Raw genomic sequence first — 57,671 nt, 5'->3', positions numbered from 1 at the left:
AGCGCAAACGCATTTAGCTGCGGCGTGTAGCGCGCCAGGAGTCCAAGCAAAACTTCAGCAACAAGAAACATCGTGATTACGGGTGCCGATAGCCGTATTGCCTGAAGCATCATGATCGTAATATAACCTGTAATTTCTTCCAGTGAAGGAATAGTCAGTACATCTGGAGGCCAGAATACATAGCTTCTCGTTACCATATCAAGCCAGATAACCAGTCCGCCTGACTCCAGTATCAAAGCAGCAGCGAATATATTAAACAGGTTAGCCAACTCGGATGAATCCACCCCACTTAAAGGGCTCAGGGAGCTACTTAGTGTCGCACCTCGCTGATTATCTATATAGCTCCCCGCGGCGTGCATGACCCAGATTGGCAGGCATATGAACATCGCGATGATCAGCCCTGTGATAAGTTCTTTAACTAACAAGCCGATATACAAAATTGGCTCAATGCTACCGATAAACTCACCAGAATATGGCCACAGAACAGCTCCAACGATAAAAACGATGGGATACTTAGAAAAATCAGTTACCACCGAGTTACTGAAAAATGGAAATAATAAAAAAGCCGGAAATAGTCTTGCCGATGAAAGAACAACACCATAAATCCAGTAATGAAATTCAGAAAAGAGTTGAAATCCCTCAGCCATTTTTTCTCAACGCAAAATTCATTACTTCATAGCTAAATTCAAGCAGAACATCGCCAAACCATCCCGATAACAGGAAAAGGCATATGCACACCCCTAACAACTTAACACCAAAAGGAAGTGTTTGTTCCTGCAACTGAGTAACTGTCTGGAAAAGACCTACCAGTAATCCTATTGTGGTTGCGACAATCACGGGTACTGCTGATAAAATCAATACGAGCCAGATAGTTTTATTACCTGCATAAATGATCTCATTCATTTATTGACTTCCCAGCGAGAGGTATTGCTCGATAAGTCCGGTTGAAATGAGGCCCCAGCCGTCCATTACCACAAACAAAAGTAATTTTACGGGGACTGAAATTGTCACCGGGCTCATCATCATCATCCCCAAAGTGAGCAATACACTCGAGATTAACAAATCAATTACAACGAACGGCAGGTAGATATAAAATCCAATCCGGAACGCATCTTTAATCTCACTTAATGCGTATGCAGGTAAAAGTGAAAAAAGTGAAGGTTCAGCAGTCTGTACGGGCTCATCTGTCACATCTGCATCAATGACCCGACTTCGTCCCTGCTGTGCTTTCTCGAAGAAAGCACTTAAATCAGGGTCACTGTATTTTTTTAGATACGATTTATAGGCGCCAAAACCGTTATCAACAAAATCCTCAATGTGCTCTGCCTTGCTTAAATCAAGGTTATTATCTTTATAATAGGCAAATCCATCTTTAAATACGGGTGTCATGACAAACACAGCCAGCAGGAATGCTACACCGTTGAGTGTCATATTCGAAGGAATTTGTTGCAACCCGATTGCATTCCTGACCATTATAAAGACAATTGAGAACTTTATATAACAGGTTCCTCCCGCTATTAAAAAGGGTGCCAGAGAAGATATTGTCAGTAATGCAATGAGAGAAATATCATTCTCCATCTGAAACTCCGGAATAGAGCTCCTGGATTTCTACACCCATCTGTCCTTCAAGCCACACAAGTTCACCCTTACCCAAAAGGGCACCATTTGCATGGATAGAAACACTTTTCAAACCGCCAGTACCGATTCCTAATGCTTCACCTGGTGCAAGCTTGAGCAATTCTTTCAACGATACCTGCTTTTGATGAACGATAAATTCAAGATTAACTTTCAGATTGTCAATCCCTCTTTGATTGTACGGCTCAGAAACTTTTGTAATGTCCGTCAAGTCATCAAATTCATTCATGTCTTCGTACAATGAGCTTGTCATAAATTCGTCACCTTCAGAGAAATATTTACCGATAATTTTTTCGTCACACACAATATCTTCTCGCAGGGTGCTAATAAGCAGCACATCCTCCACGTTCAGAGTTTTAATGTGTTTTAATTTAAGTTTGCTTTCACCTAAGACCAGACGAAGATTGAACGTCAAATCAGGAAATAATGATTCAATGTTGTCATCAGCACTGATTCGTGTATCAGGTAAAGCTAAAATCCACCCCGTTCCTAACGAGGTCGCTATTTGTGGCAGGTTATCCCGTAAAAAAACACTTTCATCTGCCGGATGATGGTCTTGCAACTTCACCGTACTTTGTTCATCAATATTAACCACACAGACTGAATCACTGTAATGGAAACAATCTCTGATATCACCGGCGCTTAATTTCTCAGAAGAAAGTCCTGAGGCAGTTAACCATTCTTTCTGCATCCATGACCTGAGATCCACAATGACAGACAAACCATTTGCATCGGAGAACACTTCAGCTACCGCTCCGGGTGGGATCGCGGAGTGAGGAGAAACATATGCTTCGGCAATAAAATGACCGAGCCCAAATTTCAGCTTAGACTCAACACCATCATAACGGCGTAATGGGATAACATTCATACCTCTTCCTCGTCCCAGATATCATTATGCTCATTTCGATGTTGCTGCTCTTTTTGTTCCTCCCCTTTCAACGTTAATGAAGGGGCATCAGGCATGTTCATTGCAGCATCTAACCTTTCACGAACGATGGTCGATGAGGGTGTTATAGTCGCCACAGGGTTTGCCTGAGAACCTGAAAGGTTTATATCTACAGACGTTTTTCCGGTCTCATCCACCCGCCGAAAAGAATAAGTAATGCTCTTACTTCCGCTGTGCTCATTTTGAGATATCATTGGTGCCGGGCTTCTCGCCTCAGGCAATGTGTTCACAGGGACTGCAGACTGCATCCTGGTTTCAGGTTGCTGTGTCACTGGCTCAGGCACACGGTGGTGAATTAATAATGTATTTTCAGCGTTTTTTGCGAGCGACTCTCCTGATTTCACCTTAAAAGGGCTCAAAACTTCACTTTCAAAACTTAGTTCTTCCACCGTAATTTCAGAAACGCGTGGCAATACTGCGTTCGTCATCTTATTTTCAGCCACAACAGACATCATGGGTGAAGTGGTATCCTCTTTTAATGGGAGTTCTTTAACCGTCATATGCTGATATTGGCGAACATGAGGTGTTACAACCTCCTTTATTGATACTTTTGAAGGTAAAACATCCAGATGAGTACCAGCCGGCTTATGAGACTCAGCAATAACTTCGGATGGCTTTATTGAAGGCTTGAGATCATTACTGTCATCTAATAAATGACGAAGTTCTGCAACATAGGCAGACAGAGGAACCAGGGCGTCAGCGTCCGACTTCTTTTTTTTATTGTTTGAGCTGTCAGCTTTATTACCTTCCTCAAAATCAGGAATAAACTGGGTATGATGTTTGACTATGACTTTGTCCAATTTATGCGTTCCTCTGTATCGTTGTCTTGTTGGTTAAGCATAATGAGATTTGATTTTCGGTTTAATGCAGATAAACGTAATGACAGCTTATCTTTTCTTTTTTCTAATGCAGTTCTTTTTCTACGTGCATTTGCGATTGTGATTTCAAGTTCTTCTATTTTTTTGTAATGCTCTTCAACACGCATTACAACCTCTGCTATCTGTCTTTTTGCAGTTCCCTGTTTTTTTTTAACATCAAAAATATCGGCCAGCGAAGTCATGCCAGAAATCGTCAGTGAATCAAGATGATGTTTTGCCTGTTCCAGAACCGTATTGCATTCTGATGCCATAGCATGATGCCTCTGGATTTCCGCAGTGGTTTTAGCAATCAGAACATCCTGAAGCATCATTTTATTAGCAGTCCTGTCATGAACAAGAGCTATATTAGCTGACAACCTCATCCATTAAATTCCACATATCATTTTCATTGCATTGCTCATTGATGTTTTGACAAAGAAACTGACCTACAAGATCCTTCTTTTTATAAGCGATGTCATGCTCAGGATTTACCCCTGACTGATATTCTCCAAAATCAATCAATACCTGCAATTCTTCGATATCTGCCATCAATGCCCGGAACTTGCCCGCTGCCAGGAGTTCGTTTTGCGAACTTACTCTCTGGCTGACACGACTAATGCTTTTGAGTACGTCAATTGCAGGATAATGATTTTTAGCTGCAAGTTTTCTGCTTAGAATGATATGCCCGTCAATGATTGAGCGTATCTCTTCTGTAACCGGATCAGACTCTTCTTCATTTTCAACCAGCACCGTCAGAAAAGCGGTAATGCTGCCTTCACTGGCGGCACCGGGTCGTTCAAGTAACAGTGGCAGACGTTCAAATACGGAGGCTGGATAACCTCTCCTGGCTGGCGGTTCACCAGACATCAACGCAATGTCTCTTAACGCTCGTGCATATCGGGTAACCGAATCCATAAACAAAACGACATTTTTGCCTTTATCTCTGAAAAACTCAGCAACGGTCATGGCGACAGAAGCCGCATTAGCCCTGTCCAGTGCTGAGAAATCAGAAGTTGCGTAAATGACGATACACTTGTGGCCATAGCCGGAGGCCCTTAACTCGTTAACAAATTCTGTAACCTCTCTGCCACGTTCACCTATCAGCGCAACGACAAAAATATCCGCGTCCGCATTATTAATAATCATCTGCATCAGCGTCGTTTTACCGCAACCCGCTGCGGCGAAAATGCCCATACGCTGGCCGCGGCCACAACGTATGAGTCCATCAATAGCTCTCACCCCTGTCAGGAACGGAGTTGAGATTGGTGACCTTTCATTCCAGGGAAGCGGTGATGACTGTGCGCTTCGGACTTCATAGTCATCATGAGTATAGGTTGCACAAAACCGTTCGATGACTTTCCCTGAAGGGGTAAGTACGCTTCCGATGAGGGCAGACGATACCTTAACAGCAAACTCTTCACCTGTTGGACTGATGACCATTTTTCTTGACAAGCCTTGTACCGAACCTATAACGCCCAGAACAGTGATGTCTTCACGAAATCCAAGTACGACTGCACGACTGACAACAGATGCCTTATCCCAGCTACTGCAGACATCGCATATTTCCCCGATTCGAACATTATGCAACCTTGCTTCAATCATCGCGCCAGCAACCTTCAAAGGATGAGCCTGCTGTCGCAAAAGATCATGACGGTGCATTATTTCAGAGCCTCAATATACAATTCAATATTGTTATAGAATTCCTCAATGGCGCTACTGAAGTCATTTTTATTAAGCGCATTTTCGGTAACAATATAGTTAAGCACCGTGAAGTTTTCGTGTTCTGACAAGTGGTATTTACCCGTAATTGAATAAGCCACATCACTCATCAGAAGTTGAAGTAATTTTGCGGAGCTCTGCTCAAGTATATATTCATTGTGTTCCATGAGGCGGGCAAACATCACGACATGCTCATCTCTCAGCGCAATCAAAATGCTGGGTCTCGACTCAAAATCTAAGGCTATAGTACTGTGGCTATCAAAATCAGAAAGCATATCTTCATTACAGCCGCTTTCAAGTAGTGCTTCTCTTACAAGTTGTCCTATATCAATCATTGCTTTAATACCTTTTAATTAACAGATCGGATGACATCAATTTTAACATTATCGGTAATTTCGCCATATGAAAGAACTTCCAGATGCCGATATTTAGCTTCAATGAATCTCTTAACAAAGCGCCTGATATCTACAGATGTCAAAATCACATAATCTTTTTGAGACATCAAAACCCCACCTAAAGAGTATTCAATTTTATCCATTAACACTTCTGCTTCAGCAGGGGATAAATTAAGGAAAACGCCTCCTGAGGTACTGCGAATATTCTTCCTTATAACTTCTTCTACTTCAGCCGAAAACATGACTACACGTAATACACCATTTGTTGAAAATTTATATGAAATATAACGCGACAGAGCACTTCTGACCTGCTCTACAAGATTGATAATATCTTTTTCTTTCGACGCCCACACGGTCAGCGTCTCAATAATCAACTTTGTATTTCTGACAGATATTTTTTCGCTCAACAGGCGCTGGAAAATCTCAGAAATTTTCTGAACTGAAGCATGGCGTGTCGCTTCTTTTATCAACTCCGGGAAATCTTTTTCGAGTCTGTCAAGGTGCGATTTTGTTTCCTGCACACCAAAATACTCATTTACGTTGAGTAAAAGTACATTTATCAGACAGTAATAAAGTTCATCTAGTGCACTACGGGTAACAAAACCGAGCTCACTGAGTTGTTGCTCATGTTCGGCTGGAACCCATATTGTATTTTCATTTAACTGTGTACTTATTCCCAGTTGTTCTATCTCATCTGAGCCATTTATCACTGCCAGCCAGTCGGTATGTAATGTGAATTCACTGGCTTCAATTTCGTTGATCAAAAGTTTAGCGGTGTCATCAGACTGCTTTTGCGTTGTACGCAGTACCATCTCTGGCAAATGGATCCCGTAATCCACAAAAAATTGACTTCGAAAGCGCATGATGGCGTTCAGTTCTTCAAGATAAGCTCCTACTCTTGGGCTGGTTAACAACATCAGGGGAACCGTGACTGGTGTTATCTCATCAAGATTCTCAATCATACTTAATCGGGTACCGCTACGTTGAGTTACACGGTCAACTTCGTCAGATGGGGTAATGTCAGCTTTTTTCACTGATGTCGTCTTACGCATCTTATACCAGCGGTATGCGCACAACCCCCCCGGTAGCATAGCCAGCAGGATGAATATCATGAGCGGGAAGCCGGGGAGAATCCCTATCAACAACGCAATGATTGATGCAATTATCAGCACAAACTGATTGCTGAAGAGTTGTGACATCATGGTTTGTCCCATGTTGTCACCTTCACCGCTAACACGTGTAACAATAAAACCCGCACTGATTGCAATCAGAAGTGAAGGGATCTGCGCTACAAGGCCATCGCCTATCGTCAGCATGGTGTAAGTTGATAACGCAGTAGACATATCCATGTTATGCTGGCTGACGCCCACACTGATGCCGCCAATAAAGTTAATAAAGATGACAATTATGCCGGCAATCGCATCACCTTTAATGAACTTCATCGCACCATCGAAAGAACCATAGAGCTGACTTTCCTTTTCAAGAACGGTACGTCGGTGAGTAGCCTCTGACGAATCTATAGCCTGCGCACGTAAGTCCGCATCTATACTCATCTGCTTACCTGGCATACCATCCAGTGAAAAACGAGCGGCCACTTCAGCGACGCGTTCAGCACCTTTGGTGATGACCAAAAATTGGACGATGGTCACGATTGCAAATATAACAAAACCGACAACTATATTATCGCCAATAACGAACAAACCAAATGTGGCAATGATTTCGCCTGCATCAGCATCATTCAATATTAATCGACTCGTGCTTATTGAAAGCGCAAGGCGGAAAAGTGTCGTAATCAATAATATCGCAGGAAATGATGAGAAACTTAGTATCCTGTCAATATAAAAGGATGAAAGAAACACTAATGCTGACAGTACGATATTAAGGCCAATAAGGAAATCGACTAATAGTGTAGGCAGCGGTATCACCAGCATAGCAATAATAGTCATCACCAGAATAAGAATAAAAATTTCCGGATGATTTTTAATTCTTGAAAGGAACTGGTTAATCACTTCCCTCCTCCATTTTGAATGTCATCTTTAAGCACTCGCATTTCATGCATCTGGTTATTTGATATATCAGTCAAAAGCTCAATGATATTTTCAAGTAAAATATCCCTGTGTTCATTGCTCAGGTACATTTCCACTGGTAGCTTCTTCGCGTGATTATAAATCATCTGAACAAAAAACGACTTTTGCCATTGACTCAGACCAGAAAAAAACTTTTCCGTCAGTTGATTCAGTGAATCAGCGAAGCTGTCAGAATCAGACAAAAGACATAACAGAAACAATATTAAATCTTCGTGAGCAACCTGAGCACTCATCTCGGGTATTTTTTCAAACAGGCCATTAATAAATAGGTCATCGCTTGTACGAAGAACTTTAATCTGCGTCAGTCTTCTTAGCACCATCCCAAATTCAGGCATAGTGCAGCTGGGGTCATGTGATTCAATATCAGCGAGCAGCGCACTTTCTATAAAATCGATAATTATATGTCTTCTGGAAGCACCAAAAAGAACGACCCACTTTTCATAGCTGAGCACTTCAGAATCGTCTCCCTCCAGAAATTCTCTGTAAGCATTTCTGACTATTGAGGGGCTTAGTTTAAGTTTCCTTCCGAAAATCCTGGCTTTAAGCGCAATATTCAGTCCAGCCTTGGTCGCCTTACTGTTGCATTGTTCCTGCGCTTCATTTAATGCTTCCTGAATAATATCCGTCTCTTCAGGGAACAATCGACGCCTGTTTAACATGACACGCAATGCAGCTATAAGGCAGCTATCATCTCTGAAAAGCTCCCGTGCACGAGGAAACAGGACCCATTTACTCTCAGACTTATCTTTTGCTTTAACTGCTGCAACCCGTACCGCGTTGATCAGCGAATTAACATGTTCGTGTCCTTCATCATCAAGGATGTAATCAATGTCAGGGTCATTAAGAAATTCAGTACGTTTCTCTATTTCCCGCCGGTTCCTTATGAGGGCAACATACGCTGATATTTCATCAACTGATGACAAAAACTGCTGTAGCGTAGGGACATTACTGTCAGTATCATCGGCAATATTCGTGTTTTGACTACCAGTAAGATCTCTGGATAGTTCAGTCTGCCCTCTGGCCTCCTGCCTTTCTCTGACTTCAGCGAGTCTGGCAGGCGTAACGCTTACTTGGTGCTGGATTGGGCCGGCCATTGGATGCCATTCATGAAGTTTTCGGTCCAGTCTAAAAGTTTATCTGATGCGGAATTGCCCTTGATATCAGAAATCATAGTTCTGGCATCTTTAGAATCATTCCCATAGATTTCCTTAGGCTGAATCAGGAATATACGCACCAGGCTTGCATTTTTTTCTACGCGGGAACTAAAAAGCTTTCCAACCCAAGGGATGTTTTTTAGTCCTGGAATACCTGAATCAGTTTCGCTTTTCTCTTCACGCGAGTACCCCCCAACCAAAAGGCTTTTTCCCTTCGGTACACGAGCAATCGTGTTGATCTGTGTACGCCCTACTTCCGGCAACATATCGCCTGAATCGCTTTGACGAAGTTCATTTCCGTCTTCAATGTTGAGCAAAAGTTCTACATCATCCGTTTGAGTGAAACGAGGAAGTACATTCAGCGATGTACCATATGTCACATGCTCGAGATTGGTGACGCGTTCTCCCTGCAATTTTGTATAAAACGTCCTGTTGTTATCGAAAACCGCTGGCACATTTTCCTGTGTCAGTATCATTGGTCTGGAAACAATATTTGCTTTATTCTCTTCTGTCAGCGCCAGCACAGCCGCCATAAAAGAAGCGCCATCAACAGTGCTTGTTCCGCCGCCGTTCAAAGATACGCCGAGGCTATTGCCCATATTCAGGGAACCTTTAAAGTTAACGCCTAACTGATCAAGTTCCTGCTTCTGAAGGTCAATGATCCAGACAGACATTTCAATGTGCCTTCTGGGTAGATCCAGTCCGTTGATAAGTGTTCTGATGTTGCGGACCTGCTCACGCGATCCCTTAACAAGTAAGCTGTTGTTATCGGGATTCGGTATAACAATAGCCGGGATCTCTGCCCGGGATAACCGGATTGCCGGTGAGGACGTCAGTAACGTATCAGGGATGCCCGTTGCCTCAGGAAACATCAACCGTGTTTTACTGGTCGACGGTTCAGTTTCATCCCCTGCTTCAGTTTTTTTTTCCGGTATATTAACCTCATGCGAAGCATTCGGTGATGCACCGGTAAGCTGGCTGATAATCGTAGCCATTCCAGGGATTGTTATTTGCTCATCCCGATAACGATAGAAGCGATCGCTCACGAATGTATTGTACAAGGGGATCACATTCAGACTGGAATAGTCCGAGGGCGTATCCATTTTGCTTTCAAGATAGCTCACCGCATCTGTAACAATTTTTATATATGCTGGAGGACCTGAGATGTAAAAAGTCTGCGTCGCAGCGTCATCGCGTATAGGATATCGGGTGTCATATAATTTAGAAGATACGAGGAAATTCTTAACGGATGCGACAGATGTATTAACCAAAGTCACAATCGTGCTTTTCGTCTCAGACGCATCATAAATGAATACACTCTGGCCATCGGAGTACCAAATTAACCCCATCTGATTACATACACGGCTAATAAGTGCATCCGGAGACGACAGGTCAAAACTGCCGGTGACTCTTTTTTTGGACGCCAGTGGGCTGGCAATGATTGGCTTGTGAAGCTTTGTTGATACAGCTTCAAAAAAAGTCTTGAGCGAATCTTTTTCTGCAGTATATCCCACTGTATCAGCAATACTCGCATTTTCAGCATAGACAGGAAGCGTTAAGCATAACATCAGGCTACAACCTAATACGCTTAGGTTAAATTTATTTACTAGTTTCATTGTTACTAATACATTCAATTAAATTCTTTAACTTACGAGGAGGTATGCCCAGGGTACTTTTCACCTCATTTGAAAAATGAGATAGCGAGGCATAACCGTGTTTAATTGCAACGTCAGTTATCGAAATATCGCCTTCGAGTAACTCGAGCAAAGCATTAGATAATCGCCATTGGCATAATTCATACTTTGTCGAATTGCCTAGGGCTTGCTTTGTGATTCGTCGAAAGTGAGATGACGATAATCCATATCGTTCACCCATAGACTTTAAAGACAGCTCATTGTCATAAGAGTTAAGTAAGAACCGGATAACCCAGTAGGACTCTGTACTTCTCAGCAGATCGCAAATATTCGAATTTCGGCCTTCACGTTTGAGATTCAGTGTGATCAGCCATTTCTTAAAGCCTTCATCGGTTAGCTCTTTCCTAAAGGGGCTTAAATATAAATCACTCCAGACCGGCGTTCTGATAACTGGTTCCTGACCAAAAGCTGCATCGATAAATGCCTGCAGCTTTACAATATCTGCAAAGTTGCCTTTCACAATTTTGATATTGCCACTTACTAATGATACAGAAGAGGCTTTAAAACATAATACGCCTGTCTCTGCAGGTCTTAACCTGTAGAGCGAGGTGTCATCAGTCCGGGTGAGCGAAAGCACCGCACCTTCCTGCGCATCTCCCTGGATCCACCAGACTGAATTCACTTCAATATGGTCATCAGCATAATTTTTAATTGAGGGTTCATGTGTACGTTCGTCACTAGCAGAAAGAGAATTATTTACCATGGATAATACCCATTTGAATTGCGGTAAATTCTGGCAATCTTTGTTGCATACTTCTTTCTTAACTTAACTCGTTTTGATGATGTTCCCGCATTATATGCCCCTACAGCCTCCCAGCCGTAGCCATACTGGCGAATCATTCCATTTAAAATGGATGCGCCTGTTAAGAGTGAAATGCATGGATTGACGATAAGCATCTCTTCAGTTACTCCTATCCCTTTTAGTCGTGGTAGATGAGTACTGTTTATCTGCATAAGACCTATGTCATAGGTCCCATTCGTATTTCTGTTCATAGCAGCCGAATTCATGCCTGATTCGGCATGGGCAATTGCTTTAAGAAGGTTTGCATCGATTCCATATGTATACTCTGCAAGATTCCAACATGTAGACAAAGCCGGCGTTGAAAAAAGAAGCATACATATCGTAGCGATGCAGTTAAGATTAATTCTCATCAGTCATAACCACTAATTTTGTCAGTGTTGTAATTTACGCTGTTCGATACACCTAATCATGATGAAAAAATCACCGCAGAGATTTATTTTTTTCTCCCGCGAAAAAAATAAATTAACAAATCATTGCACTCAGTAACATCACACTGCGCCTTCTCGCAGCCGCATCAGACGGTGAGCTGACGTGATCAGAGCAAAAAAGGGAGGAATGATAAAATAACAACTTAACGCATCAACAAACATCATGATTCACTTAAGAATGACTTGATATTACAAATCTCAGATTTATAGTGTGGTTCTTAATGTTTTGTAGGGGTCCTACATGTACCTGATAGACAAAAAAGTATATTTTACTTATTCAACTGGCAAACTATCTAACTTAGATGACGAGATCATTTTAGGTGAACATGCGCGCGAGTGTCTGATGTTACTAATTGAGAAAAAAGGAGAAATTGTGTCCAAAGCGACTATCGTTAGTCGAGTATGGAATGCAAAAGGGATCGTAGTATCAGATAACGCCGTTCGTCAGACAATGCACATACTCCGTCGCTCACTGCTTCACTTCACTGAAGGCTCACAAGTAATTACTACTGTTCCAAGAAATGGTTATTTAATTAACAATGTCGCAGAAGTACCTGATGACGATACAACGCTCAGCAATTACCGGGTAAAAAATGATATTTTTACCCGGGCAAGTTCAGCATTAGTATTTGCACGTGTTAACAGCTTTCTTCCAGGGATTAAAGGAATAACCTATTCGTTTCTGACAGCATCACTTCTTTTTATAGCGCATGAATTTTTTCATCCTGTTAACACGGCTGAACCGCTAATTCAGGAGCATTCATCATCTATTGATAAAATGGAGTTTTCCTCCGGAAAGGAATCATCAATATTACAAGAAGAAACCTTTCAGGACAAGCCTGACCATGTGTATTAAATGTGTCGCATTAAAACATGCATATCTGTGCCGTAAGGAAACTCTATAATAGCTTTTATCACTTACCAAAATCTTATCGTAAAAACTAGTTAAGACTTTAGATTTATTTAACTCTTTGTTGATTCTTCTTTAATAAAACCAGGGAATATTTAACTCAGTTAATGAGTTTTACGCATTTTGAGCTTCAAGACTCAAAACAGGCCAGTGTAGCACATAGCTTTATTCTTAAAACATTTCTCAAGCATTTCATTCTATACAAAACAATGATAAAACAAACCTACAAAACCATTATCTAGTTTACAAAACTGATTATCTTATCTTTCAACGAGAATCAAGTTGCGTTTTTATTACGGAGATAAAAAATGGTAGAGCAGTATCCGCCCCTTTCTTCATATTTAAAAAATCATCAAAAAATTACGCACAGGCATCATAGCCGTGGATGGATTGAATCACCAACAGGCATATTTTTCAAACCGCCGCTAACAAAGAAAGATAAAATGTCGCCGTTAAAAAAATGGTCACTGCCAAAAAAAATACTTGAGAAAATATCAAAAAATTTAATAAATAAGTTATAAACTATTAGCTATAATTGATAATTAGCAAAAAATCTCTTACTTAAGCTCATGTGCCGATCTGGCGAAATTTCTCAAAGCTTACACTCTGGAGCCGCTTAAACCGATAAAATCAACAATATCGTTAATGCTCCGCATGTCATCAAGGTCACTTTCATTTATTTCAATGCTGAATTCTTCTTCCAGCAAGCACATCATTTCTGTTAGATTCATTGAATCCATTTGTAAGTCGTGTATCAGAAGCGTTTCACCTGTTATTAAAATGTCTTTAACACATGTGCACTTCGACACTATCTCTGTAACGCTGGAATGTATGTTGGACATGCTCTCCCCTGACTCAGGCCATGAATAGGTAAATCAGATACTGCAACAGGTGCCGAAAAAAGGCTTTAATTCAATAAGTTATGAATGTAGATTCATTTTAACAAACATTACCCAAACTATCCTGATAAAAAGATAATGAAGTACCAAATGAAAAAATCAGCGAGCTATTCCTTCTTAGCACCTAAGACTTAATCCTTCTTCATCCTTTCTGTAAATTAAAACCACCCAACGCCTCACGTCGTAAGATTCATCAATTGCTTTACTTATAGCTATCAAATCTTTTTTTCAGGTTTTTATAGCGTAACTTTCAAATCAATGATTCCCTATTCCACAAATGCGTTCTGAATGTTGAAAGAAATTACGGATATTACATTTGTTGCACCCCCTTAAACTACTCAGGAATGATCATGGTAGACTGTATAAAGTGGCATTAACAAATAACACTCGTCTAGCGTGTGTAGTTTTCTTACGTAGTTTATTTCATTTTATAAAAGCCATTAAATGTTTAATACATAATTGCATAAAAAACCGCTTTAGGGCATGCCCATTTTATGGCATGTGATATGCTTTTTTAAAATGACTTCTTAACGACCATACTCATTTAATAAATTATTACCAAAGTTAACGAAATGATATTCTGCTTCCCCTGCCCTTGGAACGACAAAAATCCAGATGTGTATATAAGATTTCGCATGCGAAATCCTGCTACCAGTTTGTACAACACATGAGCCCGGACGACTATTTAAGGAATTTCTAGCACTGCATGGCACTATCATCAATCCTGCCAGAATAGCTAATGAAATAGTACGTGATACTGGTTCTCCTTAGTGAAGATTGATCCAACAATATGTAAGATAGACAGCAACGCTCTAAGTCTTTACCACTATACATACACCGGATAATCGGGCCCGAAGTTTGCTTGAATATTAACATCTCCAAGATTACGTCTTATACCTGTTAATACACTAACAGCAAGATGAATACTACAGGACTGCGACATGCATCAGCCCTGTGAAGATGTCTTGACCAGAAGAAACAGACTTCTGATTTATGCTTTGATAAATGCCTGTCGCAGGATGTACTGACGAAAATAAACGGGGTCTGGAATGCCTGCTCGAATAGTTCAGAGAAATTAGCGAAACCCATTTGCACCATAGTTTTGAAAAAATAAGTCCTTATGACATGGGAGCGTTGTAGCAAAATTATAAACGCATTCACCGTCTTACTCCCGTGGAGCGGGCTGGCGCTACCATTCAAACGTCCACGTAGCTACGCGCTGAACGAAGCGCAAGACTTTGGAATGCAGACCTGACTTCGCAGGATTTTTATAGCTACGACGACTATGACAATCGACTGCTATGCCCGCTGATGATTAATGACCTTTACGCTCATTAACAGTCTGGGAACTGCATGGGTCAGAACAGCGGTATGCAGAAGTGCATCAGATGTAGATAGTGGTAATGAATTTGCAGGAACCTGCTGGACATTGGGGATATGAGCTTAAAAATACGAATCATCTTCTCACTGCTGGTATACACATTAATGATACCAGGCATCGCTCAACCAACGCCCACCTGCGAATGCCCCCTAAACGAGACTGGACAAGTCGTCGAAGCCTCTCCGTAACCAAATAAGAGTCTGCAGCTTATGCTGAAAATATATAATCCATTTTTGACTGGAGTTTATTTTCTGATGCCCCGACAACCCTGATATTTTTCGTAGGTAAAAATCATAGTAAAAATAAGCCAGCATCTTATTAAACATGGACCTGATCCCCAGACAAAGCAGTTTTCTCCAAAGCCTGATATTTACCGGCTTTTCACCTTCTGAACAGACTAAGGGTCAAGCAATTTTCTCAACGATTGCATCGGTATCTTTCCTTCTCGATTAGAAGAACAAGAATCAAAAGACTGTCACTTTTTAACGAATTTTTAAAAAAGCATTTTACGTATGATTTGACCGTTTTTGATCATTTTCCAGTTAAAACCTTATGGAAAGTAATAACGCTGACTACTCAAATGTAACAGGCATATAAAAGTATTGAAACTAAACAATCAATTCGAGACTAGTTTATGATTAACGTCTCAAGTGCACCTAAGCACATATCAGCAATAATAGACATTTGCTTTATATAAGCCAACAGATTATCAAAGCTCAGTCTTTTGTAAAATGAAATTATATATATTCAAACGCAGGTGATGTAACTAATACTTCTGGCTATCCTGTTACCGACGTATGCTTAAGCTGGTTGCTTTAAACATCCTCACGATATTTGTTTTCTGTCCATCATTTCTTTGCTCTCTTTGATGAGTCTACTGGTCCATGCACTGTTGTACTCTCTATTGGGATGAATAATTTTTTTTAAGCATTATCCAGCGCTGATAGAAGCTTGTGCTTATCTGACCTGCTCCCCGTTGATTAATACACCGCGATGTTAGTAATGTCTTCATAAGTCACATGAGGACGTCCCCATGAAGAAGCGATTTTCCGACGAACAGATCATCAGTATTCTCCGCGAGGCAGAAGCCGGGGTTTCGGCCCGGGAACTCTGCCGCAAGCATGCTATTTCAGACGCCACCTTCTACACCTGGCGCAAGAAGTTTGGCGGCATGGAAGTCCCCGAAGTGAAGCGGCTCAAGTCACTTGAAGAGGAGAATGCCCGCCTCAAGAAGCTGCTCGCTGAAGCCATGCTGGATAAGGAGGCGCTTCAGGTGGCTCTGGGCCGAAAGTTCTGACGACAGACCATAAGCGGGAAGCCGTGGAAGTCATGTGTGAGGCCGCAGGTCTGTCGCAACGTCGTGCCTGCAGGCTGGCAGGCTTGCCCCTGTCGACCTGCCGTTATTCGGCTCAGCGTCCGGCTGCTGACGCGCTGCTGTCCCTACGCATTACAGAGCTGGCACTTAAACGCCGCCGCTTTGGCTACCGGCGCATCTGGCAGTTACTGCGCCGGGAGGGCCTTCACGTCAACCACAAGCGGGTATACCGCATCTATCATCTCAACGGCCTGGGTGTAAAGCGCAGGCGACGCCGCAAGGGGCTGGCGACTGAGCGGCTTCCGCTTCTTCGTCCGGATGCGCCGAACCTGACATGGTCAATGGATTTTGTCATGGATGCTCTTGCCAGCGGCCGCCGGGTTAAGTGTCTGACCTGCGTGGATGATTTCACGAAGGAGTGTCTGACGATCACCACGGCATTCGGGATTACAGGCGTTCAGGTGACGCGCATTCTGGACAGCATTGCGCTGTTTCGTGGCTATCCTGCAACGATAAGAACCGATCAGGGTCCGGAGTTTACCTGCCGTGCGCTGGATCAATGGGCCTTTGAACATGGTGTTAAGTTGCGCTTAATCCAGCCAGGCAAGCCAACGCAGAACGGATTTATTGAGAGCTTCAATGGCCGCTTTCGGGATAAATGTCTGAATGAACACTGGTTCAGCGATATTCTTCATGCCCGGGAAATCATTAATGACTGGCGGCAGGATTATAACGAGTGTCGACCACATATTCATCTCTGGATTACCAGACGCCAGCTGAATTTGCAGCAGGCTGGCGAAACGGGAAATATGAAGAAAAACCAACCGACATTACTAACTGAAGGTTGTATCTAATCCTAGGGGCAGGTCATATCGTCCTCAGCATTTTCATATTACTTATAATTGTCATTTCTCGAGCTCGGATCTCTATTTTAGATATAATGATAAAATAGTGAATTAGGGCAGAATCCAGTTTATAACAGCGTATCAAAGATAAGCCTCCTGCTTAGATGCAGTATTGATTATTTTTGGGTTTGAAAATTGAAACTCTTTTAATCAACAAAAGTTTTTTACTATTGAGCCTTACGCTTGAAAATTATTCGTTTTAACACTGCATCCATTATATTATTAACTTGCCTTATCATAGATATGCATCATTGGCACGAAATAATTGGACTAAATTCTAAATGTAATCCGAAGTGAAATAAGAACTATTATAATACATTGCAGGATTTTGCTGTAAATTGCCTCGTTATCTAATTACACCGGAACCAGTTTTGCAGCACAGGTATAAAGACCCTTTTTACTGGTATTGAATGGTAACTAATTTAACGTTTTCGAAATTTCTGATAAGCACCTTTCCTACACCAAAAGGCAATGTTTCAAAGGATTTATTAAGAAAAATTTTTTTAGTCTGAATGACGCCTTTTCTGTAACAGCTTGCAGTAAAGACTCCATTTTTTTGTGAAACCTTACAGGGTGACTCAATAATACTTCCACTGAATTTTATGATCCCCTGTGAAGCCATTGTAGAATTAGTTAAAACAAAGAGCGCCAGACTTGCGAGTATTTTTGTTTTCATAGAACTTCCCTGGTGGTTTTTAATTTAATAGTGAAGCTAAAATTTTTATGACACGATCTCCACTCACTTTTACATTAAATACATACGTTGATAATGCGGTGACTGGGAATAGGCAGTTGATTTTTGAGGTTTGTTAACCAACTTTGTGAATATTAATATTTGCACAAAGAAAGTAACGCCTTATCAAAAAAATAAGCACTACTCATTTCAAAAACTTTCACCCTCCTCTTATCCGCAAAGTTGAGCTTCAGAATGCAAAATCAATATGCGCATTGTTCAGCGATGTATTGCTGCAGCCCCAATATCATTTTCTCGCTTAAAACTATTCTTTCTCTGAGGGTGAAATAATTTCGTTCAAGGGCGTGGTTAAATCGGGTGGTGCAAGCATCATCCATGCCGGCGGAGGTGGTGGTACTCGCACATTTTGTACTGAGTTGCAACCTGCGCCTGCCAGCAATAACATCAGATTCAAGTTCATTAATAGCTTTTTTAGCATTGTCTAATTCCATACTGTACTTCTTATCTAAATCTGCCACGGATTGCTGGCGTGCTTTCATATCATCCACTTTCCCTTGTAAGGTAACGACAAGTGATTCTGCATGATAAGCTCTTTGCTGGTAGGTTTTCACTTTACCCTGTAAATTGTTAAGATTGAACACTAACCATAAAATAATCGTAATTAATGTGGGTAAAACTAAAAATTTCCCTGATAATAAAATCTTGAACATATCTACCATTTTTATAAGCAATTAATGCCTAATGCTTTACAAGCCATATTAAATCTTTTTTTTCTGTCTTCGAGACCTGCTTTCGCTGGCCCATTTATTTTTTCTGTCGTCCTGACCAGGTCTCCACATGTTGAATTACAACTTTTTGAATCCCAGTACCATGCTGCCGATCGGGCAGCTAATGTATCGGATTCTAGAAGTTCAGGTTCTTTCAATAAATTCTTTCTCAATGCGATTCCGCATTGTTCATAGTTGTATTTTCCTGTTATCTGAATTAGTCCTCTTCCCCTGTAAACCCATCCGTCCCCAGGATTTGTATTACCCAGTCGACCTCCATAGGCGCGATCTGCAATCTCCCTGAGCCTGGCTGGGTGCTCTTCGTTCCGTCCCAGTGACCAGGCTACTTCTTCAGGAAATCGTTGTTTACCGAAAATAGTCTGCAACCCTGATGGCGAATAATTCAGGTTTTCTGAAAGTCGTTTAAATCCCAATGATTCATGCCCCACCTGAGCGATGAACATCGCCTGAGACAGTGCAGATTGTATTTTAAACTCATCCATAGCAGCCATTATTGCGTGATACCAGCGATCCGTATCACCTCCTGATAACCCCGTTACGTCAGCAAAAAGTCGCTTATCCATAGTTCCATTCTCTTACTTTAAAACCTGCACTCTATTTCATGTTGCCAGCTTGGCTATATTGCCTTTCACCTTCCATATAACTGTACAAATAAAAACATTGAGCACTACCTCAGAAAGTTCGGCAGGCTCTAATGCTGATCGAGCAGACATTAATACAAGCAAATAGGCCAACAGTGAATATCCTAAATGAAAATTACCTCTTTTCTGAAAAAAAAGAATCCGCAAGCAAATCAGTCCGCATATAATTGTATTTAGATACTCTACACCTTGTTGATAACTCATCATCCGTCCTATGTGAAGTTAGCTAAATTATATCGGGATAGTTCCTCACCACTTTTACTATTCTTAAAAGTACAGTCACACAAACGGCGGATGCTACTAACGCACCAGTTTCACGAGGAACTCTTATTATCTGTTCAAGGCCGAGTTTAAATAACATCATATTCAGCAGCCCACTTAATAGTTCGGAAATGAACTCAGAGCTAAAGATCCCACCCACGAAAGAAATTAATGCAAACGCAGCTTGCTTCCATACCTTAAGATTATCCCGGCTTATAACAAATAAAGCTGCGCCGGCCAACGCACATAGCATCTCCGCATGGCTTGACTGTGATAGGCAGTCAGCTAACACTTCATTTATTGCAGTACGGTTTAAGCTGGTTACAACATTGAGTGACTGATCCATCGTGATCTCCACAGTCTAAAGTAATCCGCAGTTTTGTTTGTTTCATAATACATACCTCGAGCAGAATAGCTTAATTTCATTTCAATAAAGTTATGGGTCAGAATACATCGCTTCAAGAATTGTTGTGATCAAACAGATCTTCCTGTATCAGCAACAACTCTTCATTACACCTGATATTTAAATTCCAGATTACGATTAAAAAAAACTATTTCTATCAAGGTAATCGTGTTTTTGTCATTACACAACTTTTTTTACTTTATTTTTTTCTTTGGGCTCATTACTGCATTGCTGGTCCATTTCAAGCCTTATATTAAGAGCATGCAGACATCCATCAATCCATCCCTCTGCTGTCTGAATACGCACTGAAACATGATTGTGTGATATTCCAAGTTTGGACGCCATTTCTCTCAACGTCATATGTTTTATATAATGCCACTCAATAAGTGTACAAAGATATTCATCATATTTGCTTAAACGAATCATCGCTTCATTTATAAATAACCCGTCATTGTCAGAACAGGATGCAAGATGTCGCCGTCTGGCTGGTAGCAATCTTGAAAACCCTGCCGCTATCCGTGGATAACCCAAATTAGATTCGCCACAACTAACCCATACACCCCAGCGTTCCAGTATAAGTTGTATGTCGCGCATATTGTTCACCTTCAGTTTGTTAACGGGCAAGTATAAATATGTTATAAGGACCTGTATTGAACTTATACCTATCTATTTGAATGCGTTTTCTTTAACCATTGGTTATCTGTATTAAAGTGCCTGAGATAAACCTTGGTCTACGTCCTCAGACAGACAATTTCTTTCCAGCAATTAATCAGATTTTGCACGATACAAAAATCATATTTTCAGACTCTTCCATCAAATATGATTTGAATGCAATCAGATTGTGATTATAACAACCTTGGGACCGCGACATTTTTTCAAATAATTTTGGCAGAGATGTGGAGTGTCTCTATTGTTCATTGTGCTCACAGTGTTTACCTCTTTAATTAAATCCTCATGTCAAGAGGCTGAGGTTGTATTGCTCATGAATGCTTTAGCGACCTTATTTATTTTTTCCTGTAAAGTGCTGTAGCACAGGAGTCTTCGTTCCCAAGCTGGATTCATATGATCCGTGATGTTTGAGTTTTTGCTGCGCGTAACACTATCAATATAGCTCGATGATGCTTCGGGATATTTTTAACATAAAGTATCACCTTTGGATTAATTAGTTTTGATTTCAAATGAGTTGTAGCGGCAGAAGCCTTGTCTCTCTTACCATCTATCATCTGATGTAAAACATGACTAATTACCTTAAAGTTTTGGTGCCTGGGCGTTGCACTTTACTGTTTGAGTTTTGTTTCAGACATATAGAAAGTAATCAGTCTACGCTCCTCTTTGTCAGGGCTTCGCATGTCATCCATTGAGGTGAACTACAAGTTCATGCTATAACGGAACCTACAGTACTTACAAGTAGGAAAAAAATGGAAATCGAAAATCATGACGAGGTTACCCGTAAGGTATTTTCACAAAGGTTAACGTTAGCTTGTGATAATGCGGGGATTAAAATACAGGGCAGACAGGCCCAGATAGCCTCTGCATTGAAAGTTTCACCCAGGGCGGTAAGCAAATGGTTTAACGCTGAATCCATACCACGTCGTATCAAATTGCTAAAACTCGCTGGTTATGTTGGTGCGGATTTAAACTGGTTACTGGGTGCTGATGATAAGAATATGTCAAACACTGGTTTGCCTGAGTTCCGCACGCCAGAATGTTGTCGGGTAGAAATACTCGATGTAGCGCCCCTTAGTGGCGCTAAGATGGTCCCTACACCTCATGTTGACGCAGGTATTCGCGCTCTGGAATTTACACCTGAACATGCGGAAATTCTTTTCGGTAAACATGAACCTAAGGCAGTCAGGTTTTTGATTGTCAACGGCGATGGTATGTCTCCTACATTAGATACTGGCGATCTTGTTTATCTTGATACGCGAATCACTCAGTTCACCACTGATGGCATTTATGCTTTCTTCTTTGCGGACACGTTGCATATCAAACGCCTTCAAATGAAAAAAGACAGGTTACTGGTACTATCTGATAACCCCCTATACCGGGAATGGTATATTGATAATGATGACGTAACGCTCTTTACCCCCCTTGGAAAAGTCATCCTCAAGCAGCGTATTGACATCACACGTTTATAGGATGGCTCCAATAAAGAGTTCAGACCAAAATGTCACCTGACTGGCGTCTATCCCTATCCCGGAAGTTTGCGTTTTGGCTATGTTACGCAATTACATCCCAGACTAACCCTGCATGATTTCACGTTTGTCAGTAAGTTTTTCGGCTTAATATGATTTATCAGCAGGCAGATCGTATTTGCCATGAAGAAGATTGAGACACGTCTGTAACGGGTCTCATACATAAAACTGGTTTCAGGTGCCCCGGTTTAAATCTGCAAAAAATTATGCCAGGAGGAGAATCATCGTCTAAAGAAGCCGGTTGCCAATCCAGGCTATGTCCCCCCTGCGAAACTACGTCCCCGCAGTAAAGAGCTGCAGTGTGCATCATCGGGGTATGTCCCATCGACTCATCAGACATTTATCAATCTCGCCAGTTCTGCAACCTTTAAATATCGATTCAATACAGGCTTAGGATGAAACTCACAAAATTGACAGTGGTTCAGTTTCTGAATATCCCTCGCTCTGGGCGAGGATTCAAGACTATCTGACTTAAGTGGCGGAAGGTGTCATCGTCGATCATAAGACACTCATGGTACTTGCATACCCTTGCTGAGAAGTCTGCAGCGTTTTACAGCAACAGGCCCGGGAACAAATGTTGCAGGCAGTATAGCGAGACTCTGTCCTCAAACAGTCAAACTGAACTATCACTTTTTAAAAAGCAGACTGGGGCAGAATACCCATATTAGATATTTTTACCGTGATTTAAACATCTTTTTGTAATGACGTTCTATTTTGTGGGATTGATCATTTTTATATCCTTACTTACAACGCTAGCATCGTTGTAAAGCTAAACGCTGCTGGCGAGTCGATACCACTGAGCATTATTTCAGCAGCGTGACTTATTAAGTGATAAGAATTGGAGGCAATTTCATGCACCTTACTTTGGTGTTTATATTGCGCATAACCGGAAGCAAATATGTTTTTCCAGGTTTGCGTTCTTCATCGCGACTTAGAGAGAGTATCTCGGGCATGGGTCTTCTGGCCCTTTTACTTGATTTATATGGCAGATCTCATAAAAGTCAGGCTTTGCGATACAAAAGGAAATGACACATGAAGAATCGTTTAATCACAATCCCATTTGCGCATGATTCAATGATTGCCACGACCATCAGAAGAAGACCTTATGTGGCTATAAAACCGATATGCGAAGCAGCTGGGCTGGATTGGCCCTATCAGCGTAAACGCATCCTCCGTGATGACATTCTCAGTGAGGACATTGTTATAACAACAGTAATGACTCCACAAGGTCAAAAAAAAATGTTATTTCTTCCCCTCGAACAGTTAAATGGCTGGTTACTCAGGGTAAATGTTAAGCGAGTTAAACCAGAATTACGAGACACATTGCATATCTATAAACGTAAATGCCATCATGTTTTGTTCATGCATTTTTTTGGTAAAACCGTCAGAGAACGTAAACGTGTTGAAAAAAAACAAAAGTATAATCTGAACCTGCTTTCTGAGCATTTTAATGTCATCCAACATACCTGGACTACACAGATTCAACCCGTGCTTAATAAACTTGAATCTCCTGTTTCAGACAGATTACATGACAGATTTAATGAGTGTTCAGCTCTGCTATCAATGCTTGACCGAAAAACCCTGAGAAGTAAAAAATAGTAATGATAATTTTGTGGAATTATCCCCTTATCTATAGAAGGATGAGGCACTGGACATAAACGGGGATCGCAGGAGGTTATATTTCTGATGACGACGGAAGACACCGGGTCCCCCTTCACATTACGCTGTAAAATATATAAGTCATTAACACTGAAATGCATATTAACCACCCCTCCGGGGCTACCGATGTCAAGGTACTCATTGTGTGCGACCACGTTTGTACCATGCGTTACTAACTGTTATAAGTGTCCTTAATGGTTCTCACAGCAACACGCATACCCAGGCCCTGCTGTCCGTTAAACGTCCTGCGCACGCTCGCATACTCGCATAAAATTACAGAAATCAGTTCATTTTCGACCTAATTCGCATGCTAGTTATATGTTTGCACCGGTTATATCGCATCACATTTCCGCTAATGTATTTGACGCACTACCTGTAGTGTTTAATAGTTAAGCATGTGCATTTTTATTGTTGAATTAATGTCCAACTTGCTGATTTTCTTATTTCTAATATTCTATTGTGAGGAACCGGAAAATGAATGAGCTGCAAAGTCTGAATGGCATCAATCTTATTTATCTGATTAGCTATGATTTCAAGGATGCATCTTCAGCGCATCAGCGAATCAATGATGCCTTCATGTCTGATGGATTTATGCGTGATGCAAAACTCGATGACAATTCTCTGCCACGAAATTTTTACGCCAGCAGAAAAACCATCATGTATAACCCACTTAAAAGCACACCTGAAGACGCCATAAAACAGGAATCTCAGCGATTCCATAACTGGGTTATAGACCTTATGGAAATGGATGCTACTTCCAGCCATGCAAGGCTATTCACTTCTGTTTCTGATGAAATGAATACCGGCGTCCATCTCTTACTGCGTTAATTATTTATAAAAATAATTAACTCGTTTTGAATCGTGAGTTTGCGACATAAAAAATGAAGATACTCGACCATCTACATAATGGTAATGCTGAGAAACAGATGTGACAATGGGTCAGGACGTTCGTTATTCATATGAGGCAAATACGCTCTGATATCTCAATGCTGTTTTTAACAATGTCGGCGAAATCGTCTAATGGTGCTAATATACTTAAGATGTATTCATTTCTTAACATTTAATCAGTACCATCTGTCCCTTCAAAACTCTGCGATAGAGGCTTTTGACAATATAGAGCACATTATCAGGCCCGTAAGACAAGTTCAGGCATGCCCATTTGCATGTAAATGCATTTTGATCTGGTCGATGGATTTTATAATTGATACAGGGGTTCGGAACCAAATCAAGTTCCTGACACTGTGGATCATTTCGCTATCACTACTGCTTTCGGAACTACATCCGTAGTGGTAACACGCGTTATGGACTTCATTGCGCTGTTTCGTAGCTATCCTGCGACGATAAAACCGCTTAGAGCCAGAATTGACTTCCCGAACGCTCAGTCAATGCGCCTTAAAGCATGGTATTGAGTTGCGCTTAATCCAGACGGGGAAGTCAACACAGAACGGATTTATTGAGTGCTTGGGGCGTGCCCTGAATGAGCACAGATTTAGCGATTTTCCGCATGCCTGGATAAATTATTCATGGCTGACGGCATGACTATAACGAGTTTAGACCTCATTCATCGCTGAATTACCACACCATCTTAATTTACAGTATGATGGATAAATTGAAAGATAGTCGTATCACAATCTCCGGCGAGGTGTCACTGAACTTTATAAAATGCAGCAGGCCGTAACGTATTATTCGGTACGCACAGCCGAAAGATAACCTCAGAAAAAGCTTATGTTTAATTAAGTGCGGTGTTTATCCTTCCAACTCACTGTGCGGTAAAAAGCAAATTTCTCATTCAATAAGGCACTTATATCGCCACTTCCTCCATTTATTTACGGACGTATTAATATATATAGGCCTTACTTGCTTACCCATAATGATACAATTATAAAGGTTTAAAAGATGCCACTTAAATTCAGTATTAACATTGAATTTAAGTGTTAAATCATGCTTTTTACTGCGCCTGAACCTCTAACCTTCGGCCTATATATAAACTCTAGCGAAAAGAAATTCACCCTCAGCCCCTGAATTACCTTAGTCTGTCAGGCGGCCAACCTTTTCGGTGAAATATAGAGAAATCCCTCACGAACGAATGCTATAATATGAAATTAGAATATTCATCAGTAAGCCCAGGGGATTCGTCATTTTGAAAAATATTTCTCATCTATTATACCTACACCACATTCATCATACTCCTCTTTAGAGATCCATGTCTGCTTGAAAATTCCCAGGGAAATTAATATACTTCCACCTCTCCAGCTACGATACATTATTTCATTACTTTCTTTAGGGCCAATATTCACCGGTACCCCCAGCGCTGAGGTAAGTTTCTCGCTGAGTAATTTTTCACAACCCGCAGGTAGCGGAGTGTTGTTGTCCAGCCTCCCGGCCATCACGATATTGCCAGACAGCACTTCATGCAGGCTCTTTTCGCATGAATCCATGCACTGTTTTACTGCTTCGCATATACTGTCTGCCTGGTATAAAACATCATTGTTGTTAACCGCGTCTTTTCCGGTATAGTGCCCATGTTTTACCACTCCTCCGGTTAAATTACCTTCGTAATACGCGCTGACCTCAATTATATCTTGTTCAACGTAAATCGTGACTCCTGTTTCTCTTTGGGATGAATAAAGCGCAAGCAGGGGAGCAGACGCTATATATACCTCGGGTGCATGAAACTTATTAAATAAAACTGAGCATAAACTATACAGATTTTCTCTTATGAAATCCTTACCGGATGTAATAAGCAATATAGAATGCTCACTCGGATCGATGCGCAGCTCCCCATGTGCAATTTTTGCAAATGTACTTTCAAAATCTGTTATCAGATGGCTTAAGTTTACATCTGATCGAGGAGCATCATCTCCGGCGAATCCTGACTTAACCCATCCGCCTGATATATCAATAACTAACCCCTGAACCTCTCCTTCACTTGACATAATAACCTCTTAGTGTTGATGAGTAGAATTAATAGCCCTTATCCGGAGAATAATGTCTCCTGAAAGCATCGAATTTAACTGTATTAATACTGTTATTGATTCACCCGTCTATGCAGACGGCATCATCCACAGCGAACGTGTTGACATCAAGCACGCTGGGGATAATGAGCTTTACAGCTCATACTTACATTTTATAAACCTAACAGAATAGATTTCCAGGGCTCCGGGCAAGACATGAAGCAAGCCATGGTCAAGCCACTGGCTAAATAAAATATATATGCTACGGGTTGTAGCTTTGACAGCACAGCTTGGCCTGATGTGTTTGTTTACTATCGTCATCGCGCCCTGGCATTCCTACCAAACACAATCTCAGGCGCTTAATCCATATACTGGAGGACAGCTCTAGATACCTGTACCGCCTGCCACGCAAACACCGTTATACTGTGGCGAAAAACAGGCCGCTGTTGAATATCACCTCATTCATGGATGCTGCATATCGTTTACCTGCACAGCGCTTGACTCCCCCCTGTTTCCACACTTCTAAGTAAAACAAATATCAAAAAGGGGTCTCAGGTCGCAAAAAAAAAGAGATGTATAATGGTGCGACTGGCCGGAACCCACCCTGGAAGGTTTTATGCAGCAAGTGCACGGTATGGTCATCTCATCAAACTGAATCGCCACGGATAATCCAGACATTTTGTAGCCGTTAATAATACTGGTTTTCATGTTCTGTGGGTGACATATGATCGCGAGAACCTGCTGCCGGTCTTGTGTGACGCAGGGCAGCACCATCGTTGCGAATTCGTTATCCGTATAAAGATGAAAATATGGTCGCCAACTGCAAAGCGCTGGACGAATGCAGCGCAAAAAATCCGGTATTTTACGAAGACGAAGTGGATATCCACCTCAATCTCAAAATCGGTGCAGACTGACGGTTGCGGCTACACCATAAACGCGTGGTAACACCGAGTAGAATGAAAAATATTATCTGGCCGGAGCACTGCACAGTGGAACGGGCAAAGAAAGTTCATCGTTACTTATTAGTCTGTTAAAGCATCTTAAAGCTACATATTGACGGGCAAAAACCATCACGCTTATCGTAGATAATTACACCATCCACAAAAGCCATGAAACCCAGCGCTGGCTGTAAGAACACAAAGATAGGGTAATTTTTCAGGCGGTTTACTCGGCATGAGTGAACCACGACAAGCGATCATGGCAGGCACTTCACGACACGATAACGCGTAATCACCAATGTCGTCCAGTGTGGCAGTTACTGAAAAAGGTTCATCAAATTATGAAAAACGTCAGTCCATTCCCTGAAAGAAAACATGACTGGCAAAAGTGTAGCGGTATCAGGCGCAGCTATTTAGTATTTAACCTTTGAAAATGAATTCACAATTTTAATCTTAAAAGATTTCGTTGGAGTTAATTCTTCGTATCATTGAAAAATGATCAATGCATTTAAATCAGGATTGTCGCTCTGATTAAATTCCTACTCATGTAATACAGAAAAAAGTAGTTAATCATAATTTAAAAAACCTGCGGAATTACTAGCCGTTTTTACTTTGTATGCAGCATTGCCGCTTCAGCTTTAAAATAAAGCCTGCACATCATGCGCTACCAAAAAATATTAAAGTAAGAAACACACAGCCAACTTAAATCATTATAAAGAGAGCCTACTTTGGCTGCCTAGTATTTTTTATTATAATCTCTCTGCATAATCAACCAACTCCTTTACAGTTTGTATATTCCCTAAAGCTGTTACGGGTCGACTTTTGATTGACATAACCTTCTCAATTCGGAAAATTAATTTCATGATTTTAATTTCATTTAATTTAAGATCTGTTCTTAATGAAGCACTATCAATACATTGTTCAAGAGTATATCCATGTTCGTCACAAATAATTTTCTTAACCTGTTCTTTTGCGTTATTCATTGATTCTTCCTTCGTATATAATCTGCATATATTTATAGCGTAAAAAAATCACTTCCATGCATTTTTTAATATTTTCGCAACCAATTTATGCAAACCATAGAAATTTACAAACAATAATTTTTGCTTCCAGTTAGCTTATATACGCCGTACTTCCTCGTATATCCCTTTCTCACATCACCTACATAAGATTCGCTCCCTGTCGCAAAACCTGATTATCAAATAAAGAAGCTTCCAGTCATTCAGCTCCAGCAGCTTACTATTTAATTAGCACATCATTTACATGTGCCTGCACATATGCTCATTTTCAGGTCGTAGAGAAGCTGGTTCAGTAAATAGTATGTATATTCTGCTGTCATTTTTTTTCGGCTATCAGACTATGAAACTATTCAGTCGTTGTTGTTCCCTTTATCAGTACTTTCCAATGCCGGAGCATACAGACTACACCCTTTATAGAGCCTAAAGGGGACGACAAAATCCCGTGGTGGCGGAATATCCTGTCTTAATGCAAGCGATTCAGCCCCAGCTTTGAGTGGCGCGAAGTCTTAATCCCCGAAATTTTCCACATCACTTGTAAATAGCGGCCGCCAGTATAGTGAATGCATAAAAAAATATCTGACCGTTGATACCTGCCCTATTTACGGGTCTGATTCGCATTGTCCCTGTGCAGACGAGCAGCATGGGCCACGGTCATGCCGGGCTTCATAGGTTTTAATAACTGCAATTTTAACTACGAAGAACGAAGTCTGCGACGTTCAGGGCTGGATAATACGTACTCCTATTAGCCTCGTGACGGGTCTGAAACATAGCGTTAAGTCTGATTCAGATTTTCAGAGGGTCAACGTGTTAGGTGTTTAACACTGCCAGTGAAATTTTGCACCGTTGACGAAATTAATTAAGCAATCGTTTGTCCTCCCATACTCCAGCCTGTGAGTCGGCGCAGATTCTCGTCAGGGTTAACTGATATCCTGAATATCGCCGGAATATTCTAGCAATATATAACGTACTATCCATGCCCTTTTTATTGCTTTAAACGCCATCATGAAGCTGTCTTCGCGTTCTGCCATTATCGTTTATACCGTGTCGGACACCCTGACCATCTCAGTGAAGTTAAAAAATTGTAAGTAATTCTGAGATGTATGCTGTACAGGCGTAAGCAGTCAGCGTTGATAACGCATTTGTATCCCGGAAGTGCGCTGCAGGAACAGACCGCACGAATACGGCGTTCAGGCTTCACATCGTGACAAACCTTACCCCCTCGATTTGATATTTATCAAGGTGCTTAAAAACCCCTTCTGAGTCTGAAAACCAGCCTTAAACACTCCTGAATACTGTCTCACGGAAAAAAAGAATAACGTGAATAATCAATAAACACAGAAGCGAGAGAAGAGTACGCAAGCTTATGTCGGTACCCGGGGCCACCAGCCTAAATAAGTGGTCTCTGACCTCTGAGTATATCCATCATAACTATCTCAATACATGTGCTCGCAAACAGGACTTCATGCAAGCTTCCTGCAAAATCACCCTAAGCATAAATTACAAAATTGTTACCGTAAAATTACAGGATAGATGATGAAAGTACCGCCAACTCCTCCTGATTACCATAATCTGAATCTAAAAAGCGAAATTTTTAACAGCAAACTCAGAACAGATCCCGGAAAAAAAAACTCATGTGAGATACAAAAATTCACCAGCACAATGCAGTCAGAAAAGCTGAAAGCGCTTTCAGCATATTCCGGCTGTCACGCTGGAAATGCATCGAAAAAAAACACCTCGGCAGCAATTTTAGGGCTGATTGCAGTACTGAATACTACCCTGCCAGCGCCTGGCCGCGTTATATCAGGCGACAGTCTGAACTTAAAAAATGGCAAGGACTTTGCCAATCAGGAAAACAGATTGTCAGAAAAGACCATCTGTTCGTCTGTCATCACACCAGAGAAAGTAAATACGCTTCCTCAGACTCAACCTGTAACGCATTTCAATGAAAGATCGTTCCCGATGCCCGTTGCAGTGAACAATGCAAAACAAGTTACAGATGCGTTATTGCCAGAAAAAGCTGCTGCTGCTGGCGCACTGGTTCTGGAAACACTTAATCCTGGAGTTATACGACGTAATACGCCGATGTTTGCGTTAGCCGGAGTCAGCGTAGCGGGACTGACTTTTTTGGGAAAAACGGCGGTGGAATGGTATACACGTTCCGACAGAAATGCTCTCACGGCATCCGGGCAAACCGCGACGGGTAATGAGGGCGTCGTGAAAATGACAATGACAGATGCGTTGCCAGCTGCCGAATTAACCTCTCCTTTACAGGAATTTCTGAACATTCTTGAGATAGATCTCGGAAGCATTGAAACAGATGCCGAAGGGAAACTGATTGTACGCTCGGTGGCTGATCTTCTAATAGAGTTGTACCAGAACCTTGGTGATAGTACTGCTTTTGTCAGCGAATCTTTAAAACTACTGCAGTCATACGGCTTACAGCACTTTTTTGATACAGCGTTGTTTATCGCCAATAACCCGACTGATCAGAAACAAACGCGTTTTCGTCGTTCAGCGTTTACCTTACTAACGGGTTCAGCCAGTAATACAGCATCAGCACTGAAGGCGTTGGGAGGACTGGAGCGCTCCAGAGCGGAGGAACTGGCGGAAAGCGAGAGAAAATATTTTGATGACTGGCGGAATAAACTGCCATCAGGGGAGAACTTTCACTGGCTGTTTTATGCAAATGAAGATCGTCAGAAAGCGTTCAAAAAGCTGCTTGATCTCGTTGCCAGTAATCAGGTTGCGCTGGGATCTTCCTTACAACAGGTGCTTCATGAGCATCCGGGATATGTACAGATGGTGCAGAAACTGGGAGAGTTTCAGCTCCATGAGAAGCCTGAAACTGTTCATCTGAACGCGACGATTACTGAAAAGGCAGGTACGATTAGCCTGTCTTCAGGCGTCAGCCTTACGCTTGAAGATGCATGGCAGACAGGCATGCTCAAAGAAATGCTTTATGCACCGGATTTGACGGTGAGTTTTGGGGCGAGCGATAACGCGTTAAATCAGGAGGGATTAAAGGCATTTCGTAACGGGTTGACAGATATCGCCGCTCCACCGGGTGTAGACGCGTTTCTGCGCAATCCCCTCGTTCTGCTGGCATACCGCCGACTCACGGAAACGCATTTTGAGCTGAGCACAGAGGAAGCCGATCTCAAAGGCCAGCTGAGAAGCAATGATAATATTCGCGGGCTGGACATTATCAACAACTTCCGAAATGAAAAGGGAAACGTTGTTGCGGGGCAACTGACCTTCAGGGCGAAGGACATCGCGGGCCGTGAGTTCCAGATCCCTCTCACTGGCTGGCTTGTTTTACGTGACAGCGACGGATGCTTTGTGGTTTACGACGCTGATTCGAGTAAGCGTCGTCACTATTTCAACTCTGAACAGGATATGCATCAGTTCTACAGCAAAGAAGCGCTTGGATCCTACGTGGCGGCAGACGGGAGTCTGGAGAAGGCTTTACGGGCGGAAAAACCGCATAACCTTTTTGAAGCAGAAGCATTTTTCAGTGCGCTGAACGGTGATGCGCGCATATGGGAAGAGCGTAATGCCGGCCTTGTATTTACACCGGGAAACAGCCGCACGTTCAGTGAGGCAATGATGACATTTTCTGAAGCGTTACTGGTGAGAAATGTCGGCTTTCTTCATCCTGATGCTGTCAGTCAGAGGGCAGCCAGTAAGCTTTCCCGCCAGCAGGCAAACTGGCAGCGCCTGAGGGCCGATGCAAAGGTGTTTAGTCTGTTAGAGTTTACTCACCATTGGATCACAGCAAACAAAGCATATGGTCATTTTTTGCAAGATAAGGGCATTTACGAGAGGGCTGAAGAGTTCAATCCGGATGCGGTGCTGATTAAACCGTTCAACGGAAAAAATATCGGGTCTGTCACAGAGTACGCTGCCTATCTTCGTCGCCACGAGGCGGGAGGTGATCAGTTTGCTGCTGACATGGAAGTTTTGCCCGTTTCTGTTGCTGATGACGATTACGTCAGCAGTCTCAGTAAGAGAGAAAAGCATAACTTTGCTACTACGTTAAAGCGCATTATTAAAACACCAGACCAACAGGCTCAGAAGCCAGTAACGGCTGATGAACGTTACGTCGGAACGCTTAAATCCGACGAACGGCAGCACTTACACGACGCAATGCAGTTATACCTCAGGCTAAATCAGGACGATATCAGGGGAGGACTGGATGAGGCGATGCGCTCTGGCTTTCCCGGCACGGATTATCAGTCGCATCTTCAGAAGTTAAAAGACCTCAGCCAGCCGATGAATCTTGAACTGCGCAATGCCTGGAATGCAGTGGAAATATCCAGAATGCAACTCGCGCTGAGTATGGAAAAAGAACGAACATTGCCCGCGAACGATGCCAGACGTCTTGCCATGCTCACAGAAGATACGCCATCAGGTGATGATTTTAAGGCTCCTCTTACGGTCGGGAATGTGCATGTTCCGGGATGTGTGATGTTTACACTCAGAGATCGGAAGATGAAAGGAAGGCGGAATGATTTCATCACGACGCAATATGTTTATACACCTGATGCTATCCACGGCCGGCACATTTTTACGTTGGCTGATTTTAATACCCTGATGAGGTGCTCATCACCGGCCCGGGAGATGGTCAGTGCCAGGGTAAAACTTGCCGATAAAAAACTTATTGATCATGCGTTCAGGCAGGCAACCTCCGGGAAAGCCACGGCAGGCTATGAGCTTGTCCCCGGCTACGATTTGTTTATTGAAATGATAAACAGGCAGATAGCCGATGCGGACGAAATGACTATAAGCCATTGGGAGGTGATTAGGGATGCCGCGATGACAGGTATCGGGATGATGGTTCTTCCCGCGTGTATCGCATCGGGTCCTGCGGCAGTCATTTCCTGTGCCGGTTTAACCACGATGACACTGATTGATGATATTCAGAAAGCAGTAGCGTTATGGAAGCGCGGAGAGCGGGAGTGGGCCCTGGTAACGGGACTACTGGGAACACTGGACGTCACTGACGTCACCAGAGGCATAAAAATACTGGCGCGTGGAGCAGGCCTGGCACGCGCGGTGTCACATATGCCCGATGTACTTAAAGGGATGCCCCGCAGGATAAAAGAATCATTGCGTGTTGCTGGTCATCCTGAGGTGGGCCGGGGAGGAAGCGGAATTGTCATCACTGCTGGCAGGAAGATCGTTAAAAAAATCTATCACACTGAATATCAGGGAAGCTCTTTAGACAGTCCGCAGGGATACGGTGACAGAGAAGTGGCAACCAAAGCTAAGCTTAATGTGAAAGGGATGAACCTTTTTTACGGAAATTCAGGGGCCAGCGCAAAAATCGAGGAGAATAGCGACAGTAAGAAAGTCGTGGTTTATATGCAAAAAGTCGATGGAACACCCTTATCCAGCCTGAGAGCTCAGGGCGAGATGATCCAGTTGAAACGTGATATCGAAGAATCAGGCGGTTTGATACTTGATGAGCTTATCGATAAGCTGTCATCTAAAAAAATCTTTTATGAAGATTTCAATCCCGGCAATTTATTGTATGACCGACGCACAAAAAAAATGAACCTGATTGACTTTGATTCCGCTATTTACAGCAAGACCGAACTGGACGCGGGCACAGTAGCTGCAATGAAACTGAGACTGACCGGTGTTATCAATTATGCCCTCCATCAGAGAAAAGTTGAAAAGCTTGATTTAAAAGAGGTACTCACCGAACCGCAATGATGTTATCGAGTCGTTTAACACCTCAAGGTTACGTTGCGAACCGCACCACTCTCAGCTAAAATGGCCCTGCCATCAACAGGATGGCAGGGATTAGGACCCCTTAATCAGAGCAGACTGAATAGCAATATTTAGTCGGTCCGCGCTCGTCTTCAATGGCGGGTCGGATGGGGGAGGCTTCGGCCTCGCCGGTTGCTTTGACTGGTAGTCCTAACCCTGTTCGATTCGCCACCCAGGGAGCATTCCATGCACGACGAGCAGCGTACTGAACAGGTGTTAGTGGCCGGTACTGATAACAAAGTCACTGTACCGGTAGCGACGACACCTCCCCCTTGTAACTGGCACAGAGCTGATATTCTCTGTGCTATCCGGAAAGCCGGCAGCAGTCTCTCAGCGTTGTCACGGGAGGCCGGCTTATCCTCTTCCAGTTTATCCAACGTATTTTATCGACCCTGGCCCAGAGCCGAGCGCATCATCGCTGAGTTTCTGAAAAAGGAACCCTCTGAAATCTGGCCTGAGCGTTATCGGTGATCATCCAGCCGGGGGTTCTTAGCCTTCGGCTGCTCTTTATCCTTCCTGCGGGGATATTTATTATTCAAGAGTACTGTGCCTGAAACAGGCTGGGCAGGCGATAATGATTCAAACACCAAAGTTAATATATGCACGCATCTCAACAATAATAACTTTGTGATGAATAACACACGCTCATTAATCGTATTCATGAATGCGCCGATGCCTGTAGTATATGCACGATGACACTCATTTTCAGCATAAGAACGCCGAGTGCATGCCCCGCAAGCATTCTGAAACACAGTGCCCGTCCTGCATCTATGATGAGAAATCCACCCGAGCTTCTGTGGACATTATTGCTTCAGAATGAGTGCCTGCACTTCCCCTTCCAATTTATGATGGCGCAATAATAAGTGATAATTTAAGAAACAGAGCTTGTTGAATTCGCCGTTATTAATCCCTTTTGAAAATACTTCCATATTGTCCCGGTAAATGAGGGCATGTTTAAGAGCGAATTTCATCATACTATGATTTTGGGTACCGGTGAGTTCCTCTGTAAACCTGAGAGCTTTGAAACACGCACTGGCGTTATCAAGAGAGTGGTTTAACTTTCTTAATTTTTTTGACGCATCAGCAGAGAATTTTTCAGTCTTACATGACTGTCTTACATTGATAAATTCTTTCGTAAATTCCCGATTGCGTAAAACTTCACATTTTTGCCTTAGGGTTAAATTACGACTAAATGCGACCTTGCTCATAATCGAACTACTCAACATATAATGCTACCTCGTTACTTTATTTACACCAATTGTAATTAATTGACAATCAGATTTCGACCACGTTAACATGATCACAAGACATATTACATGATGAAATTATCTGTTTATAGTTCCTTCAGCTTCGGTGACCTATTTATATTTAGTTCGGATGCATATCAAATAGTACCGCTGGGCAGGTAAGTTGAGCAGCAATAAGTAACCAATAATTGACAATTTGCCTGCCTTTTTACGTCAGGCAGGCAGATGTGAGCGCGTGCAGATGATGCTAAACTATACTTTAATAAATTTAAGTAAGATTTATTTGGCCCTGAATTTATAAGCGCATTTGTAACGGGATGTAAGCAGGACATCATATTTGCAGCTAATTTTAGGCATCATCAGAGGCTTGTGTGTTTTATTTATTATTAACTACGGGCAAAGAAACCTCGACCGCCATATACTGAGAGCAATATATCCTAATCTCCCTGCCTTGGCTGATCACATTATGCAGAAATCTGATGCCACACATATCAGGCAGGAGGCCGACTTTTGCTCCCAGTCACTCAGGAGCCGCCTGCTATAGTATTGCCCTCTTCTTCTGAACTACTTCACCATTGCTACAAGACTTTTGTCCGTAGTAAACAAAACACAGTGATAGCTTTATACAGCTGCCGTCATTCTCAGAATTATCAAAATAGCTTTAAACTGAACCACCATGTGTCCTTCTTTAACAAACCCCACAAGATGATGGTTGCATAGCCCACACTCTGTTAACCTCCCCCCTTCGTTTAAATTAAGTTTTCATACCGGACAATATCTATCTTAGTAAAGAACAGGCCATTCTCGAGACGTGCATCTTTAGCGTCCAGATAATGGTCTCTGATGAATCAAAAAATAGATTCTCAAAGGCAAAATACTATGCCGATTAACTAAGTATTATAGTTATAATAACAATAAACTCCAAGTGCTTATCTGTTTCATAATGAAATCACACGTATTAATCTATAAAGGATGAGTTGATATGAAATATAGCCTTATTGCTGTTTTAATTCTCTTTTCATCTGTGGCCTCTGCGCACGTTAAATGGTTCGTTAACTACGATACCACACGTGCTCCCGTTCCCTTTTATGAAACATTCATAACGGTACCCATGCTTTTGCTCCTGGCGCTATCTCTGGGTGTTATATATGTGACATCCTGTCTTGACCGTTTATGGCCTGCACCGGCTGATCTGCCCAAATGGCGTCCACTTGTTGAGAAAATCAGAAATTTTGTCCCCGCGTTAATGAGATGGGGAACCAGTGTCTTTTTTGCTTTATTGTTCTTTTTCTTTCCTGATATCATTCTTACGCCCGATTTGGTGATCGATAACCCTGGGCTGATCTGGGTTCATCTGCTCATAGCGCTCTCAGCACCGCATTATAAAACAAGTTTCATTGCGGGCCTGGGTATTTTATTTTTGTACGGTTATGCCATCCAGCTATACGGCCTTTTCCACATGATAGATTATCTGATTTTCGTAGGCACCGCAGTGTATCTTATTGTTCAATCTGTCAAAAATACCGGACTTATTACCTTTGCTCTTGAAATTGTCAGACTTACCAGTTGCTTTGCCTTTATGTGGGGAGCAATTGAAAAGTTTATGCAACCGATTCTTTACGAGCAACTCTTAACCAACCATGATTATCTGTTAATGGGTATCGACATGGATTTATATATTAAAGCGGCAGGCTTCGTTGAGTTTTGTCTGACATGGCATATTCTGACCGGAAAACTGGCAAGTTTTGCCTCGCTTGTCATACTTTTCATACTGGTGACGCTCGCTTTTATTCCTTTTGGTATGACAGATTTCATTGGCCACTTCCTGTTAATTGTTCCTCTTATTGCAATATTATCGAGCCCTCGTGAACAACCGGTCTTTGAACGTAGTGCGACATCTACGCTTGCTTTTATGTTCACATTTTGTTTTTTCCTTATGCTGTCTTACACCAGCTATTACCTCTTACACTATCAGCTCCACCTACATTTATGGTAATCGGCATTTATGAGTAAAGACATTGTAATTTATGTTTTCGGCATGCGCAGTTGCTGGCTGAATTTGAGCCGCAGTTTTGAATAATACAATCATTGTGGCCGAATTATTTACTTTCAAACGTATTATCGTTAGCCCCCTTTTTACGTTGAGGATGTTTCGTGCATTCGCCGTAACGGATTACGGCATTAATCAGACATCTTCTGACGTAACGTTGTAATTTAAAGTTCTGAATCGACGGTCGACTCTCATATGGCAGAACAATACGGATGTCATCAACTTAATTCACTTCTGAAATTCACTGCAGCCGGTTTTGTCAAGAATTCGGCCTAGCCTTAAAAAGGATATTGTTCAGCGATACCAAAGACCGGATGGTCGACGTCCATTAGCTGCTCAATCTCCCTTTTATCTCAGTGTAATAGGCAGCGTCGTGGCCGGTCGTGCGGTGAGCACTCACAATTATTGCATTCTTTACACTCATATCCTGGCCTATGCCAAATAAGCAAAGTTATTCAGTGCAGTCTGAACACATAGACCCTGTGGAATCTCACTTCAGCCATCAAAGTTATTCCGTTATAAGCGCTGCACCTTAACCTGAAAACTGCCCAGTGGCTTTTTTTATAACATTTTTCGGATCAATGACCACGTGAAACAAACTGGTTTTGCGTCTGTGTGCAAGACAAAAAAAACCCACTTTTTGCAAAGTGGGGACTGAATACTTATCAGAAGAAGAAAACCGAATATATTCCTGACGTACCTGAAACGTCAGAGAGATAAACCGGCATCAAAAATCAACTGAATATACTCCTGATATAGCGCAATGGAATTTATAAGCATTTTCAAACTGCCTGAAATCACATTTCTAGTATTCAGCCTTTCGATACCAGCATTTTATCAGGAAGAATATTTTATCCAGAACTGCGAATTCGCCTGCGGACGGTTAGCGTTACTTGCCACATGCGCGTTCTTAGCTTCCCAGAGTATTGACGAATACCTTACTATATCGCCCTGAACGTAGGATGTGCCTGCCAACCACGTTGCATAGTCAGGCGTTTTAACAGAAAGCGGATCACTTTTTTCAGATTCTTTACTTCCATCGTAAACGGCAGTGACCGAATAATTATACTCGCTGTTAGCCTTAACTGATGGGTCAGTAAATTCGCCTCCTGTTGCCGTCACTCCGACGCTGAACTTCTGCTCATTTCGTGAATCCGGATCGCGATGTACCTGATAACCCTGCACCAGGGTTGGATTTTCAAGAGGTTTGTCCCACACCAACACAACTTTACTTGATGAGACTGATTTAGCGGACAAGTTGACAGGTTTTGACGGCTTCTGTTCGCCACTGCTTTCAGGCAATGTTTTTTGCGTTAACGTATTACTCGGCTCGGACAATTTATCAGTATTAGATACAGAGACAATATAATAGTTGTATTCCGTATCCGGAGTGAGTCCAGAATGCATATATTCTTTGGTTTCTGCCCCATTCAGCGAAACCAGTTTTTGTCCACCTACATAGAGAATGTAACCTCTCACATTTCTCACATCAGAAGGCTTATTCCACATCAGATTAATACTGGTCGGTTGAACACCCATCTGGTGCAGATTAGTCGGGGGGAGGGGTTTCTCCGGCTCCGGTTCGCTCTGACTCTCAATCAATATCTTCAGAATATGCGAATGCGTGGATTCATTTATTCCTTCCACGGACGTCACGGAATACTCATACTGCGTGCCCGCTTTAGCCGTGGCGTCAGAATAGCCAAGCTCTGTACCCTCAACCTGACCAAGTTTGACCCCGTCTCGGTAGATATAAAAGAACTCTGGCAGCGAAGCGCCATGCTCTTTTGGTGAAAGCCATTTCAGATTAACTGGCGTTTTAGAGATCATCGCCCCTTCAAATTTGTTAATCGTCTTGTCTCCCAGACGAAATCCTTCAGGTGGATATATGCTTGAGGAAATTTCTTTGCCACTGAAATTCAAATCAAATACCTGATAGAAAGCGTTCCCGGTTTCCGCAACTTCCCATACGCTTAGCAAAACATGATACCCAGTGCGTTCAGGTAAGAGAACATTGTGAATCGTCGGCTCACTCGGCCAGAGGGCAGAATCTCTATACTCATCATGTGGATTTTCAGGAAATTGAATCTGATATATAGGTTTAGTTTCAAACTGCGCGCGACTCAGTTTTTTCGCCGGATCCCAGTCTGCTTTTGTAATAAAATAATTATAACGTCGGGTGACATGGATCTGCCCCTCCTGCCATGTCCATACTACAGGCAGCCTGACACCATTTTTCACTTCAATAGTTGGCCAGGCTTTGTTACTAACTGGATCTAGCACGTCATCCATACCGACTTCTATAGCAACCGTGTTGCCTGCACTGGCTATCTGCTCATCCTTAGGAGGAGTGTTATTAGGCGTATCCTTAGAAAACGGCTCTTCCTCGTAAATATTACTCTCCGTCGCAGGGAAAAATTTTCCCGCTTCAAGCTGATTAACACCTCCACCGATAGGAAATTTTCCCGGAGGTAAACGTTCTTTAAGGAGGTATGCTCGAGACGCCTTACTGTAACCGTGTTTTGGTGCTACAGCCTCAATATCAGCTTTATCATTCGCTACTTTTTTCATAAATCACTCCGATAACAGGTTAATGTTACGAACCCGGTAGTCTGCACCGATGGGTACAGACATCTTTAAAATGCTTACACATTAAATTGACAGAATATTGCGTGGCTTGCTAAATACCCTCCCACACTTCGAAGTCTATAATCCGGACTCATCAGTTTAATTTCTTTTCACATTATCGATACCTATTACCAGTGCTGTTCATTTCACGGCAGTTTACATAAATCCTTGTCCATATATACTGGCTGCGCTGAAAATTATCACGTGAATTCCTCTTATTCAGAAGTGTGAATCCGCATTATTTCCAAAAGGCCAGCGAGACTCACTTATGTGTGTCTGAGCATTACAATACTTGTTGGTTTATTATGGTCACAAGAGGACCTGAATAATATGGAACATCAGCCTGCATTCCCGAAAGAATAATCACAAACGCAGTATTTTCACATGCCGGCATGTTTACAGATATACGATACCAAAACTTGCAGTTGCGCTGACCTTCCCCCCGATTATTTCAGAATCCGTCTGTATATAACGGGCGGTGAGCGGAATACTGTACCCCCCCGCATTTGTCGGGTCCTGTAAGGGTACGGTGGTATTATCGAAACGAACCGGTACTTCATCATAAAGTATCTGAACACCCACGCCTGTAGCGGTACTGCCGCCCGTCAACGTCAGCACGTCGGTGCGCCCGGAAGCGCTGGCTCCACTGAACTTTAACCCTATGCTTGCAACGCCATCGCACTGAAGGTCGATGTTGAACATTTTGCTACCAGCAACCGAGTTGATTCCCCGAAACTGACTGATACTGACGGTATCCATATCGACAGTGATATCTGCAGTGGTAATATCACAAGTTTCATGGATGACGTTTACCGAAGGGAGGCTCAGGGAGAAGAAACGCTGAGATTCTCCTCCACTGGTTGCACGCTGGTTAAAATTGATAACCTGTGGCGGCAAGCTCCCCGTAGACAATTTGCCCTGCTCAACAAGAACATATTTCGCTCTTGCATTAAGGTTAAACGGAACAGGTTCGCTTCCTGCATTAAGTTTTGCAGAGCCAACACTGGCGTCATTGAGAGCACCCGCCGTTGGCCAGCTCATTCCCGAATCGGTCGAGAACTCCAGCAACAACCCCATTCCTGTTGAACTGTCATATACCGTATTTGGCAGCGTAGAAAGCGTCCATGGTGGGTTCGAAGCATCATTAAATACGGTGAAACCATTACTCTCGTCCGCATTGTCTGCTGTACACAATCCCGTAAGCGTGACATTACTCTCTGCGAGAACATCTCCCTGAGCCGCATTGCGGGGGACAGTAACCTGCGCGGGAAAATCCGGTTGCTGTGATGCATTGTTGACTGTGCAAGCCGCAACGCCTTCTTTTGCTAAACACATCAGGCTGAAGAACCCTATTGCGCGTATGACACGAAGACGCCCCTGCGTTTTCCTGTTCCAGCAGGACTGAAAAGCTGTAATGACATTCATTATCTGCACTCCGCGCGGGTTTCAATAATGCCTTTACGGGTACGACTGAGATCACCCGTCTCAATATTTGTCCTGCAGGAAACGGTGACTTCCCCTTCATTCCATTCCACACTGACTGACTCATTATCAGATAGTCCTGTCAGATAGACGTCACCGTTATCTCCAACATAGAAAGGCATCGTGATATTTTTTGAATTTTGTTTTCGATCTATAAATACCCTGGCCCCAAACGGTACCGCTTTATCATTGTGCATCAGACGCACGAGTGCTTTCCGGCCTATGTTGGTTTCAAACTCCGCCAGCACCAGCGCCCCTCGCGTAGGAACGACGGTGGTGAGCGGATTACTGACATCTGCATCCGTATCAACATCGCCCGGAGACACTTTCACCCGATTGGCACGGTAGGCTGTGGCTACAGGAACAATTGCATAACCGTTCCAGTCTGTTTTTATATTGCTGCTGTCTTCAACGGAGATACCAGATGCTCCGGGTGTATGAACCAGAATTCCTGATTCGTAAATCTGCTGACCTGCGGTCACGCCTCCCTTATGAGCAACCAGAGAGCCGGTCAGTCCCACATTGGCCAATCGGCTATCCCCGGAATAACTGTATCCCCCCGACAGGACGCCTGCGCTTCCGCGCCAGGAGCCCGATACTCCGCCATTTGCATGGGATTGCGAATTCACACCCTGTTGTATACCGTAATCAATGTTTTTCGCCCAAGGTAGGGATCCATTAAGCGAAACCTGATTGGACGTTCCTGAATCATCGGAGTGACTAAATGAATAACGCGCCCTTGCCCCTGTAAGCCACTGGTCAAGAGGCACCTGTACGGAAATAGCAATCTGATTATCCGTAGGGTTATAGGGCGTGCGCGAGCTCAGCAAACTCAGGTTCCAGGTTATCTGATTGATGTTTTTGCTGTAATTTAGTGAGGCGGTTCGCGCGATACCCTCTGTATTCCAGTAATTCTGCTGATAGTAACTGGCGCTCAGATTTCCCCAGTCACTCAATGACTGGCTGAGTGAGACCTGCAGTCCGGAGCGTTTATTATATTGCCACTGCCAGCTGTCATCGTTAGTTATATTCATCTGATTTCTTTCAGCAAAATCATAATAACCAGACGTGTTATAGCGATAACCGGCGACCGAGAGAACCGAGCCGGTATCAGGAATACTTTTGGAATACTGCAGACGATAGGACTGGCCTTTTTTCTTTTCATCGTTTTTAAGCGTTGTTGAAGCAAACGTTGTATCAAGTGAAACCGAACCAAAATCCCCTAAACTTTTTGCAATACCTCCATTCAGGGCTAGATATTTTTCTGCCACTATGCTGCCGCCAAAGAAGGTAATGTCATTACTGAATCCATATTGAGCCACGCCCTGTGTGAATGCAGGCTTGTCCGCACCATTATAAAAGGATCGGTAACGCCCCGCCGTGGCAGAAAACCGTACCCTTCCCTCACGTTGCATGCCACGAATCGAGGCAAAAGGCTGAATAAAGTTTTTTACGCTGCCGTCCGCTTCCTTAATACTGACATTCAGTTCTCCACCATTGGCGGCGGGAAGAATATCGGTAAGTGCAAAGGGGCCTGGTGGGACAAAAGTCTGGTAAACAATTGCGCCATTCTGCGAAACAATGACTTGCGCATTAGTGGCAGCAACACCCCTCACAACCGGCGCAAACCCGCGCAGGCTGTCAGGCAGCATATTGTCATCGGAAGCAAGCTGAACACCTGTAAAAGTAAAACTCTCAAACACATCACCCGGTGTATAGCTTTCACCCAGCGTCAGCCGTGATTTCAATGATACTAAATCACGCTGAGCGTAGGTCGAAAGACTTTGCCATTTATCCGTAACATAGCGAGTCCGATTTGAAAAAACCGAATCAAATTTCTGGACATTACGGGTATAGCTGGAATTATTTCTTAAACGCCAGGCACCCAGGTTTATTCCCGGCCTCAAATTAACATAGAGACTATCAGATTGGGTATCGTCATCTCTCTGACGCCCCTCAGATGCATTTATGTTGTAGCTCATTAAAAAAGCATTGATCCCATTATCCCACCGTGAGGGATCAATGCTGTTTCGCGCACGAGTATTGAGATAAGCCTGCGGGATGGTGATTACGAGCTTTTGATGGTTGTAATCAAAAGCTGCAGCCGCACCGGGGATATAACGACCGATGTCGGTCAACTTGGTATTTTTATCTTTTTCCGCGGTAAGCCCCGGGGATCGAGCACCCATGTTTTCCCATTCTTTAACGGTTAATACAGGTTGCAAACCATATAAGCCAGCTTGATTTTTAAAATCAATTTCCTGATTCAGGAAATACTGCTGATTGACGTACACATCAACCCGGTAAGTGCCTTCAGGAATAGTCCCGTATTTAAAAGAATCAATATTGGCAGTGTTCCCTGACGACTCATTAATATCTGAAACGTCAAAATACAACTCAGCACTGGCATGTGGGGCATAAATAATACCTGCGGCAGCCCAGCCCATCATTAACCGCCAGCGAAGTTCAACGGCCAGCCTATTCCATGCCTTATTTTTGTTTAACCTTAACATAAGCATCCTTCTGCGTCACGGAGAAGTAAATGGCCCCACAACCGACCCCAAATCATTAATTGCGCGCCACGTTACTGGACCTCGCTGTCCCGGACGAAGATTAACCGTCATTTGATCAAAGGGAGCGATCATGGCTTCACGCTCAATCATTTCAGGACTAAGTCCATTCTTCAGGGAAAAGAGAGCGTCGTTACCAATATTGAGTTCAAAAAAGTTTACATAAAACGCAGATAGGTTTTTAATGACTAATTTCCCGGGCGATCTCGTAACAACAAGATTTTTAACTGCCTCAACAGCACTACCTTTAATATTTTTTGGCCGGTAAAAAAATTTCATTTCAGTTGTTACATCTATTGCCAGCTGATTTTTCTTATTACTGTCTAATTGGGGTTTTTGCTTAAGTGATACCCAGAAAAGGGATTCACGATCTTCAGGAAGACGAGAGGATTCACGTTTATAAAACGTAAACGTCCCCCCCATACCCGGCTGAATTACCTGCAATGGCGCACTTATAAAAAAAGGTAGCTCATTACTACCTGTGTTTTTCTTGAACAAGGAAGAAGACAACATTTTCGCCTGAACAAGAAAGGGTTGAGGCTTAACCTTTTTTTCAACAGCAAGTGTCGACAACGTATTATTTGCAAGAAAAGAAACTGATTTTACTTCGCCTCGTTCATCATAAATTACCCGGGTAGTGTCATAGGTGACCATTGCGTTAACACTCAGGGTGTAAAGAAAAATACATAATCCGGAGACTAATTTTAAAGAAAAACTCTTGAGCACTTTGCATCTCCAATAAAATGTCTCTCCGGAAACTCACCGGAGAGACGATTAATCAAAGCAATGTTTGAGTCCACTGAATGCTGCTGGAGAAGTCAGTATCAGTAGGCGTGACACCTTCAAATGCTTTTATGGAGAAAGCAACTGTTAGAGCTGCACCGCCGTTCACGAAATCAATTGGATCAGTCGCTCCTGCATCAGGGGTAATGGCCTGGTCCCCGCCATCCCCTATAGCATTCAGATATAATCCAATGTCATTATTACCTGCGAGCTGGAATGCTGCCTGATCACTCTGAGAGGCTGAACCTATGAAGCTTAAAGAGGCCGTATTAATTCCTGTGCATCCCGAATAGGTGAAGTTCACAAATTTCTCTTTAAACTTGCCATCAGTTAAATCAGTGGCCGGAATTTTACCGTAGTTAAGCGCTACGTCCTGGCCACTGACCTGGTCGTTAGGATCATCCACGGTAATGACTGGCGTACATTGTGTGTTGGTGATTTGACCCGTTACAGTGATAACGCCATCTGCGGATGCGTTGACTGACCACAAACCTGCCAGGGCTAAAAGGGCCACTGATGCTTTTAATTTCATAGAATTTCTCCATCTGCCTGAATAGCAGTTAAAACGAGTTAAATTAAAGAGCGATAATCAACGGAAGAATAATAAAAATTCATTCCGGTGAGGTGTTAAGGACATGAAATCCCACATCCTGAACAATTTACTCTGTTAACACTGACTAATGGTTATTTGTTTAACCACTGCATTCAGCCCAGAAGCTGGCATAAATAACAGGTTTACGCGACACCATGTCCCACAGAGTTATATTTGATCAGCATAAATTATGCAATCCCTGGGTGTTGCGTAAAATGCAAACACCCCTGACAAAAAAAACAACCGCACCAAAAATGGACTTTCAACAGACTGAATTAACTATTGGCTAATTTTAATTTTTGACGATACATAATAAAATCCTGGTACTGAGCAGCTCCGCTAAGTTCATTTAGACGAATTAAATTAAGCTGGCTCTGACGTAAGAATAATCGATAATCGACATTCTCTGGTGTCATTTATTGCTGGTCGCCTACCCTTTTTTTAGGGAATCTTTAAAGTCAAAACTCCTTATCATTCTTCAAAAATCTTTCCGGCGCACTTTCAAGAAGCTTTACGCCAACACTAATTTTCAACTAAACTTGCTTGCCTCTCTTATTAAAATTAGCATTTAATTTTGTTAGATGAGACGTGACACTTTCAGCTAAATATTGCAAGAGACGGACTGCATTTTTAACCACTCTTGAAATTCTTCGTTACTATAAATCTTCGAAGGGACAACATCATGCGTGAAACTGAAAAACAAATCCGGTTGATCCTGGCGGAACTTATGCATACAAAGAGTGAAAAGTTAAAGTCTGGTGACAATCTTAACGAAACGCTGGGAGCTGATTACCCAATGTACAAAATGATAATTTTACGTATACAGCAAAAATTTGATGTTTCATTTTCTAGTGAAGAGGTGGAGAATCTACAATCTATCCGTGACATGGTTCATAAGGTAAATATAAAGAAATGTAGTAAGAAGCACTGAACAATGATACGTGAGTGCATTTATTAATTTCGGAGCTGAACAATATAAAATTTACATAACGAGTCTTTATCACGACCGACTTTCAGCAGGCCACTGTTGTTAATACTTAAAGGTCTGGGCTACCTGTCTGGCCATCATACGGTCTGACGCTATACACTATTGCGTACAATCACTGCATCAAATTATCAGTCCGATAGGTAATGAATTACATGGCCTGTCACCACCTAAAAGTATTAAGACATCCCATTAGTGGTGAAACGCAAAATTTCGAACGCATATTTTTTCTGGTTGAGTGCTAACACTAACTGGGTGTCGTCCTCATTTTGAATATATACAGTCCACCCTGCTCATGATGAGACATCTGAATATATCTGGATAAGGCCTGATTAGCCGAACATCCTTCAATGGTAAAGATTGCGAATATTGACTCCGCAAGTTTTGTCCTCGCCGCACTGGCCAGGATATTTCACCGTTAACGAGCACTTCGTGCAATAATAGTAGTCTGTCTAACAATCGATGTTCGCTATGCATCACCTAAACCAGTCAGGGAAGACAGCTGTGTAACAGACTTATGACAATTCTGACGAGCGAGTATTAGTTTATACAGGATAAAGGATTTCTGATAATAAGTAAGATGAAGCAAAAGTATGGATACGCTGAATGACTGGTAGTCTCGTGCAGGGATATGGATTGCAAGATAACCAGCTAAGATTACTGTCGATTTGAACAGGACAGATACTTCGGCTCTACCGCTTTGTTAAAGTGGCGGCATCGTTTCATCCGTTGTGTCCCCGTCCCTAAAAGAGTCGAAAACCTTTTCGCCCAGGAAAAGGGCTGATTGACATATCCAGTAAAAGTTTACTGGCTCCTGAATGCATCACAAACAGACAACAATAGTGCAGTAATTAATAGTTTTCCGCGACATAAGCCTGAAGCTTATGTCGCGGGATAACGATTTAGTTCAGCTTAAGTAATTTAATCAGTTTCGCCACGCTCGAAGGATCACCATGCACGGTAGTTCCCTTTAGAACTAACGTCACTTTTTTCCCCAAAGATGAACTAACTAAACTTCTTATAGCGTCTGACACCGTGTATTCCTTCCAGAAAGTCGCACCAGCCTGAGGTCTGTTGGCTGTTGATGACACATGCGAAGCGATAGCTTCCCATACTTTACCAGAGTAATTAACCAAATCGCCAGTTTTATAGGCAATACCTTTTTGCCAGTTAGTAGGCTCCTCTGGCAAGTCGGCTGAATCCGTTGTGAACTCAATTAGGTTACTGGGTTCAGACTCTTTGTCCGGAGATCCATTTTTTTTATAGACTGCCTGCAGCCATGCCTGATACTTAGTTTCAGGTTTAAGGTTTATATACAATTTTTGAATGTAATCTGCTCGCGAACCAGTCGATATAGGATTGAGTTTATGAATTTTGCCAGAATTAAGGACCATTGCATAAGGTTGATACACCACGGTATAGCCTTCAGGCACAGAAGAGGGTTTATCAAACGAAACGGTCGCTGAATCCGCAGTGGCAGAAACAAATGTCAGATTTCTTGGAGGGTCAAATGTCACTGGCGGTGTAATGTCCTCACCCGTATCCCCTTCAAAATACATCTCGCTCATATCAACAACTTCATTTGTTATGGTATAGCCCAAGCCTTCACGTGCCGCATTCACGAGAACACCATTATCGTTGTCAATAGTCCAGGTAAATAGCCCACCCAGATTTTTCTCAAGAACATACTCACCCTTGGCCTTTACCGAGCGCGGCGTATCAAGCGACATGAACAGTTTATTCTCTGCGTTATAAAGAAAATCTGCGTTTGCAACGGTGTCGGTGTAAAGCTTGAAGCCGTTTTTGCTTCCCTTAGTGGTTTTCGGGTCTTCAAGGTCAAAATAATTGTAAATAAGATCGTACCATTCGGTCGTTCCTCTTTCGAACGTGCCCATTACATCCTGCGTTGCTGATTTTTCATATTCTGCCTCCAACGGCGAAACCTTTACGAGACTGTCAACTATTGCATTACGTGAATAGCCAGCATACCCAACAAAAATCATTGAACGGTCGATTTTTAGTTCATCAACCAGATAATCCACCGCGGTTTCCACGCTGGACACAGCTTGAGGTATATCACCACCAATCGGTGGGTAATCACGCCCGGTCGGCTTCAGTGCAGAATGATGTGTGACGTGATCGGCCCAGCCGGTACCGAAGAAATCGTATGTCATGACGTTCAAGCCGGTAACGCCAGCCTCAATTAACGCTGGAAGGTTAGATAACGCCATCACATCAGGCACGGCTGATATCGCGATACTGATTTTAAGATTTTTGTGTGGGGTGTCTTTAAGGGTCTCTTTAAGTTTTTTTATAAGCTTAACATAGTGTTCCCAATCATCTTCATCATAATTGTTCCCCGCACCTACCGCACCAGGATATTCCCAGTCAATATCAATTTCGGTGAACATCGGAAAGCGATTGAGATGCCATAAAATTGAATTTGCGAAATTTTCCCGACCCAACTCGCTTCTTGCAGCATGATAGAAGCCATCACTCATACTCCAGCCACCAATACTGAATGACAGCTCAAGGTCAGGGTTTATTTTTTTCATGTTAAACAAACCCTGAAAAAGTCCTCTCGTCTTACCTTCCATGTACCAGTCGCCCTTGTTAGGATCTTGAGTGGCTGGTGTTCCTCCCGGCCAAGCCGCGCCATCCGGTACATTGACGTTGTAACCTACTTCAGCATCAGAAAACTCGTCCAGGAAAGTAATCTTGCCTAGATCGTTTACCTGGTCAGGAGTTCCTCCCTTTACATGACTCCAGCCTAAATCAATTGATCCTTTTTTTTCACCCTGATCCCCTACGATACCCACGAATCCCAATATAATTTTGTCATATGCCAGCGGATTAATTTTCCCCAGATCAACACCGCGTCCCGCTTCGCTAAGCTCGACATCAAAAAGATCATTCCATTTCCAACTCTCAGGCTGATTAGGTTTTTCCGCATTAATAAGGCTTCTACGACCATCATACATTGCCCAATCAGTGTAATAGCCAAACACCTTGGGTTTAGTGGAATCTTTTTTGTAAGTGTTATAAACAGGCACAGTTACACGATGTGATGTATTACTGTAATAAATTTTATTCTTAGCACTCTTATCCGGCACTGAATTTATTTTCGCATCAAATTTTGTCAATTGATTGTTTTTTTCGGTATACAGGTCACTCTGAAGCAATTTGGCCATGGTAAATCCTCTCATGATTAGTTTTTACATACAGAAAGAAAAGGTGCATTGTTAAAAAAGTGAAAAAACGCCACCCAGGTTTTCATCAAAACCTGCGCATTATACTGAGACGTACGGAGAAATTACGCCAAAACAATACTGTGTTCCAGAGAGGAAGCGGACTATATTCCCTGGTCGATATCAGGTTTGTAAACAGACTTAATTCAATCCAGACTACACAAAAAAACAGTGGAAAACATCGCAAAATTCAGCATGATCATTTCAAAAAATAACAAGTGCATTTTGTCGAAGTATGAGCTAAGGAAAATTCGAAATGAAAATTTGCGCGCGGATATTTAACTAAACCAAATGACTAATTTAATAATGCGCTCCTTACTATTTTGGCCTCGAAAAATCACCACGACTAAACCCAACGCGTGCCACATGAATTTCACCACCACCATACATGAAAGCCGCATGCGTAAGACTTGCACAGAACGCAGCACGAAAAAGCCACAACATCATTTTTTTGTACCATCAAACTCTGTAGGCATTTAGCGCCGACAATGAATATGATGCCGGTGCGAATGACTCTGATCATCAAACCGGCTGATGCATACCCTGCCCACTCTCAACCGTGAGCCCAAAGTGTTATTAATTACACCCTCATCCCGCATGTGAAAGATTACGACGACACCTACAGCCATCATCTGACTGCGTGTACCATGCTGATGATATGCTGCAACCGGTAAATACAATTAGCGAATGCGTAAATCTTCAGATAGGGTCCCAAAAGATTGCCGTCGCATCTGGTGTATCATAATGACGGTTTGTTATGGCCGATATGCCTTAGGGCCGCAATCCGGTTTAACGTACTGTTCACTGTAGCAGTACGTGATTCCTTACGGATAGCGGACCTGTTGAACCAGATCTAAATTAAAACTTAAACCAAGCTTAGGCGCAGCTCGGCGGCGTGACATGCCGGGTCAACTGCTTATGATTTACGTTGCTGTAAAATGTGTTTTTGCCGTTTGCTTATGCAGATATCGGACTGGATATATTAATAAATGAATAAATGTGTTGATATGAGACGAAGACTGTCGTTTAGCTAATTTTAAAGACTAATTAAAACTACAGGATTAAGCAGCACGGTTTTCTGGAAGGGTACAATTGGACAAGAAAAAGGATGGGCAGCAGCGCCATTTGGACCAGCCCTGCTGTATTGCCCGTGATTTCATCTCAGAGTATCGGCACCTTGTGTTGACTGACGAGAGACCGTTATACATTCCTTGCTTACCGTTGATTGCTTTTTTAGCCCGGGTAGGCCCTGAAAAAAACGCACAATGACAGACAATGGATTCCATAAACGCGATGACGACCTTGTTCCTGTAAAGTCAAAGCGTCCGTCCTGAGTCGCTGCAGGTAATAACACTTCCGTATTTAAAACCAGCCCCCTATGCGGTATAGTCACAAGCAAATTTCCGGGGAGCTGATGACGTGTAAGGGTATTTCGAAACTGATATACAAGCTGGTGATAATTGTTGTCACGAATGCGCTGATGACATTCATGCCATACAAACTTAATAATTCTTCGTTTGCAACTTATGTTGTTCATCAGGCATTGCATCAGCCTTTTTTGAGACTCTGAAAGATATATGCTTTGCTGAGTACCATGGACATTAAGAACATTGATACGGCAGTCAAGTGTGAAAATACCGGGTAAGTGGCATTTTTCAGCATTCAGCATTTCACTTTCAACCATTTCAGGACTATTCATGTTAGTCATGTTTAATCATCATCCTCTACGGTATGTAATTAATAAAGTGACAACATATTATTTTGGACGCTCTGCATCCACAAGTGCCCGGAGTGTAAATTATGATGACAATTCTGCAACCCACTGATTATCATGAATTTTGATAATTCGCGATGAAAAATAATAACAAGATAATATGCTATAACGGTGTTTTAACAAATTTAAGTTGAAAAAAAGGGGGTTGCTTGCAACCCCCAAAGTACGACAGCGCAGGATATTATTATAGTTTCATCGCGTCCAGCGACGCTGAATGTTTTGAAATCAGGTTTCAGCGACCAATATTGACCATATACATCATAATACTTGTGACGATTGCAGGAATGATCAACGCTATCATCATGTAAAACCAAAACTGATTAATATACCCAAAGAGACTTTCAATATTAAGAATTCTTTTCCTTCTCACAAGTGTTTTATTAATGCTGTAACCCTGTCGGCGGGTTGTTCTTATGAGATGCTCGGACAGACAAAAAGTGCTGAGTGCTTTGCGCAGCAAATGAAAAGTTTGTCTGACAGATGCCTCTGTTACAAGAGCTCCCTGGTTAATCCAGACTTTTTCAATCATCTCTGTACGTGTGACAGGTTTCCCGTCTGAGCGAATAAGGATATCCAGACAACGCGTGGCACTCGCATTAAGGACGACCTTTTTGTTCCCCTCATACAGCAAGCTGTTTTCGGGATCGAAAACTACCCTATCTTCCAGAAGATACATATTTGTCTACCATATTGTAAGATATCAGCCAACTTTTTGCAGTTTAGTATGACTTATAGCAACACTCGCTAAAAAAAAGGTCTTAAATTATGATGGTGAATTTTCAATAAGAACTTATGAATGTGTAATATACAGATGTTTATCATTCATAAAATCTTGAAGTGGATCCTAAAAACTAATCAATATATTATTGCTTTTAAATTACAAACTGTCTGATGCAGAATTTTTAATTACATCTTCTGCAAAGAATCATTTAATTACGCTTTCCCCGACTTTTTTCAATCCAGTGAGAACTAACGGTTTGTGTTTCCTTCTTGATAGATAAAAATCATAAACCTGCCTGACAAAGAGGCAATCGTCTTTATAGCGCTTGATTTCATCAATGCATTGTTGAGCCATTATCCCATTATCATTTTCAAGATATAGCACCACCATTATACCCCTGAGTATGACGTCACATGCCTTATCATTACCAATTATCGCGCGTGAGGCTGAGACTGCCTGCTTAAAACCTACTGTCAGATAAGTAATGACAACATAAAGTATTTTTGCCGCCATAAATTCCCCATTCAGTGCCATGGCCATCGAAATCAGGCGCATTGCTCTTTCCAGGTCATTTTCCCGTGTCAAGTAGCAGGCATAATAGTAATAAACTTCTGCTGAAAGCGGAGAAAGCACCATCGCAAGATGAAATTCATTTTCCACGTTCTCAGCCAGCTCAGAGTTAAGCATGAGCGACCGCAGAGACAACGCCAGCATATGACGGGGTTCCGTTTCAAGGGCTCTGTCAAGTATGTTAAGAATGACTTTTATTGCACTGCTCTCTTCCATTGCATTCAGAAATGAAAGGGACAGGAAAGATCCGGCGAGAACACATAACATATCTGGATCGTAATCCATGATATCCGTTGGGAAAACGTGTCCTTCTTTCGACAGTACCGCCGGTGTTCTGCTTTTAGATGAATAGAAGTAATAACATGAGCGGGTATCAGCGATATTCTTTATATATTTTTTATCTGCATTGATATAAGCTCGTTTAAGCAATCCATCAACGGCTTCTGTACAGTTAATCAGATCGATTGCCACATCGCCGCTCAGCGTCACACTGCTTCGCTCAATTACTCTCAATGAATGACTTCCGGTCAACTCAATCTTTGCGATACGCTCCTTGCCAGCGACCACCTCCATTCCCGTTAAAAAATACGCGACTCCATTCATCTTAAGTTCTTCACAACAAGTTTTAAGATCCATGTTGTTAACTGTCATAGCTGCAGGTGTGAAGGTAAAACCGTACTTGTCGAAACGACTGCTTACACCAGATAAATAATCAAATAAGACTCTCGAGAATTTTCTCTCTTCCAGACTAAAAGGAAGCATTGCGACAAGTGAACTTCTGCCTTCTGTTGGTTCTTCTATATTCTTGCGCGATACGGATGACGTGAAACGGTACCCTTTACCATAAATGGTATCGATAAATTTTTTGGCCGAGGTTTCTCCCAGTGCTTTTCTGATCATATAAACGCATCGCGTCAGTGATTCATCACTAACTGCACAAGAATTGTTCCAGACTTCACTGATCAGCTTTTCTTTACTGATGAGCTTACCCTGATTTTTTACCAAAATACTCAACACAGAGAATTCTTTTGGTGGCAGATTAACAATATTACCATTACGAAAAAGACCATCCTTTTCGTTTAAAATAAAATCACCGAATATGTAACAGTTCATCTTTTCCCCCGTAACCTACCTGCAGGTGATTAAGAATAAATTAAAAATTTAAAACTTAATTTCAGTTCAGGGTTTAATTATATATCACGGGATTTAGAAATCGGGATAGCTCACATCTTGAAAATAAAACAATGAGAGAGGGTTTAAGAAAAAATAACAATAACACTAATGAAAAGGTAAGACTCAACTAAGTGAATGCAGCACCCGTTTCAAGGTTGTTATTTTCGAGACAAATTAACAGCAGGCGTCGTTAAAACTCCTGCAAAGCATTGCAGTGCATATACCCTTCCGAAGACTGAAGCCACGCCAGCTCGTCAAAAACCTGCGTTTTTTTACGCTCATCACCAATGGCTGCCAGTTTCGAACACACTCGCTTATGTTCGATCAGATCGCGTAAACGTGTATTGAGCATTTCCCAGAACTGGTTTTTTTGCGCTTTACTCAGCGTCGAAAGTGATTCACTTAGCAGCGCTCTGTGGCGGGTTTCCGTTTGCGGACCAGGACGAACAATGGCTTCGTACCAGGTATCTGTGCCCGCAATGGCAAAATGATCTACGGTCCTGGCTTCATTTCTCTCTTTTAAGCAAGCCTGCATTGCCCTGTAATGCACTTCAGGCAACATGGCAGCTTCTTCTTTTATTGATGCAGACCGGCAAAAGTTACTCTCTCCGGTCTCCGGGCTTTGCCCCGGGGTGGCACATCCCGCAAGAAGAAAAACAGGCACCATAATGAATATGCATTTAATCAGGTTCACCAGTTGTCCTCGATTTCATTTTCACCCATTAATATTTTATATGCCCATTGTTTCATCATGGCATCGATAATCACTTTACCGGGGTCATAGCCGGCTTCTTCATCACCTTCTTCAGTGAGTAATAGCGATTCCGCCGCTTTACGATAGGCATTATCCATACCCTCATGAGAGGCAGGTTTTCCTTCTGACATGACATGTGAATACTGTAGTTCATGTGTAATATTCATTCTGATTTTTCCATTGCTGAATAGAGTCGCGACCGAAGATTTTCTGCAAGCCCCCTGCTCATCGAATCGAACAGGCTGTTGTACTCGCCTTTACAGTTCAAAAGCTCTTCGCTGATAAGTGAGGACAGTCTGTCCGGACTGAAGCGAAGTGAAAACTCTCCTGAACGAAATGCGTACCCATCATCCGGAGAGGTCACAACACTCACGTCTATACTTCTGTCGCTAAAGTAACGTTCGAAAAAAGGCAGCAGTTTCTGCCTGGATGGATTAAGGCTTATCTCTACTTTCCCGATTTTTTCCACAGAACACTGCTGAAACCATTCCGACAGAAAAGGCTCGATAACTTCGGGCGCGTGAAGAATTGTCTCGAGCTTGACCATTGCCTTTTTTTGCAGGCTCTCAGTGAGTGCTCGGGATTTAACATCCAGATGGGTCAAAAAATCACATAAGGCATCCATATGCATCAGTATGCCATCTTCATAACCTTCCATTCTGGCCGTGTTACGGATAGCCTGGGCTTCCCGCTCCGCCTGCTGAATGATTTTTAAAGCATTACGTTTAGCACTTTCTTCGAGCGATCTTGCACGTGCCCGTCGCTGCAGATAGTCCCGGGTCAGCAGTACGCCATCAATGGCCTGCAGCCTGGGTGTGTTTTCGATAATTTCTGACATGTTGTATGGCCAGCCTGAGTAACAGCAAATCGGGAAGCAACACCGATTCAAAGGTGATGGTTCCCGGTTGAAAGAGATAAGGCACACGTTGTGCCAGAACGGGGGGGAAATGTTTGCACAGGTTCAGACCTACTGCCCGACTGAGTACACTCATATCCCCCGTGCGCCCCACGCCCGTTTTGCACATGACCGGATACCGAAGGTTGCTGTTCATAAAGTCTTGTTCCACAGGTTCCAGTGAAACGGAAGACCCGGACCGGCATAGTTCTCCGCGGTATAGATATGCTGCGATGCAGCGCGCAGCCTCCGGAAGATAATGCCAGTTTTCACAGGCGTAATAACTTCGGGCATCATTCATCACGTCATCAGTAATTGGCAAAAAAGCATATTGCTGATTGATAGCCTTATTCAATATGCTCCTGACCACACCTGTTTCATGGATAGCTTTTTCACCCGTATAGGCAATATGCATCCATGACAGGGGGTCATAGCTGATTTGCTCAGCGGTGGAGAGCATCATATCTGGCTACCCTCTTGAGAATCAGAGCGTTTTTTTCTGCTTATCCTGTACCCGGCAAAAGCTAAGCCCACTATCAGAAGTGAAGAGGCGATGACAAGAAAAAACATCTCTGTATTAAAGCCAGCATGTTCCCGTTCAGTTCTTGCATAGAAGGCCTGTTCAGGTGCGCGCGCAAGTACTACCGATATTTTTTCGTAATCCACATGACTGAAGCTGTTAACAAGAATACGTTTAGCATCAGCAATAAGGCTTGCCCCATCGGCCTGCTGGGCTGCTACGCGAATCAGGGCAGAAATATGGACAGGATGGCCTCCTTTCTGGGCATCAACATTATTCATGTCATAGCTGACATGGACACGTGAGGCAACCACACCATCCATAAGATTCAGTGTCTGTTCAAGCCTCTGTTCAATGGCAGAATAGATCCTCGCAACTTCAGCCCGGGGAGATGAAATCAGCGAGTCGGACGGGAACATTTCAGCAACATCTACACGAGCACGCGAAGGTAAACCGTAAGTCGTCATAAGATCGACAGCCGTAGCAAAATCGGTTTTTTCAACCGATATCACATAGCCCGTCTTACCTGTATCCTTTTTAGTGGTGCGGATGTTATTCTTTTCAAGCAACGCAACAACTTCATTAGCCTGGGTCTGATTAAGGTCTTTGAGTAGTGATTCCTCTTTGCATCCCACAAGTAACAATGACAGAATCACAGTAATGACACTGAACAGCTTCATATTATGCTCGCAGCACCGTGTCAATCGCCGTCACTGCTTTACGCGTCAGCGCCGCATACAGGGACATGGTGATATTGTATTCAGATACCCTCGTCTGGAATAAAAATAGATCTTCCGGTGAGCCGGTGTTAGCGGGGTCCTGCACGCGGTATAACTCGTTTGCTTTGGCAACATATTGCGTTTCACTGGCCTGACTCAGCGCTGAAACCAATCTGTCTTCAAGATTAAGGGCGGATACCTCAGGCTGGCTTTCGCTCATGCCTGTTGCAAAATCCGGCATCTGAATTTGCATAATAAATCCTTAATATTAGCGGAAGTTAGATATAATCGCCGACGAAACATCTTTATACGCTTTTACTGCGCCGGACTGCGCATTACGATAGAGCGTATAATCAGAAAAAAGCGATTGATATTCAGATAAGAGCTTCGGATCTGATGGGTTCTTGGCTAATGCTTCTAATGCCGCGGTAAGTTGTGTATTAAGATCTGCTACACCCGCATCAAACTTCGCGGAAGCTTGATATAAAAAGAGATGGCTAGCTGAT

The 57,671-nt window shown here is 42.6% G+C and carries 48 protein-coding genes and 3 pseudogenes (2 of these 51 cut by a window edge); 12 read left to right on the top strand and 39 right to left on the bottom strand.

The window, feature by feature from the left end; genetic code table 11:
• The 13 genes in view from sctT to AAF463_RS24970 are tightly spaced (at most 34 nt apart) and all read right to left on the bottom strand, a layout consistent with a single transcriptional unit that may run on beyond the window.
• On the bottom strand, positions 1–647 hold the 5' portion of the coding sequence (gene sctT, locus AAF463_RS25030) for a type III secretion system export apparatus subunit SctT (protein ID WP_350262613.1). 118 nt of this gene lie to the left of the window's left edge; only the first 647 of its 765 coding nucleotides appear in the window; its start codon is at positions 645–647; the stop codon falls past the left edge of the window.
• Positions 640–903 (bottom strand): EscS/YscS/HrcS family type III secretion system export apparatus protein, encoded by a 264-nt coding sequence (locus AAF463_RS25025; RefSeq protein WP_350262612.1) that lies wholly within the window; start codon positions 901–903, stop codon positions 640–642. Before AAF463_RS25025 ends, sctT begins: the two co-directional genes overlap by 8 nt.
• The gene (locus AAF463_RS25020; protein WP_350262611.1) at positions 904–1,578 is read right to left on the bottom strand and encodes an EscR/YscR/HrcR family type III secretion system export apparatus protein; all 675 of its coding nucleotides are present in this window, start codon (positions 1,576–1,578) and stop codon (positions 904–906) included.
• A complete protein-coding gene (locus AAF463_RS25015) occupies positions 1,568–2,503 on the bottom strand; it encodes a FliM/FliN family flagellar motor switch protein (protein WP_350262609.1) in 936 nt (311 codons plus the stop codon). The genes AAF463_RS25020 and AAF463_RS25015 overlap by 11 nt, the downstream gene beginning before the upstream one ends.
• Positions 2,500–3,381, bottom strand: coding sequence for a hypothetical protein (locus AAF463_RS25010; RefSeq protein ID WP_350262607.1), 882 nt, complete (start codon positions 3,379–3,381; stop codon positions 2,500–2,502). The genes AAF463_RS25015 and AAF463_RS25010 overlap by 4 nt, the downstream gene beginning before the upstream one ends.
• Positions 3,366–3,770, bottom strand: a complete 405-nt coding sequence (locus AAF463_RS25005; RefSeq protein WP_350262606.1) for a hypothetical protein — start codon at positions 3,768–3,770, stop codon at positions 3,366–3,368. The genes AAF463_RS25010 and AAF463_RS25005 overlap by 16 nt, the downstream gene beginning before the upstream one ends.
• Before the next feature lie 34 nt (positions 3,771–3,804).
• On the bottom strand, positions 3,805–5,097 hold the full coding sequence (gene sctN, locus AAF463_RS25000; RefSeq protein WP_350262605.1) for a type III secretion system ATPase SctN: 1,293 nt from the start codon (positions 5,095–5,097) through the stop codon (positions 3,805–3,807).
• The gene (spaK, locus tag AAF463_RS24995) at positions 5,097–5,492 is read right to left on the bottom strand and encodes an SPI-1 type III secretion system chaperone SpaK (RefSeq protein WP_350262604.1); all 396 of its coding nucleotides are present in this window, start codon (positions 5,490–5,492) and stop codon (positions 5,097–5,099) included. Before spaK ends, sctN begins: the two co-directional genes overlap by 1 nt.
• 14 nt (positions 5,493–5,506) lie before the next feature.
• Positions 5,507–7,561: an EscV/YscV/HrcV family type III secretion system export apparatus protein gene (locus tag AAF463_RS24990; RefSeq protein ID WP_350262603.1), complete on the bottom strand. Its 2,055-nt coding sequence runs from the start codon at positions 7,559–7,561 to the stop codon at positions 5,507–5,509.
• Positions 7,558–8,733: a type III secretion system gatekeeper subunit SctW gene (gene sctW, locus AAF463_RS24985; RefSeq protein WP_350262602.1), complete on the bottom strand. Its 1,176-nt coding sequence runs from the start codon at positions 8,731–8,733 to the stop codon at positions 7,558–7,560. The genes AAF463_RS24990 and sctW overlap by 4 nt, the downstream gene beginning before the upstream one ends.
• Positions 8,706–10,427, bottom strand: a complete 1,722-nt coding sequence (gene sctC / locus AAF463_RS24980) for a type III secretion system outer membrane ring subunit SctC (RefSeq protein ID WP_350262601.1) — start codon at positions 10,425–10,427, stop codon at positions 8,706–8,708. The genes sctW and sctC overlap by 28 nt, the downstream gene beginning before the upstream one ends.
• Positions 10,393–11,190 carry a helix-turn-helix domain-containing protein gene (locus AAF463_RS24975; protein ID WP_350262600.1) on the bottom strand — a complete coding sequence of 266 codons (798 nt, stop codon included), beginning with the start codon at positions 11,188–11,190 and terminating at the stop codon, positions 10,393–10,395. The genes sctC and AAF463_RS24975 overlap by 35 nt, the downstream gene beginning before the upstream one ends.
• A complete protein-coding gene (locus AAF463_RS24970; protein WP_350262598.1) occupies positions 11,184–11,639 on the bottom strand; it encodes a transglycosylase SLT domain-containing protein in 456 nt (151 codons plus the stop codon). The genes AAF463_RS24975 and AAF463_RS24970 overlap by 7 nt, the downstream gene beginning before the upstream one ends.
• A 319-nt stretch (positions 11,640–11,958) precedes the next feature.
• On the opposite strand from AAF463_RS24970, the gene AAF463_RS24965 reads away from it, so the two are divergent.
• Together AAF463_RS24965 and AAF463_RS24960 are read left to right on the top strand one after the other, a co-directional pair.
• Positions 11,959–12,573 carry a winged helix-turn-helix domain-containing protein gene (locus tag AAF463_RS24965; RefSeq protein ID WP_350262597.1) on the top strand — a complete coding sequence of 205 codons (615 nt, stop codon included), beginning with the start codon at positions 11,959–11,961 and terminating at the stop codon, positions 12,571–12,573.
• A gap of 362 nt (positions 12,574–12,935) precedes the next feature.
• A complete protein-coding gene (locus AAF463_RS24960; protein WP_350262596.1) occupies positions 12,936–13,148 on the top strand; it encodes a phage filamentation protein Fil family protein in 213 nt (70 codons plus the stop codon).
• A 78-nt stretch (positions 13,149–13,226) separates the two neighbouring features.
• On the opposite strand, the gene AAF463_RS24955 is transcribed toward AAF463_RS24960, so the two are convergent.
• The gene (locus tag AAF463_RS24955; protein WP_350262595.1) at positions 13,227–13,469 is read right to left on the bottom strand and encodes a phosphopantetheine-binding protein; all 243 of its coding nucleotides are present in this window, start codon (positions 13,467–13,469) and stop codon (positions 13,227–13,229) included.
• A gap of 2,471 nt (positions 13,470–15,940) precedes the next feature.
• Here AAF463_RS24955 and AAF463_RS24950 point away from each other — a divergent pair.
• Positions 15,941–17,063, top strand: a pseudogene (locus tag AAF463_RS24950) (IS3 family transposase).
• Positions 17,064–17,524: 461 nt separating this feature from the next.
• On the opposite strand, the gene AAF463_RS24945 reads toward AAF463_RS24950, so the two are convergent.
• The 6 genes from AAF463_RS24945 to AAF463_RS24920 form a co-directional block, all read right to left on the bottom strand.
• Entirely contained in the window at positions 17,525–17,803 is a 279-nt protein-coding gene (locus AAF463_RS24945; protein ID WP_350262594.1) for a hypothetical protein, read from the bottom strand.
• A 260-nt stretch (positions 17,804–18,063) separates the two neighbouring features.
• Positions 18,064–18,531: a lysis protein gene (locus tag AAF463_RS24940; RefSeq protein WP_350262593.1), complete on the bottom strand. Its 468-nt coding sequence runs from the start codon at positions 18,529–18,531 to the stop codon at positions 18,064–18,066.
• Between the two features lie 11 nt (positions 18,532–18,542).
• Positions 18,543–19,172 carry a glycoside hydrolase family 19 protein gene (locus AAF463_RS24935; protein WP_350262592.1) on the bottom strand — a complete coding sequence of 210 codons (630 nt, stop codon included), beginning with the start codon at positions 19,170–19,172 and terminating at the stop codon, positions 18,543–18,545.
• Positions 19,173–19,208: 36 nt separating this feature from the next.
• Positions 19,209–19,454, bottom strand: a complete 246-nt coding sequence (locus tag AAF463_RS24930; protein WP_350262591.1) for a phage holin family protein — start codon at positions 19,452–19,454, stop codon at positions 19,209–19,211.
• Between the two features lie 22 nt (positions 19,455–19,476).
• Complete coding sequence (locus tag AAF463_RS24925) at positions 19,477–19,857, bottom strand: putative holin (protein ID WP_350262590.1); 381 nt, start codon at positions 19,855–19,857, stop codon at positions 19,477–19,479.
• Positions 19,858–20,094: 237 nt separating this feature from the next.
• Positions 20,095–20,508, bottom strand: coding sequence for an antiterminator Q family protein (locus AAF463_RS24920; protein ID WP_350262589.1), 414 nt, complete (start codon positions 20,506–20,508; stop codon positions 20,095–20,097).
• Between the two features lie 824 nt (positions 20,509–21,332).
• Between AAF463_RS24920 and AAF463_RS24915 the strand changes: the two genes are divergently transcribed.
• From AAF463_RS24915 to AAF463_RS24900, 4 genes and pseudogenes are all read left to right on the top strand, one after another.
• Positions 21,333–22,052, top strand: a complete 720-nt coding sequence (locus AAF463_RS24915; protein WP_350262588.1) for a S24 family peptidase — start codon at positions 21,333–21,335, stop codon at positions 22,050–22,052.
• A gap of 1,089 nt (positions 22,053–23,141) precedes the next feature.
• Entirely contained in the window at positions 23,142–23,708 is a 567-nt protein-coding gene (locus tag AAF463_RS24910; RefSeq protein ID WP_350262587.1) for a phage antirepressor N-terminal domain-containing protein, read from the top strand.
• 534 nt (positions 23,709–24,242) lie between these two features.
• Positions 24,243–24,596 (top strand): hypothetical protein, encoded by a 354-nt coding sequence (locus AAF463_RS24905; RefSeq protein WP_350262586.1) that lies wholly within the window; start codon positions 24,243–24,245, stop codon positions 24,594–24,596.
• A 348-nt stretch (positions 24,597–24,944) separates the two neighbouring features.
• Positions 24,945–25,350: pseudogene (locus AAF463_RS24900) on the top strand (integrase core domain-containing protein); the annotation flags it as partial.
• A 553-nt stretch (positions 25,351–25,903) separates the two neighbouring features.
• Here the strand turns inward: AAF463_RS24900 and AAF463_RS24895 are convergent.
• Positions 25,904–26,704: a hypothetical protein gene (locus AAF463_RS24895; protein ID WP_350262585.1), complete on the bottom strand. Its 801-nt coding sequence runs from the start codon at positions 26,702–26,704 to the stop codon at positions 25,904–25,906.
• 755 nt (positions 26,705–27,459) lie between these two features.
• Here AAF463_RS24895 and AAF463_RS24890 point away from each other — a divergent pair.
• Positions 27,460–28,091 (top strand): annotated as a pseudogene (locus AAF463_RS24890) (transposase); the annotation flags it as partial.
• A 318-nt stretch (positions 28,092–28,409) separates the two neighbouring features.
• Here AAF463_RS24890 and AAF463_RS24885 read toward each other — a convergent pair.
• The gene (locus AAF463_RS24885) at positions 28,410–28,643 is read right to left on the bottom strand and encodes an acyl carrier protein (protein ID WP_350262584.1); all 234 of its coding nucleotides are present in this window, start codon (positions 28,641–28,643) and stop codon (positions 28,410–28,412) included.
• A 1,566-nt stretch (positions 28,644–30,209) separates the two neighbouring features.
• Between AAF463_RS24885 and AAF463_RS24880 the strand changes: the two genes are divergently transcribed.
• Complete coding sequence (locus AAF463_RS24880) at positions 30,210–34,397, top strand: serine/threonine-protein kinase (protein WP_350262583.1); 4,188 nt, start codon at positions 30,210–30,212, stop codon at positions 34,395–34,397.
• 276 nt (positions 34,398–34,673) lie between these two features.
• Positions 34,674–34,925 (top strand): helix-turn-helix transcriptional regulator, encoded by a 252-nt coding sequence (locus AAF463_RS24875; protein ID WP_350262776.1) that lies wholly within the window; start codon positions 34,674–34,676, stop codon positions 34,923–34,925.
• 332 nt (positions 34,926–35,257) lie between these two features.
• Here AAF463_RS24875 and AAF463_RS24870 read toward each other — a convergent pair whose 3' ends face one another.
• Positions 35,258–35,662 (bottom strand): hypothetical protein, encoded by a 405-nt coding sequence (locus AAF463_RS24870; RefSeq protein ID WP_350262582.1) that lies wholly within the window; start codon positions 35,660–35,662, stop codon positions 35,258–35,260.
• Positions 35,663–36,683: 1,021 nt separating this feature from the next.
• On the opposite strand from AAF463_RS24870, the gene AAF463_RS24865 reads away from it, so the two are divergent.
• Positions 36,684–37,697, top strand: coding sequence for a hypothetical protein (locus AAF463_RS24865; protein WP_350262581.1), 1,014 nt, complete (start codon positions 36,684–36,686; stop codon positions 37,695–37,697).
• Positions 37,698–38,588: 891 nt separating this feature from the next.
• Here the strand turns inward: AAF463_RS24865 and AAF463_RS24860 are convergent.
• From AAF463_RS24860 to AAF463_RS24840, 5 genes are all read right to left on the bottom strand, one after another.
• Complete coding sequence (locus AAF463_RS24860) at positions 38,589–40,322, bottom strand: lytic polysaccharide monooxygenase (protein WP_350262580.1); 1,734 nt, start codon at positions 40,320–40,322, stop codon at positions 38,589–38,591.
• A 453-nt stretch (positions 40,323–40,775) separates the two neighbouring features.
• Positions 40,776–41,804: a fimbrial protein gene (locus AAF463_RS24855; protein WP_350262579.1), complete on the bottom strand. Its 1,029-nt coding sequence runs from the start codon at positions 41,802–41,804 to the stop codon at positions 40,776–40,778.
• Positions 41,804–44,374, bottom strand: a complete 2,571-nt coding sequence (locus AAF463_RS24850; RefSeq protein ID WP_350262578.1) for a fimbria/pilus outer membrane usher protein — start codon at positions 44,372–44,374, stop codon at positions 41,804–41,806. Before AAF463_RS24850 ends, AAF463_RS24855 begins: the two co-directional genes overlap by 1 nt.
• A 15-nt stretch (positions 44,375–44,389) precedes the next feature.
• Positions 44,390–45,157, bottom strand: a complete 768-nt coding sequence (locus AAF463_RS24845) for a molecular chaperone (RefSeq protein ID WP_350262577.1) — start codon at positions 45,155–45,157, stop codon at positions 44,390–44,392.
• A gap of 52 nt (positions 45,158–45,209) precedes the next feature.
• On the bottom strand, positions 45,210–45,746 hold the full coding sequence (locus AAF463_RS24840; protein WP_350262576.1) for a hypothetical protein: 537 nt from the start codon (positions 45,744–45,746) through the stop codon (positions 45,210–45,212).
• A 742-nt stretch (positions 45,747–46,488) separates the two neighbouring features.
• Between AAF463_RS24840 and AAF463_RS24835 the strand changes: the two genes are divergently transcribed.
• Positions 46,489–46,737 (top strand): acyl carrier protein, encoded by a 249-nt coding sequence (locus tag AAF463_RS24835; protein WP_350262575.1) that lies wholly within the window; start codon positions 46,489–46,491, stop codon positions 46,735–46,737.
• A 956-nt stretch (positions 46,738–47,693) separates the two neighbouring features.
• Here AAF463_RS24835 and AAF463_RS24830 read toward each other — a convergent pair.
• From AAF463_RS24830 to AAF463_RS24780, 11 genes are all read right to left on the bottom strand, one after another.
• A complete protein-coding gene (locus tag AAF463_RS24830; protein WP_350262574.1) occupies positions 47,694–49,982 on the bottom strand; it encodes a glycosyl hydrolase family 18 protein in 2,289 nt (762 codons plus the stop codon).
• 1,213 nt (positions 49,983–51,195) lie between these two features.
• Positions 51,196–51,747 carry a hypothetical protein gene (locus AAF463_RS24825; RefSeq protein ID WP_350262573.1) on the bottom strand — a complete coding sequence of 184 codons (552 nt, stop codon included), beginning with the start codon at positions 51,745–51,747 and terminating at the stop codon, positions 51,196–51,198.
• 298 nt (positions 51,748–52,045) lie between these two features.
• On the bottom strand, positions 52,046–52,489 hold the full coding sequence (locus AAF463_RS24820) for a winged helix-turn-helix domain-containing protein (protein WP_350262572.1): 444 nt from the start codon (positions 52,487–52,489) through the stop codon (positions 52,046–52,048).
• 249 nt (positions 52,490–52,738) lie between these two features.
• Entirely contained in the window at positions 52,739–54,217 is a 1,479-nt protein-coding gene (locus AAF463_RS24815) for a winged helix-turn-helix domain-containing protein (protein WP_350262571.1), read from the bottom strand.
• 250 nt (positions 54,218–54,467) lie between these two features.
• Positions 54,468–54,971, bottom strand: coding sequence for a hypothetical protein (locus tag AAF463_RS24810; protein ID WP_350262570.1), 504 nt, complete (start codon positions 54,969–54,971; stop codon positions 54,468–54,470).
• On the bottom strand, positions 54,968–55,198 hold the full coding sequence (locus tag AAF463_RS24805) for a hypothetical protein (protein WP_350262569.1): 231 nt from the start codon (positions 55,196–55,198) through the stop codon (positions 54,968–54,970). Before AAF463_RS24805 ends, AAF463_RS24810 begins: the two co-directional genes overlap by 4 nt.
• Positions 55,195–55,869: a hypothetical protein gene (locus AAF463_RS24800; RefSeq protein WP_350262568.1), complete on the bottom strand. Its 675-nt coding sequence runs from the start codon at positions 55,867–55,869 to the stop codon at positions 55,195–55,197. The genes AAF463_RS24805 and AAF463_RS24800 overlap by 4 nt, the downstream gene beginning before the upstream one ends.
• Positions 55,826–56,389 carry a hypothetical protein gene (locus tag AAF463_RS24795; protein ID WP_350262567.1) on the bottom strand — a complete coding sequence of 188 codons (564 nt, stop codon included), beginning with the start codon at positions 56,387–56,389 and terminating at the stop codon, positions 55,826–55,828. The genes AAF463_RS24800 and AAF463_RS24795 overlap by 44 nt, the downstream gene beginning before the upstream one ends.
• Positions 56,386–57,126, bottom strand: a complete 741-nt coding sequence (gene sctJ / locus AAF463_RS24790) for a type III secretion system inner membrane ring lipoprotein SctJ (protein WP_350262566.1) — start codon at positions 57,124–57,126, stop codon at positions 56,386–56,388. The genes AAF463_RS24795 and sctJ overlap by 4 nt, the downstream gene beginning before the upstream one ends.
• A gap of 1 nt (position 57,127) precedes the next feature.
• On the bottom strand, positions 57,128–57,418 hold the full coding sequence (sctI, locus tag AAF463_RS24785; RefSeq protein WP_350262565.1) for a type III secretion system inner rod subunit SctI: 291 nt from the start codon (positions 57,416–57,418) through the stop codon (positions 57,128–57,130).
• 15 nt (positions 57,419–57,433) lie between these two features.
• Positions 57,434–57,671, bottom strand: the 3' portion of a protein-coding gene (locus AAF463_RS24780) for a type III secretion system needle complex protein (RefSeq protein WP_350262564.1). 26 nt of this gene lie beyond the right edge of the window; the window shows 238 of its 264 coding nt (coding positions 27–264); the start codon falls outside the window, past its right edge; its stop codon occupies positions 57,434–57,436.

Source organism: Pantoea sp. BJ2, assembly GCF_040255075.1.
GTDB lineage: Bacteria > Pseudomonadota > Gammaproteobacteria > Enterobacterales > Enterobacteriaceae > Pantoea > Pantoea leporis.
Note: the sequence above shows the minus strand (reverse complement) of the source record. Positions and strands in the feature narration are given on the sequence as shown.

Excerpts from the sequence above, each read along its gene's own strand:
- AAF463_RS25025 (WP_350262612.1), bottom strand. The coding sequence starts at position 903 with ATGAATGAGATCATTTATGCAGGTAATAAAACTATCTGGCTCGTATTG.
- AAF463_RS25020 (WP_350262611.1), bottom strand. The coding sequence starts at position 1,578 with ATGGAGAATGATATTTCTCTCATTGCATTACTGACAATATCTTCTCTG.
- AAF463_RS25015 (WP_350262609.1), bottom strand. The coding sequence starts at position 2,503 with ATGAATGTTATCCCATTACGCCGTTATGATGGTGTTGAGTCTAAGCTG.
- AAF463_RS25005 (WP_350262606.1), bottom strand. The coding sequence starts at position 3,770 with ATGATGCTTCAGGATGTTCTGATTGCTAAAACCACTGCGGAAATCCAG.
- sctN (WP_350262605.1), bottom strand. The coding sequence starts at position 5,097 with ATGCACCGTCATGATCTTTTGCGACAGCAGGCTCATCCTTTGAAGGTT.
- spaK (WP_350262604.1), bottom strand. The coding sequence starts at position 5,492 with ATGATTGATATAGGACAACTTGTAAGAGAAGCACTACTTGAAAGCGGC.
- sctW (WP_350262602.1), bottom strand. The coding sequence starts at position 8,733 with ATGGCCGGCCCAATCCAGCACCAAGTAAGCGTTACGCCTGCCAGACTC.
- AAF463_RS24975 (WP_350262600.1), bottom strand. The coding sequence starts at position 11,190 with ATGGTAAATAATTCTCTTTCTGCTAGTGACGAACGTACACATGAACCC.
- AAF463_RS24970 (WP_350262598.1), bottom strand. The coding sequence starts at position 11,639 with ATGAGAATTAATCTTAACTGCATCGCTACGATATGTATGCTTCTTTTT.
- AAF463_RS24965 (WP_350262597.1), top strand. The coding sequence starts at position 11,959 with ATGTACCTGATAGACAAAAAAGTATATTTTACTTATTCAACTGGCAAA.
- AAF463_RS24960 (WP_350262596.1), top strand. The coding sequence starts at position 12,936 with ATGGTAGAGCAGTATCCGCCCCTTTCTTCATATTTAAAAAATCATCAA.
- AAF463_RS24955 (WP_350262595.1), bottom strand. The coding sequence starts at position 13,469 with ATGTCCAACATACATTCCAGCGTTACAGAGATAGTGTCGAAGTGCACA.
- AAF463_RS24945 (WP_350262594.1), bottom strand. The coding sequence starts at position 17,803 with ATGAAAACAAAAATACTCGCAAGTCTGGCGCTCTTTGTTTTAACTAAT.
- AAF463_RS24940 (WP_350262593.1), bottom strand. The coding sequence starts at position 18,531 with ATGTTCAAGATTTTATTATCAGGGAAATTTTTAGTTTTACCCACATTA.
- AAF463_RS24935 (WP_350262592.1), bottom strand. The coding sequence starts at position 19,172 with ATGGATAAGCGACTTTTTGCTGACGTAACGGGGTTATCAGGAGGTGAT.
- AAF463_RS24930 (WP_350262591.1), bottom strand. The coding sequence starts at position 19,454 with ATGAGTTATCAACAAGGTGTAGAGTATCTAAATACAATTATATGCGGA.
- AAF463_RS24925 (WP_350262590.1), bottom strand. The coding sequence starts at position 19,857 with ATGGATCAGTCACTCAATGTTGTAACCAGCTTAAACCGTACTGCAATA.
- AAF463_RS24920 (WP_350262589.1), bottom strand. The coding sequence starts at position 20,508 with ATGCGCGACATACAACTTATACTGGAACGCTGGGGTGTATGGGTTAGT.
- AAF463_RS24915 (WP_350262588.1), top strand. The coding sequence starts at position 21,333 with ATGGAAATCGAAAATCATGACGAGGTTACCCGTAAGGTATTTTCACAA.
- AAF463_RS24910 (WP_350262587.1), top strand. The coding sequence starts at position 23,142 with ATGAAGAATCGTTTAATCACAATCCCATTTGCGCATGATTCAATGATT.
- AAF463_RS24905 (WP_350262586.1), top strand. The coding sequence starts at position 24,243 with ATGAATGAGCTGCAAAGTCTGAATGGCATCAATCTTATTTATCTGATT.
- AAF463_RS24895 (WP_350262585.1), bottom strand. The coding sequence starts at position 26,704 with ATGTCAAGTGAAGGAGAGGTTCAGGGGTTAGTTATTGATATATCAGGC.
- AAF463_RS24885 (WP_350262584.1), bottom strand. The coding sequence starts at position 28,643 with ATGAATAACGCAAAAGAACAGGTTAAGAAAATTATTTGTGACGAACAT.
- AAF463_RS24880 (WP_350262583.1), top strand. The coding sequence starts at position 30,210 with ATGATGAAAGTACCGCCAACTCCTCCTGATTACCATAATCTGAATCTA.
- AAF463_RS24870 (WP_350262582.1), bottom strand. The coding sequence starts at position 35,662 with ATGAGCAAGGTCGCATTTAGTCGTAATTTAACCCTAAGGCAAAAATGT.
- AAF463_RS24865 (WP_350262581.1), top strand. The coding sequence starts at position 36,684 with ATGAAATATAGCCTTATTGCTGTTTTAATTCTCTTTTCATCTGTGGCC.
- AAF463_RS24860 (WP_350262580.1), bottom strand. The coding sequence starts at position 40,322 with ATGAAAAAAGTAGCGAATGATAAAGCTGATATTGAGGCTGTAGCACCA.
- AAF463_RS24855 (WP_350262579.1), bottom strand. The coding sequence starts at position 41,804 with ATGAATGTCATTACAGCTTTTCAGTCCTGCTGGAACAGGAAAACGCAG.
- AAF463_RS24850 (WP_350262578.1), bottom strand. The coding sequence starts at position 44,374 with ATGTTAAGGTTAAACAAAAATAAGGCATGGAATAGGCTGGCCGTTGAA.
- AAF463_RS24840 (WP_350262576.1), bottom strand. The coding sequence starts at position 45,746 with ATGAAATTAAAAGCATCAGTGGCCCTTTTAGCCCTGGCAGGTTTGTGG.
- AAF463_RS24835 (WP_350262575.1), top strand. The coding sequence starts at position 46,489 with ATGCGTGAAACTGAAAAACAAATCCGGTTGATCCTGGCGGAACTTATG.
- AAF463_RS24830 (WP_350262574.1), bottom strand. The coding sequence starts at position 49,982 with ATGGCCAAATTGCTTCAGAGTGACCTGTATACCGAAAAAAACAATCAA.
- AAF463_RS24825 (WP_350262573.1), bottom strand. The coding sequence starts at position 51,747 with ATGACTAACATGAATAGTCCTGAAATGGTTGAAAGTGAAATGCTGAAT.
- AAF463_RS24820 (WP_350262572.1), bottom strand. The coding sequence starts at position 52,489 with ATGTATCTTCTGGAAGATAGGGTAGTTTTCGATCCCGAAAACAGCTTG.
- AAF463_RS24815 (WP_350262571.1), bottom strand. The coding sequence starts at position 54,217 with ATGAACTGTTACATATTCGGTGATTTTATTTTAAACGAAAAGGATGGT.
- AAF463_RS24805 (WP_350262569.1), bottom strand. The coding sequence starts at position 55,198 with ATGAATATTACACATGAACTACAGTATTCACATGTCATGTCAGAAGGA.
- AAF463_RS24800 (WP_350262568.1), bottom strand. The coding sequence starts at position 55,869 with ATGTCAGAAATTATCGAAAACACACCCAGGCTGCAGGCCATTGATGGC.
- AAF463_RS24795 (WP_350262567.1), bottom strand. The coding sequence starts at position 56,389 with ATGATGCTCTCCACCGCTGAGCAAATCAGCTATGACCCCCTGTCATGG.
- sctJ (WP_350262566.1), bottom strand. The coding sequence starts at position 57,126 with ATGAAGCTGTTCAGTGTCATTACTGTGATTCTGTCATTGTTACTTGTG.
- sctI (WP_350262565.1), bottom strand. The coding sequence starts at position 57,418 with ATGCAAATTCAGATGCCGGATTTTGCAACAGGCATGAGCGAAAGCCAG.